Source organism: Aeromicrobium sp. (genome assembly GCF_032084975.1).
In the GTDB taxonomy this organism is placed as follows: Bacteria; Actinomycetota; Actinomycetes; order Propionibacteriales; family Nocardioidaceae; genus Aeromicrobium.
In genome coordinates this window covers 1-55,749 of the sequence record NZ_DAMDLR010000003.1, presented here as the reverse complement: position 1 = coordinate 55,749, position 55,749 = coordinate 1, and the positions used below count along the sequence as shown (strand labels likewise).

The 55,749-nt window shown below is 70.0% G+C and carries 57 protein-coding genes and 1 tRNA gene (1 of these 58 only partly in view); 28 read left to right on the top strand and 30 right to left on the bottom strand.

Annotated features, from left to right (window positions below):
• Positions 1-116, top strand: partial view of a long-chain fatty acid--CoA ligase gene (locus RT323_RS01440; protein ID WP_313404384.1) — the 3' end only. It extends 1,447 nt beyond the left edge of the window; only the last 116 of its 1,563 coding nucleotides appear in the window; its start codon lies off the left edge, out of view; the stop codon is at positions 114-116.
• A 72-nt stretch (positions 117-188) separates the two neighbouring features.
• On the opposite strand, the gene RT323_RS01435 is transcribed toward RT323_RS01440, so the two are convergent.
• Positions 189-1,499: a DUF222 domain-containing protein gene (locus RT323_RS01435; RefSeq protein WP_313404383.1), complete on the bottom strand. Its 1,311-nt coding sequence runs from the start codon at positions 1,497-1,499 to the stop codon at positions 189-191.
• Positions 1,500-1,640: 141 nt separating this feature from the next.
• Between RT323_RS01435 and RT323_RS01430 the strand changes: the two genes are divergently transcribed.
• From RT323_RS01430 to RT323_RS01420, 3 genes are read left to right on the top strand one after another with little or no spacing between them, the layout of a single operon-like run.
• The gene (locus tag RT323_RS01430; protein WP_313404382.1) at positions 1,641-1,922 is read left to right on the top strand and encodes a GNAT family N-acetyltransferase; all 282 of its coding nucleotides are present in this window, start codon (positions 1,641-1,643) and stop codon (positions 1,920-1,922) included.
• Positions 1,919-3,142 carry an Nramp family divalent metal transporter gene (locus RT323_RS01425; protein WP_313404381.1) on the top strand — a complete coding sequence of 408 codons (1,224 nt, stop codon included), beginning with the start codon at positions 1,919-1,921 and terminating at the stop codon, positions 3,140-3,142. Before RT323_RS01430 ends, RT323_RS01425 begins: the two co-directional genes overlap by 4 nt.
• Positions 3,143-3,151: 9 nt before the next feature.
• Complete coding sequence (locus RT323_RS01420; RefSeq protein WP_313404380.1) at positions 3,152-4,009, top strand: DNA-formamidopyrimidine glycosylase family protein; 858 nt, start codon at positions 3,152-3,154, stop codon at positions 4,007-4,009.
• A gap of 32 nt (positions 4,010-4,041) precedes the next feature.
• Here RT323_RS01420 and RT323_RS01415 read toward each other — a convergent pair whose 3' ends face one another.
• The 3 genes from RT323_RS01415 to RT323_RS01405 form a co-directional block, all read right to left on the bottom strand.
• Complete coding sequence (locus tag RT323_RS01415) at positions 4,042-4,458, bottom strand: hypothetical protein (RefSeq protein WP_313404379.1); 417 nt, start codon at positions 4,456-4,458, stop codon at positions 4,042-4,044.
• A complete protein-coding gene (locus tag RT323_RS01410; RefSeq protein WP_313404378.1) occupies positions 4,455-4,910 on the bottom strand; it encodes a nucleotidyltransferase domain-containing protein in 456 nt (151 codons plus the stop codon). Before RT323_RS01410 ends, RT323_RS01415 begins: the two co-directional genes overlap by 4 nt.
• A 329-nt stretch (positions 4,911-5,239) precedes the next feature.
• The gene (locus RT323_RS01405; RefSeq protein WP_313404377.1) at positions 5,240-6,151 is read right to left on the bottom strand and encodes a DUF6801 domain-containing protein; all 912 of its coding nucleotides are present in this window, start codon (positions 6,149-6,151) and stop codon (positions 5,240-5,242) included.
• A 186-nt stretch (positions 6,152-6,337) separates the two neighbouring features.
• On the opposite strand from RT323_RS01405, the gene RT323_RS01400 reads away from it, so the two are divergent.
• Positions 6,338-6,961: a hypothetical protein gene (locus RT323_RS01400; protein WP_313404376.1), complete on the top strand. Its 624-nt coding sequence runs from the start codon at positions 6,338-6,340 to the stop codon at positions 6,959-6,961.
• A gap of 24 nt (positions 6,962-6,985) precedes the next feature.
• On the opposite strand, the gene RT323_RS01395 is transcribed toward RT323_RS01400, so the two are convergent.
• A complete protein-coding gene (locus tag RT323_RS01395) occupies positions 6,986-7,711 on the bottom strand; it encodes an ABC transporter permease (protein ID WP_313404375.1) in 726 nt (241 codons plus the stop codon).
• Positions 7,708-8,424, bottom strand: a complete 717-nt coding sequence (locus RT323_RS01390; protein ID WP_313404373.1) for an ABC transporter ATP-binding protein — start codon at positions 8,422-8,424, stop codon at positions 7,708-7,710. The genes RT323_RS01395 and RT323_RS01390 overlap by 4 nt, the downstream gene beginning before the upstream one ends.
• A 98-nt stretch (positions 8,425-8,522) precedes the next feature.
• Between RT323_RS01390 and purL the strand changes: the two genes are divergently transcribed.
• The 4 genes from purL to RT323_RS01370 all read left to right on the top strand — a co-directional run bounded on the left by purL (position 8,523) and on the right by RT323_RS01370 (position 14,374).
• Positions 8,523-12,377 carry a phosphoribosylformylglycinamidine synthase gene (purL, locus tag RT323_RS01385; RefSeq protein WP_313404371.1) on the top strand — a complete coding sequence of 1,285 codons (3,855 nt, stop codon included), beginning with the start codon at positions 8,523-8,525 and terminating at the stop codon, positions 12,375-12,377.
• A gap of 121 nt (positions 12,378-12,498) precedes the next feature.
• On the top strand, positions 12,499-12,651 hold the full coding sequence (locus tag RT323_RS01380) for a hypothetical protein (protein WP_313404369.1): 153 nt from the start codon (positions 12,499-12,501) through the stop codon (positions 12,649-12,651).
• 79 nt (positions 12,652-12,730) lie between these two features.
• Positions 12,731-13,348 (top strand): DUF47 family protein, encoded by a 618-nt coding sequence (locus RT323_RS01375; protein ID WP_313404367.1) that lies wholly within the window; start codon positions 12,731-12,733, stop codon positions 13,346-13,348.
• Positions 13,349-14,374 carry an inorganic phosphate transporter gene (locus RT323_RS01370; RefSeq protein ID WP_313404365.1) on the top strand — a complete coding sequence of 342 codons (1,026 nt, stop codon included), beginning with the start codon at positions 13,349-13,351 and terminating at the stop codon, positions 14,372-14,374.
• A gap of 121 nt (positions 14,375-14,495) precedes the next feature.
• Here the strand turns inward: RT323_RS01370 and pstB are convergent, their stop codons facing one another.
• From pstB to RT323_RS01325, 9 genes are all read right to left on the bottom strand, one after another.
• Positions 14,496-15,275: a phosphate ABC transporter ATP-binding protein PstB gene (gene pstB, locus RT323_RS01365; RefSeq protein ID WP_313404364.1), complete on the bottom strand. Its 780-nt coding sequence runs from the start codon at positions 15,273-15,275 to the stop codon at positions 14,496-14,498.
• A 19-nt stretch (positions 15,276-15,294) separates the two neighbouring features.
• Positions 15,295-16,368: a phosphate ABC transporter permease PstA gene (gene pstA, locus RT323_RS01360; RefSeq protein ID WP_313404362.1), complete on the bottom strand. Its 1,074-nt coding sequence runs from the start codon at positions 16,366-16,368 to the stop codon at positions 15,295-15,297.
• 1 nt (position 16,369) lies between these two features.
• The gene (gene pstC / locus RT323_RS01355) at positions 16,370-17,302 is read right to left on the bottom strand and encodes a phosphate ABC transporter permease subunit PstC (RefSeq protein ID WP_313404360.1); all 933 of its coding nucleotides are present in this window, start codon (positions 17,300-17,302) and stop codon (positions 16,370-16,372) included.
• 76 nt (positions 17,303-17,378) lie between these two features.
• Positions 17,379-18,473 carry a phosphate ABC transporter substrate-binding protein PstS gene (gene pstS / locus RT323_RS01350; protein ID WP_313404358.1) on the bottom strand — a complete coding sequence of 365 codons (1,095 nt, stop codon included), beginning with the start codon at positions 18,471-18,473 and terminating at the stop codon, positions 17,379-17,381.
• A gap of 192 nt (positions 18,474-18,665) precedes the next feature.
• On the bottom strand, positions 18,666-19,529 hold the full coding sequence (locus tag RT323_RS01345; RefSeq protein WP_313404357.1) for an NUDIX domain-containing protein: 864 nt from the start codon (positions 19,527-19,529) through the stop codon (positions 18,666-18,668).
• A complete protein-coding gene (locus RT323_RS01340) occupies positions 19,526-21,658 on the bottom strand; it encodes an RNA degradosome polyphosphate kinase (protein ID WP_313404356.1) in 2,133 nt (710 codons plus the stop codon). The genes RT323_RS01345 and RT323_RS01340 overlap by 4 nt, the downstream gene beginning before the upstream one ends.
• Positions 21,659-21,702: 44 nt before the next feature.
• Positions 21,703-21,894, bottom strand: coding sequence for a hypothetical protein (locus RT323_RS01335; RefSeq protein WP_313404355.1), 192 nt, complete (start codon positions 21,892-21,894; stop codon positions 21,703-21,705).
• Between the two features lie 161 nt (positions 21,895-22,055).
• Complete coding sequence (gene mshD / locus RT323_RS01330) at positions 22,056-22,844, bottom strand: mycothiol synthase (protein WP_313404353.1); 789 nt, start codon at positions 22,842-22,844, stop codon at positions 22,056-22,058.
• Complete coding sequence (locus RT323_RS01325) at positions 22,841-24,268, bottom strand: carboxyl transferase domain-containing protein (protein WP_313404351.1); 1,428 nt, start codon at positions 24,266-24,268, stop codon at positions 22,841-22,843. Before RT323_RS01325 ends, mshD begins: the two co-directional genes overlap by 4 nt.
• A 73-nt stretch (positions 24,269-24,341) precedes the next feature.
• Here RT323_RS01325 and RT323_RS01320 point away from each other — a divergent pair, with 73 nt between their 5' ends.
• Complete coding sequence (locus RT323_RS01320) at positions 24,342-25,394, top strand: mannose-1-phosphate guanylyltransferase (protein ID WP_313404349.1); 1,053 nt, start codon at positions 24,342-24,344, stop codon at positions 25,392-25,394.
• A 138-nt stretch (positions 25,395-25,532) separates the two neighbouring features.
• Here RT323_RS01320 and manA read toward each other — a convergent pair whose 3' ends face one another.
• Complete coding sequence (manA, locus tag RT323_RS01315; RefSeq protein ID WP_313404347.1) at positions 25,533-26,744, bottom strand: mannose-6-phosphate isomerase, class I; 1,212 nt, start codon at positions 26,742-26,744, stop codon at positions 25,533-25,535.
• A 24-nt stretch (positions 26,745-26,768) separates the two neighbouring features.
• Between manA and RT323_RS01310 the strand changes: the two genes are divergently transcribed.
• Positions 26,769-27,527: an HAD-IIB family hydrolase gene (locus RT323_RS01310; protein WP_313404346.1), complete on the top strand. Its 759-nt coding sequence runs from the start codon at positions 26,769-26,771 to the stop codon at positions 27,525-27,527.
• 3 nt (positions 27,528-27,530) lie between these two features.
• Here RT323_RS01310 and RT323_RS01305 read toward each other — a convergent pair whose 3' ends face one another.
• A complete protein-coding gene (locus RT323_RS01305; protein ID WP_313404344.1) occupies positions 27,531-28,286 on the bottom strand; it encodes a response regulator transcription factor in 756 nt (251 codons plus the stop codon).
• 166 nt (positions 28,287-28,452) lie between these two features.
• Between RT323_RS01305 and RT323_RS01300 the strand changes: the two genes are divergently transcribed.
• From RT323_RS01300 to RT323_RS01280, 5 genes are all read left to right on the top strand, one after another.
• Complete coding sequence (locus tag RT323_RS01300) at positions 28,453-28,875, top strand: thioredoxin family protein (RefSeq protein ID WP_313404342.1); 423 nt, start codon at positions 28,453-28,455, stop codon at positions 28,873-28,875.
• A 213-nt stretch (positions 28,876-29,088) separates the two neighbouring features.
• On the top strand, positions 29,089-29,526 hold the full coding sequence (locus RT323_RS01295) for a DUF4395 domain-containing protein (protein ID WP_313404340.1): 438 nt from the start codon (positions 29,089-29,091) through the stop codon (positions 29,524-29,526).
• 52 nt (positions 29,527-29,578) lie between these two features.
• The gene (locus RT323_RS01290; RefSeq protein ID WP_313404339.1) at positions 29,579-30,427 is read left to right on the top strand and encodes a sulfurtransferase; all 849 of its coding nucleotides are present in this window, start codon (positions 29,579-29,581) and stop codon (positions 30,425-30,427) included.
• 1 nt (position 30,428) lies between these two features.
• Complete coding sequence (locus tag RT323_RS01285) at positions 30,429-30,725, top strand: DUF1416 domain-containing protein (protein WP_313404337.1); 297 nt, start codon at positions 30,429-30,431, stop codon at positions 30,723-30,725.
• Between the two features lie 182 nt (positions 30,726-30,907).
• A complete protein-coding gene (locus tag RT323_RS01280) occupies positions 30,908-32,230 on the top strand; it encodes a hypothetical protein (RefSeq protein ID WP_313404335.1) in 1,323 nt (440 codons plus the stop codon).
• Between the two features lie 36 nt (positions 32,231-32,266).
• On the opposite strand, the gene RT323_RS01275 is transcribed toward RT323_RS01280, so the two are convergent.
• Positions 32,267-32,734 carry an adenylyltransferase/cytidyltransferase family protein gene (locus tag RT323_RS01275; protein ID WP_313404333.1) on the bottom strand — a complete coding sequence of 156 codons (468 nt, stop codon included), beginning with the start codon at positions 32,732-32,734 and terminating at the stop codon, positions 32,267-32,269.
• Positions 32,735-32,808: 74 nt separating this feature from the next.
• Here RT323_RS01275 and RT323_RS01270 point away from each other — a divergent pair, with 74 nt between their 5' ends.
• Positions 32,809-33,222, top strand: a complete 414-nt coding sequence (locus RT323_RS01270) for a CoA-binding protein (protein WP_313404331.1) — start codon at positions 32,809-32,811, stop codon at positions 33,220-33,222.
• Positions 33,223-33,226: 4 nt separating this feature from the next.
• On the opposite strand, the gene RT323_RS01265 is transcribed toward RT323_RS01270, so the two are convergent.
• Positions 33,227-34,336 (bottom strand): LCP family protein, encoded by a 1,110-nt coding sequence (locus RT323_RS01265; RefSeq protein ID WP_313404329.1) that lies wholly within the window; start codon positions 34,334-34,336, stop codon positions 33,227-33,229.
• 61 nt (positions 34,337-34,397) lie between these two features.
• Positions 34,398-34,835, bottom strand: a complete 438-nt coding sequence (gene dtd, locus RT323_RS01260) for a D-aminoacyl-tRNA deacylase (protein ID WP_313404327.1) — start codon at positions 34,833-34,835, stop codon at positions 34,398-34,400.
• Between the two features lie 56 nt (positions 34,836-34,891).
• Between dtd and RT323_RS01255 the strand changes: the two genes are divergently transcribed.
• From RT323_RS01255 to RT323_RS01245, 3 genes are read left to right on the top strand one after another with little or no spacing between them, the layout of a single operon-like run.
• Positions 34,892-35,386 (top strand): FABP family protein, encoded by a 495-nt coding sequence (locus RT323_RS01255; RefSeq protein ID WP_313404326.1) that lies wholly within the window; start codon positions 34,892-34,894, stop codon positions 35,384-35,386.
• The gene (locus tag RT323_RS01250) at positions 35,379-36,305 is read left to right on the top strand and encodes a folate-binding protein (protein WP_313404325.1); all 927 of its coding nucleotides are present in this window, start codon (positions 35,379-35,381) and stop codon (positions 36,303-36,305) included. Before RT323_RS01255 ends, RT323_RS01250 begins: the two co-directional genes overlap by 8 nt.
• Positions 36,305-38,074: a DEAD/DEAH box helicase gene (locus RT323_RS01245; protein ID WP_313404323.1), complete on the top strand. Its 1,770-nt coding sequence runs from the start codon at positions 36,305-36,307 to the stop codon at positions 38,072-38,074. Before RT323_RS01250 ends, RT323_RS01245 begins: the two co-directional genes overlap by 1 nt.
• A 169-nt stretch (positions 38,075-38,243) precedes the next feature.
• Here RT323_RS01245 and RT323_RS01240 read toward each other — a convergent pair whose 3' ends face one another.
• The 3 genes from RT323_RS01240 to RT323_RS01230 all read right to left on the bottom strand — a co-directional run bounded on the left by RT323_RS01240 (position 38,244) and on the right by RT323_RS01230 (position 42,594).
• Entirely contained in the window at positions 38,244-39,548 is a 1,305-nt protein-coding gene (locus RT323_RS01240; protein ID WP_313404321.1) for an endonuclease/exonuclease/phosphatase family protein, read from the bottom strand.
• 67 nt (positions 39,549-39,615) lie between these two features.
• Complete coding sequence (locus RT323_RS01235) at positions 39,616-41,121, bottom strand: endonuclease/exonuclease/phosphatase family protein (protein WP_313404320.1); 1,506 nt, start codon at positions 41,119-41,121, stop codon at positions 39,616-39,618.
• Between the two features lie 9 nt (positions 41,122-41,130).
• Positions 41,131-42,594, bottom strand: coding sequence for a fibronectin type III domain-containing protein (locus tag RT323_RS01230; RefSeq protein WP_313404319.1), 1,464 nt, complete (start codon positions 42,592-42,594; stop codon positions 41,131-41,133).
• Positions 42,595-42,764: 170 nt separating this feature from the next.
• Between RT323_RS01230 and RT323_RS01225 the strand changes: the two genes are divergently transcribed.
• The 3 genes from RT323_RS01225 (at position 42,765) to RT323_RS01215 (ending at position 44,326) form a co-directional block, all read left to right on the top strand.
• Positions 42,765-43,160, top strand: a complete 396-nt coding sequence (locus RT323_RS01225; RefSeq protein ID WP_313404318.1) for a helix-turn-helix transcriptional regulator — start codon at positions 42,765-42,767, stop codon at positions 43,158-43,160.
• Positions 43,157-44,008, top strand: a complete 852-nt coding sequence (locus tag RT323_RS01220) for a hypothetical protein (protein WP_313404316.1) — start codon at positions 43,157-43,159, stop codon at positions 44,006-44,008. The genes RT323_RS01225 and RT323_RS01220 overlap by 4 nt, the downstream gene beginning before the upstream one ends.
• A gap of 66 nt (positions 44,009-44,074) precedes the next feature.
• Positions 44,075-44,326, top strand: coding sequence for a DUF2516 family protein (locus RT323_RS01215; RefSeq protein ID WP_313404314.1), 252 nt, complete (start codon positions 44,075-44,077; stop codon positions 44,324-44,326).
• Positions 44,327-44,332: 6 nt separating this feature from the next.
• On the opposite strand, the gene RT323_RS01210 is transcribed toward RT323_RS01215, so the two are convergent.
• The 3 genes from RT323_RS01210 to typA form a co-directional block, all read right to left on the bottom strand.
• The gene (locus RT323_RS01210) at positions 44,333-45,253 is read right to left on the bottom strand and encodes a hypothetical protein (protein WP_313404312.1); all 921 of its coding nucleotides are present in this window, start codon (positions 45,251-45,253) and stop codon (positions 44,333-44,335) included.
• Positions 45,250-45,585, bottom strand: a complete 336-nt coding sequence (locus tag RT323_RS01205) for a PadR family transcriptional regulator (RefSeq protein ID WP_313404310.1) — start codon at positions 45,583-45,585, stop codon at positions 45,250-45,252. The genes RT323_RS01210 and RT323_RS01205 overlap by 4 nt, the downstream gene beginning before the upstream one ends.
• A 104-nt stretch (positions 45,586-45,689) precedes the next feature.
• Positions 45,690-47,567 carry a translational GTPase TypA gene (typA, locus tag RT323_RS01200; RefSeq protein ID WP_313404308.1) on the bottom strand — a complete coding sequence of 626 codons (1,878 nt, stop codon included), beginning with the start codon at positions 47,565-47,567 and terminating at the stop codon, positions 45,690-45,692.
• A gap of 101 nt (positions 47,568-47,668) precedes the next feature.
• Between typA and RT323_RS01195 the strand changes: the two genes are divergently transcribed.
• From RT323_RS01195 to RT323_RS01185, 3 genes are all read left to right on the top strand, one after another.
• Positions 47,669-48,115 (top strand): MarR family winged helix-turn-helix transcriptional regulator, encoded by a 447-nt coding sequence (locus RT323_RS01195; protein WP_313404306.1) that lies wholly within the window; start codon positions 47,669-47,671, stop codon positions 48,113-48,115.
• Positions 48,108-49,682, top strand: a complete 1,575-nt coding sequence (locus RT323_RS01190; protein WP_313404304.1) for a DHA2 family efflux MFS transporter permease subunit — start codon at positions 48,108-48,110, stop codon at positions 49,680-49,682. The genes RT323_RS01195 and RT323_RS01190 overlap by 8 nt, the downstream gene beginning before the upstream one ends.
• An 87-nt stretch (positions 49,683-49,769) precedes the next feature.
• Positions 49,770-50,408 (top strand): LysE family translocator, encoded by a 639-nt coding sequence (locus RT323_RS01185; RefSeq protein WP_313404303.1) that lies wholly within the window; start codon positions 49,770-49,772, stop codon positions 50,406-50,408.
• A 1-nt stretch (position 50,409) separates the two neighbouring features.
• On the opposite strand, the gene RT323_RS01180 is transcribed toward RT323_RS01185, so the two are convergent.
• Positions 50,410-51,690, bottom strand: a complete 1,281-nt coding sequence (locus RT323_RS01180) for a glycoside hydrolase domain-containing protein (RefSeq protein WP_313404301.1) — start codon at positions 51,688-51,690, stop codon at positions 50,410-50,412.
• A gap of 93 nt (positions 51,691-51,783) precedes the next feature.
• On the opposite strand from RT323_RS01180, the gene RT323_RS01175 reads away from it, so the two are divergent.
• Positions 51,784-52,716: a hypothetical protein gene (locus RT323_RS01175; protein ID WP_313404300.1), complete on the top strand. Its 933-nt coding sequence runs from the start codon at positions 51,784-51,786 to the stop codon at positions 52,714-52,716.
• A 46-nt stretch (positions 52,717-52,762) separates the two neighbouring features.
• Here the strand turns inward: RT323_RS01175 and RT323_RS01170 are convergent, their stop codons facing one another.
• The 3 genes from RT323_RS01170 to RT323_RS01160 all read right to left on the bottom strand — a co-directional run bounded on the left by RT323_RS01170 (position 52,763) and on the right by RT323_RS01160 (position 54,746).
• The gene (locus RT323_RS01170) at positions 52,763-53,431 is read right to left on the bottom strand and encodes a response regulator transcription factor (RefSeq protein WP_313404298.1); all 669 of its coding nucleotides are present in this window, start codon (positions 53,429-53,431) and stop codon (positions 52,763-52,765) included.
• Entirely contained in the window at positions 53,424-54,566 is a 1,143-nt protein-coding gene (macS, locus tag RT323_RS01165; RefSeq protein ID WP_313404297.1) for a MacS family sensor histidine kinase, read from the bottom strand. Before macS ends, RT323_RS01170 begins: the two co-directional genes overlap by 8 nt.
• 106 nt (positions 54,567-54,672) lie before the next feature.
• Positions 54,673-54,746: transfer RNA gene (locus tag RT323_RS01160), tRNA-Phe, on the bottom strand.
• A gap of 168 nt (positions 54,747-54,914) precedes the next feature.
• On the opposite strand from RT323_RS01160, the gene RT323_RS01155 reads away from it, so the two are divergent.
• The gene (locus RT323_RS01155; RefSeq protein WP_313404295.1) at positions 54,915-55,628 is read left to right on the top strand and encodes a hemerythrin domain-containing protein; all 714 of its coding nucleotides are present in this window, start codon (positions 54,915-54,917) and stop codon (positions 55,626-55,628) included.
• The last annotated feature ends 121 nt before the right edge of the window (positions 55,629-55,749 follow it).

The window sequence follows — 55,749 nt, the reverse complement described above, 5'->3', positions numbered from 1 at the left end:
TGCGTGAATGGGCCAAGGGCCAGTTCGCGCAGTACAAGTACCCGCGCGTCGTCGAGTTCCGTGACGAGCTGCCGATGACCGCGACGGGCAAGATCCTCAAGCGCGAGATCGACTGACCCTGACGCACGACCACGGCGGCCGGTCCCTTCGGGGGCCGGCCGTCGTGCGTCCGGCGACGTGTGCCGGGGTCACGCGGGGATGAGTTCTCGCTGCAGGGGTCGGTAGCGCTTGTTCTGTTGCCAGGTGCCGCGGATCTGGAACTCGGGATGGCGGTCGACGAAGCGGATCGGGATGTCGGTCTGGTGGACGTGACGGTGGTGGAATCCGCAGAGCAGGACGCCGTCGTCGACGGTGGTGTGTCCGCCGTCGGACCATCGGGTGGCGTGGTGTGATTCGCACCAGCCTGGTGGTCGATCGCAACCGGGGTAGGCACAGCCCTGGTCTCGTTGGCCGAGCGCGATGCGTTGCTTCTGGGTGTGGAACCGCTTGGTCCGTCCGACGTCCAACGGGACTGAGCTTCCGTCGAGGACAGCGGGCAGGATGCCGGCGCCGCAGGCGATCATGCGGAGTTCGCCGGCGCTGATGCTGGTGCCGAACTCGGTGACACCGGCCCGGTCGGTCTCGCCCCGCAGGGCCTTCTCGTCGATCGTGACAACGAGCGCGGCGTTGACGCCGCCGTGGTTGCCGAACGAGTCACTGGGTAGATGGCGGATGATCTCGGCGAACGCTTCGCCCGCCTTCTCAGGCGGCGTCATGTCGCGGCGATCCTCGACCGGAGACGTCTCGACACCGGTCTTCTCGGCCTCGGCCAGTGCCCGCTTGCGGGGACTGGTCTTGGACTCGATCACCGTGCGCAGCATGTCGGCAGTCAGGGCGTCGGTCCTGCCGCCGAACTTGACCAGTCCGGTCTGCTCGTCGGGACGACCGATCCAGAACTCACTCAACTGACGCTGGGCGTGCTCCTCACGCTGCAGGCGCTTGTTCTCGATGTCATCCGCACGCTTCACGTCGAGGGTCTCGATCGCGCGCTTGGCCTTGCGCGTCAGCTGGTCGGCCGTCATTGCTTGTGCTGCTTCGACCAGTTCGGTCTCGACCTGGTCACGCTGAGCCTTGGTCAGGTCCGCCGGTAGCTCGTCCAGTGCGCCGGTGACGATCGCGGCTTTCGCAGTCGACATCCCCGGCTTCGCGAGCGCCTTCTTCACCTGCGGCGCCGTCTCGATCCGGGTGGCCAGCTTGATCTGCTTGGTCGCCTCACGACGGGTGATCCCTGAGCCGTTCGCGACCAGCGCGGTCATGTCCGCATCGCCAGTGGTCTGGTGAGCGTTCTTGCGGGCGGCCGCGGACAGCACCGCCATCCTCAGTGCTGCGGCGTCACGCTCCAACGACTGGATCGCCGTCGCCTCACTCGCGAGTTCCTCGGCCGAGAGTTGATCGAGGTCACGGGCACGCGCAGACGCCAGGAACCGCTGCCCCGACCTGAGCCCACCGATGACGTCCACGAATCCCCCGATTCACTCGAACTGATGTTCCCATCGTATTGGGTGAGACTGCGAAGCACAATAAGAAGTCCACATCCTGAACGGGACGATCGCCCCAGTACAGCGTGAGCGAGTGGCTGCGCCATGTGGGAAGGTCACTGCATGAGCATCGAGATCACTCACAACGCCGAGGACCAGCGGTACGAGATCGCCGTCGACGGCGAGCGCGTGGGGGTGGCCGAGGCGCGGGTCGAGGGTGACGTCGTGGTCTTCCCGCACACCGAGATCGACGAGCGCTTCGAGGGCCGTGGCCTCGCCGGCCAGCTCGTCGCATACGCCCTGGACGACGTCCGCTCGCAGGGCAAGAAGGTGCGACCGGCGTGCGTGTACGTGCGCCGCTACATCGACGAGCGTCCCGAGCTGCACGACCTCCTGGCCGGGTGACGACGGCGTTGCGCCGCCGGTTCGCGCTGTTGGGGCCGGCCTTCATCGCGGCGGTCGCCTACGTCGACCCCGGCAACGTCGCCACGAACATCACGGCCGGCGCCCAGTTCGGTTACACCCTGGTCTGGGTGATCGTGCTGGCCAACCTGATGGCCGTGCTCGTCCAGTACCTCTCGGCGAAGCTCGGCCTGGTCACCCAACGCTCCCTGGCGGCCCAGGTCGGTGACCGCGTCCGGCCGCGGGTCCGCTTCGCGTACTGGCTGCAGGCCGAGGGCATCGCGATCGCGACGGACCTGGCCGAGGTGATCGGCGGGGCGATCGCCTTCCACCTGCTGTTCGGGGTCCCGATGCCGGTGGGGGCCGTGCTGACGGCACTCGTCGCGATGGGGGTGCTGACGATCGGCGATCGGCTCGGTCAGGGAGTCCTCGAGCGTGTGATCATCGGCTTCCTCCTGCTCATCGCGGTGGGGTTCCTCGCCGGCCTGGTGGTGGGTCCGCCCGTCGCCTCCGACGTCGCCGGCGGACTCGTGCCGTCGTTCTCCGGGACCGAGAGCGTGCTGCTCGCCTCCGGGATCGTGGGAGCCACCGTCATGCCGCACGCGGTCTACCTGCACTCGAGCCTCACGTCCGGTCGGCTCGGCCGTCGCGGTGACCGATCGACCCTCACCGAGCTGCTGGCCGCCACGCGCACCGATGTGGTGCTCGCCCTCCTGTTGGCCGGGTTGATGAACCTGGCCCTGCTGCTCATGGCGGCCGCCAACCTATACGGATTCGAGGGCACCGACACGATCGAGGGCGCGCACGCCCTCATCAGCAGCGAGATCGGCACGGGGGTGGCCCTGCTGTTCGCCGTGGCCCTGCTGGGCTCGGGCATCTCGTCCACGTCCGTCGGCAGCGCGGCCGGCGCCGAGGTCATGCGCAGCCTCACGCCGTGGAACCTCGCGCCCGTCGTGCGCCGCCTCGTCACGCTCGTCCCGGCGCTCGCGATCCTGCTCGCGGGCATCGACCCGACGCGCGCGCTGGTGGTGTCGCAGGTCGTGCTCTCGATGGGCATCCCGTTCGCCGTCGTCCCCCTCGTGTGGCTCACGTCCTCGCGGGCGGTGATGGGCGAGCACGTCAACCGGCGGGCGACCACCGCAGCCGCCGTCGCGGCGGCCGGCGCCATCGTCCTGCTCAATGCGGTGCTGCTGTGGCTGACGTTCGCGCCCTCCGGCTCGTAGGCTGACGCCATGCCCGAGATGCCCGAGGTCGAGGCGCTGGTCCGCTGGCTGGCAGAGAAGCTGGACGGGGCCGTGGTGGCCGAGATCGAGCCAGCCTCGTTCGCGGTCCTCAAGACCTACGACCCGGCCGTCTCCGCGTTCGCCGGGTTGACCGTCTCCGGCGTCCACCGCCACGGCAAGTTCATCGACATCGACGTCGACGGACTGCACCTGGTGATCCACCTCGCGAAGGCGGGATGGCTACGGTGGTCCGACCGCTTCGGCGAGAACCGCGTCAAGATGGGCGGACCGGTGGCGCTGCGGTTCCGGGTCGATCGTGGGGACGGCCCGCACGAGGGCTTCGACCTCACCGAAGCCGGCACGCGCAAGGGGCTGGCGGTGTACGCCGTGCGCGACCCCCTCGAGGTCTCCGGAATCGAGCGACTCGGTCCCGACCCGCTCGCTCCCGGGTTCGAGCTCCGGCCGCTGCTGGCCCGCCGGATGCAGGTCAAGCGCCTCCTGCGCGACCAGACGATCATCGCGGGGATCGGCAACGCCTACAGCGACGAGATCCTGCACGAGGCGCGGTTGTCGCCGTTCGCCATCGCCGAGAAGCTCGATGACGCCGAGATCGAGCGGCTCGAGGTTGCCGTGGGGTCGGTGCTGACCGAGGCGATCGCCGCCGCGGACGGCAAGCCCGCGGCCGACCTGAAGGACGCCAAGCGCGAACGGATGCGAGTCCACGGCCGCGCCGGCCAGACCTGCGACGTCTGCGGCGACACGATCGCCGAGGTCGTCTTCGCGGACTCGTCGCTGCAGTACTGCCCCACGTGCCAGACCGGCGGGGCGCTGCTCAAGGACCGCAGCACCTCGAAGTTCCTGAAGTAGCCGAGTGTGAGCTCCCGGGCCGAGTGACCAGCTCAGCGCCGTAGCGCTTCGGCGGCCTTGTCGAGGAGTTGCTGGGCTCGCCGGGTGGCTTGTTTCTCTTCGGAGGCGCTGACGAGGTGGGGTGAGTATTGCGCCTTGTCCTTGAGGTCGAGCAGGTCGCTGAGCGCCCTGCCTGCTTCTTTCGCGCCGGTGACGGCGTCAAGGAGTGCGATGGCTCCTCGATGGTCGGAGCCTCGCCAGCGTTCACCTTGGCGAGCGCCTGTGATGGCGTCTGCCGCCGCGATGCCCGCGAGGACGTGAAGGGATACGGCGACCTTGGGTGTCCAGTCGTCGGCCGGCTCGCCGCTGATGACGTCGGCGACCTCGAAGCACTTCTGTCCGTAGTCAAGGCGCTGGCGAGCCTGCGTGCGCGTGAACGGCTGGAGGCCACTCTTGCCCGCCCTGCTCATGCGAGGTGGTCGCTCAGCAGTGAGATGCCGTCGCGGTTGACGGACTCGATGAGCGGGTCCTGGTCGCCGACCATCTGGTCCCATCGGGCATCGTCCACGGCCACCCACTGGACGTGGTTGCCCGTCCACAGGTGAACGTCGGCCGCGATGTCGCTCATGGTGGCGCTCCATGAGTGGTCGGACCCAGGGCTGACGAGCAGAATGTCGACGTCGCTGCTCTCGTTGCCGTCGCCCCGCGCTGCCGACCCGAAGAGGACGGCCTTCACGGGAGCGGGATCGAGACGACCGATGGCTTCGGTCAGCCTTTCGATGAGCGTGGCACGTAGCGCCATCAACGTAGCGACGGCGGGCCAAGCAATGTGGTGACGGTTTGCTCTGTACAGCGCTGAGGTGCCGACCTCCTGCTTGTGGACGAGACCAGTCGAGACGAGACGTTCCAGTACTTTGGCCACGCCTGCGGCGCTACCGCGACGTGCGACCCGGTGGACCTGCCGCCCGGTCATCGGCTTCTCGGACCCGGCAAGCACTTCGAGCACCGGACCATCGAGAGAGGGAACCACGCAGGAGAACGGCACAGACATGTCCACGCGGCTACTTTATCAGACACGTGCCTACAATTATGGACGCGTGTCTATTTGAGTAGCGGCAGTGTCCAGCTCGGAGAACGCGGGCGCTCGGGAATGCAGGCGAGCGCCAGGATGCGCCGGCGCTGGTTGCGGCTGGGGACGTGCGTAGGGGCGAGGGCCGAAGCCCTCGCCCCTACGTCAGGGTCGTGCAGGTGTCACTTGCGGACGGTGATGTTCACCTTCGTGCGCGCGGTGCCGCCCTTGCCGTCGCGGATCGAGACGATCACGGACGTCTTGCCCTTGAAGCCCTTGCGCGGCTTGAACGTCAGGCGCTTGCCCCGAACGATGACCTTGCCGGCCTTCTTCTTGACCTTGCCGGCCTTGAAGACGAGGCGGTTGCCGTCGGCGTCCTTCGCGCGGATGACGAACTTCTTCGCCTTGTTCTTCTTGGTGACGACCTTGACCGCACGCGGCGCCTTCGGCGCGGCGTTGACCTGGCGGACCGTAGCGAGGTCCAAGGCCCCCGCGCTCGCGCACGTGAGGTTGGCGGGCACCGTCTGGTTGTTGCGAACGTCGACGGTGGCCGTGATGGTGAACGCCTTCGGAAGTGAGAGGCTCCCCGTGCGCGTCATGGTGTTGGGGACGACGAACGCCGGCACCGTGCCCTTGGCGGGGATGAGCCACGGCTGGTTCGCCACCTGCGGGATCGCAGTCTTCGCGGCGGAGAGCGACGGGATCTTGATGGTCGTGGAGCGACCGCCCGAGGCGAGGACGATCGACGCGTCGTTCGACTGGCCCGAAGCGGCGGTGCCGCCGAGCAGGGTGACCGTGCTCTCGCGCAGCAGCTCGGGCATCTTCAGCGTGAGCGCCACGGGAGTGGGAGCGATGCGCTCCCCGCGGAATGCCGTCGCCGGAACCTTGGCGACCGCCGTGACGCCGATGATGTGCTCACCGAGCGGGAGGCCGCCGGCCACCACGTTGCACTCGTAGTCGAAGGACTTGTTGACTGCCTGGCTGCCGCCGGCGTGGGCCGGGGAGGCGACGCCGATGGCGGCGAGGGTACCGCCGACGAGCGCGGCGGTGACGGGGAGCGCCACACGGCGCGCCACGAGGGAAGAACGGGTCACGGTGGACACCTTTCTGGACGGGTGCCCGCATGGGTGGGACCGGGCGGGCGCGAACTGACTGCCGAGGAAACCTAACACGATGAACTGTGAGTTACCACACAGGATCGAGTCACATCGTAAACGTGCGTTACCGGCGGCGCGACTCGAGGGCAGTCGGGCCATCGACCCGCCTCCTAGGCTGGTGACATGGGCATCAGGAACAGTGGCCGTCGTGTCAACGCGGCCGTCGACGGACTGGCCTCGAAGGTCGACGGGCAGACCGCCGACGTGGCCCGCAGGGCCGCTCCGGTCATCACGCTGGCGGTGCGGCTGCTGCGCTGGCCCTCGTTGCTCGTGCTGGTCGCGGCCTGGCCGTTCCTGGCCGGCCTCGCGGTCGTGGCGCTGGTCGCCGACGACACGTGGCTGAAGGTGCTGGCGGGCGGGCTCGCGGGTCTCGGTGCCGTCGTGTCCGCGGCGTTCGCGCTGCGCCGGCACCGCGTGCTGGACGCCGTGCGCGACGAGCCGCAGTTCGCGACCGAGCTGGGCATCGCCGTCTCCCTCAGTGACGACGTCGGGGAGGCGCGCCAGGCCCTCGGACAGCTGGCGGGGACCACGGGCGGCGTTCGCGTGTTCTCGCGGCTCAAGGGCCTTTGGCGCGGCTTCGGCGTGGCCCCGGGCGTCCTCGAGAGCATCGACGACCTGCCCCGCGCGCGCTGGTTCTTCCCGCCGAGGATCGGCACGTCCGTGACGCTGTCCCTCGCCGCACTGCTGCTCGTGCCGGTGTCGTTCCTGGCCTGCCTGCTGCTCGTGATCGCGGCCGCTGCTCGCTGACGCGGCTGTGAGGACCGCGGTGGGTCAGGGGGTCCGGCGACGCAGGGTGAGTGAGGCCAGCGCGATCGACCCGGCAGCGAAGCCGACCAGCACGACGAGGTCGACCGCCCGCTCGGCCGGGTCACCTCCGGCCGCCAGGGACGAGAACGCCTCGGTCGAGTAGGTCAGCGGCATCACGACCGAGAGCCAGCGCAGGACGTCCGGCATCTGGTCGACGGGCACGAGCAGCCCACAGACGAGCAGCTGCGGGATGATCACGAGCGGCATGAACTGGACCGCCTGGAACTCGGTCCGCGCGAACGCCGACGCCAGCAGGCCCAGGGCCGTGCCGACGACCGAGCTGAGGATCGCGAACAGCAGCCCCTCCCACGGCCGGTCCAGGCCCAGGTCGAGCGCCCACTGGCCCACGGCGAGGTTGATCGCCGACTGCACCAACGCGACCAGGCTGAGCGCCACGGCGTAGCCGCCGATCAGCTCGCCACGACGCAGGGGAGTGGTCAGGAGTCGCTCGAGAGTTCCCGAGATCCGCTCCCGCACCATCGTGACGCTCGTGATCAGGAACATCAGGATGAACGGGAAGAGCGCCAGCATCTGCGGCCCGATGCGCTCGAACACCTGCGGCTGACGGTCGAACACGTACCGGAACAACAACAGCAGCAGAGAGGGCAGCAGGAGCAGCATCACGACGCTGCGCGGGTCGTGCCCGAGCTGGGCGAGCACCCGCCGCGCGGTCGCCAGGGTGCCGGTCACGGGAGGTCCTCCCCGGCCAGGGCGAGGAACGCCGACTCGATGTCGCCGGTTCCCGTGGCCGAGCGCAGCGCCGCGGGCGTGTCCTGGGCGATGAGCCGCCCCTCCCGCATCAGCAGGACCTCGTCGCACCGGTCGGCCTCGTCCATGACGTGGCTCGAGACGAGCAGGGTGGCCCCGCCCCCGGCGAGCTGCGCGAACAGTCGCCACAGGTCACGCCGCAGCACCGGGTCGAGGCCGACGGTCGGCTCGTCCAGGAGGTAGAGGTCCGGTGCGGTCAGCAGGGCGGCCGCGAGGGAGACGCGGGCACGCTGTCCTCCCGACAGGTCCCGCACCAGCTGCCCGCGTTGCACGGTCAGGTCGACCGACTCCAGCACCTCGGCGATCCGCTCGGACGGCGTCCCGTGGATCGCGGCGAAGTAGGCGATGTTCTGCGCGACGGTGAGGTCGGCGTACATCGAGTTGGCCTGGGTCACGTACCCGACGCGACGACGGTTGGCGACCGATCCGGCCGGCTCGCCCAGGACGCTGACGGCGCCTGCCTGCACGACCTGGACGCCCGCGAGCGAGCGGATCAGCGTGGACTTCCCGCACCCGCTCGGACCCAGCAGGCCGGTGACCCGGCCCCGGGGGATCGTCAGGTCGAGGCCGTCGAGGACAGCCCGTCCGCCACGCTCGACCACGAGCGCACGGACCTCCACGGCGGCGGTTGCCATGTGCCGACTGTCGCACCGACCTCGGCCGGGGCGCCACCCTGCCGCGGAAGGCCGAGACGGCCCGGGAGCCCGGGTCGACGGCCGACTAGGCTGGCCGCGTGTCGTGCGATGTCGAACTCACCGTGGTCGAGGGCGGCAACGCGCTCTCCGCCTTCCGCGCCCGTGCCCTCCTCGCTCGCCTGCAGGCGGTCGTCCCGGGACTGACCGGCGTCAGCGCTCGGTACGTCCACTGGATCGCGAGCGAGCGGCCGCTCGACGCGGCCACCGCCGAGACGGTCGCGCAGATCCTCGACTACGGCGACCCGGCCGAGCCCACGCCCGAGGGCACGCTGGTCGTCGTCGCGCCGCGACTCGGCACGATCTCGCCGTGGTCCAGCAAGGCCACCGACATCGTCCACAACTGCGGGCTCGACGTCCGCCGGGTGGAGCGCGTCACCGAGTTCACGCTGGTCGGCACGGCGCTGACCGAGGACCAGCTCGCGACGTGCGCCGACGTACTTCACGACCGCATGACCGAGACCGCGCTGCCCAGCCGCGAGGCCACCGCCGGGCTGTTCGCCGAGCGCGAGGCCGAGCCGATGGAGCGTGTCGACGTGCTCGGTGAGGGCCGCGACGCGATCGTGCGCGCCGATGCCGACTTCGGGCTGGCGCTGTCCGACGACGAGATCGACTACCTCGTCGACGCGTTCACCGACCTGGGCCGCAACCCCAGCGACGTCGAGCTGATGATGTTCGCGCAGGCCAACTCCGAGCACTGCCGCCACAAGATCTTCAACGCCGACTTCGTGGTCGACGGTGAGCCGCAGGAGCGCTCGCTCTTCGCCATGATCCGGCACACCGAGGCCGTCGCCGGCGAGGGCACGATCGTGGCCTACAAGGACAACGCCTCGATCATGCGCGGCGGCCCGGCCACCCGCTGGCTGCCCGAGGGCGCCGACGGCCCGACCCCGTACCGCGCCCGCGAGGGCGACGTGCACGTCCTGATGAAGGTCGAGACCCACAACCACCCGACGGCCATCTCGCCCTTCCCGGGCGCCGCGACGGGTGCCGGCGGCGAGATCCGCGACGAGGGCGCCACGGGCCGCGGCTCCGCCCCGAAGGCGGGTCTCACGGGCTTCGTGGTCTCGAACCTGCACCTGCCGGACACCGATGAGCCCTGGGAGTCCGAGCAGTACGGCCGGCCCGAGCACATCGCCAGCCCGCTCGACATCATGATCGAGGGCCCGATCGGCGCCGCGGCCTTCAACAACGAGTTCGGCCGTCCGGGCCTGGGCGGGTTCTTCCGGGTCTACGAGCAGACCGTCGACGGGGTCCGCCGCGGCTATCACAAGCCGATCATGAGCGCCGGTGGCCTGGGCTCGATCAGCGCCGAGATGACCGAGAAGATCCACTTCCCCGACGGCAGCCTGCTGATCCAGCTGGGCGGACCCGGCATGCGCATCGGCATGGGCGGCAGCGCGGCCTCGTCCAAGGCGGCGGGCGCCAACGCGGCCGAGCTGGACTTCGACTCGGTGCAGCGCGGCAATCCCGAGATCGAGCGGCGCGCGCAGGAGGTCATCAACCACTGCTGGTCGCTCGGCGACGACAACCCGATCCTGTCGATCCACGACGTGGGCGCCGGCGGCCTGTCCAACGCCTTCCCCGAGCTGGTCGACGACGCGGGCATGGGCGCCCGCTTCGACATCTCTGCCGTGCCGCTGGAGGAGTCCGGCCTGGCGCCCAAGGAGATCTGGAGCAACGAGAGCCAGGAGCGCTACGTCCTGGCCATCGCGCCGGAGTCGCTCGAGAGGTTCGAGGCCCTGTGCGAGCGCGAGCGTTGCCCCTTCGCGGTCGTGGGCGTCGCCCGTGACGACCGTCAGCTGGTCCTCGCGCCCGAGGAGCCGGGCGGGGAGTTCCCCATCGACATGCCGATGGACGTCCTGCTGGGCAAGCCGCCGAAGATGGTCCGCGACGTCACGCGGGTCGAGTGGTCGTCGCCCGAGCTGGACCTGGCCGGCATCGACGCCCGCTCCGCGGCGTACTCCGTGCTGCGGCATCCCACCGTCGCGTCGAAGCGGTTCCTGGTCACGATCGCCGATCGCACCGTGGGCGGCACGACGCACCGCGACCAGATGGTCGGCCCGTGGCAGGTCCCCGTCGCCGACGTGGCCGTCACGCTCACGGACCACGTGGGCTTCTCGGGCCAGGCGATGGCCAGTGGCGAGCGCACGCCCCTCGCATCCACCGACGGCCCGGCGTCCGGCCGGATGGCCGTGGGCGAGGCGATCACCAACCTGCTGGCCGCCCCGATCGACCTCCCGGGCGTGAAGCTCTCGTGCAACTGGATGGCGGCGTGCGGTGAGGACGGCGAGGACGCGGCCCTCTACGACACGGTGCACGCCGTCGCGATGGAGCTGTGTCCCGCGCTGGGGATCTCGGTCCCCGTCGGCAAGGACTCGCTCTCGATGCGCACGCGCTGGACCGACGAGTCCGGCGCCGAGAAGCAGGTCACCGCGCCCGTCTCGCTCGTCGTCACGGCGTTCGCGTCGCTGCCCGACGTGCGCGGCACCGCGACTCCCGAGCTGCCGGCCGGCGCGGCACTGCTGCTGGTCGACCTGGGGGCCGGTGCGAACCGCCTGGGCGGATCGATGCTGGCGCAGGTCAACGACGAGTTCGGCGGCACCGTTCCCGACCTCGACGACCCGCAGCGCCTGGTGGCGCTCGTCGACGGCGTCAACGCGCTGCGCGACGCGGGCCTGCTCGCGGCGTACCACGATCGCTCGGACGGCGGCCTGTGGGCGGCCGCCTGCGAGCTGGCGTTCGCCGGCGGGGTCGGCCTGGAGCTGGACACCGACGACCTCGCCGCCCTGTTCACCGAGGAGCTCGGCGCCGTCCTGGCGGTGCCGGCCGATCGCGTCGACGAGGCGCTGGAGCTGCTCGCCGAGCACGGCCTTGCTGACCTGGCGAGCCGGGTCGGCGCGTCCACCGAGCAGCGACGCATCCGCGTCCCGGGCCTGGGCATCGACGAGTCGCTGCACGACCTGGCGCAGGCGTGGGACGAGGTCTCGTGGCGCATCGCGCGCCTGCGGGACAACCCCGCGTGCGCCGACGAGGAGCACGCGGCGATCGGCGCCGACGAGCCGCTGCTGACGCTCGAGACCACGTTCGACCCGACGGTCGACGTCGCGGCGCCGTACCTCACCGGCCGGGCCCGCCCGAAGGTGGCGATCCTGCGCGAGCAGGGCGTCAACTCCCACGTCGAGACCGCCTTCGGCTTCGACCGGGCCGGCTTCGACGCGTACGACGTGCACATGACCGACCTGCAGAGCGGTCGCTTCGACCTCGCCGACGCCGTCGGCCTGGTCGCCTGCGGCGGGTTCTCGTACGGCGACACGCTCGGCGCGGGGGAGGGCTGGGCCCGCTCGGTCCTGTTCAACCCGGCACTCACCGACGCCTTCACGACGTTCTTCGAGCGGACCGACACGTTCGGACTCGGCATCTGCAACGGCGCCCAGATGTTCGGCGCGCTCGCCGAGATCATCCCGGGCGCCGAGGCATGGCCGCGGTTCACCCGCAACGTCTCCGAGCAGTACGAGGCCCGGCTGTCGCTCGTCGAGATCCTCGACTCGCCGTCGGTCCTGTTCGCCGGCATGGCAGGGTCGAAGGTGCCGATCGCCGTCGCACACGGCGAGGGCTTCCCGAACTTCACGGGCCGTGGCGACGCCGACGCGGTCCACCGCGTCGCGCGGTTCGTCGACGTCCACGGCAACGCGGCCACCACCTACCCCGCGAACCCGAACGGCGCGGGCGACGGACTGACCGCCGTCACGACGCCTGACGGGCGCTTCACGGCGATGATGCCGCATCCCGAGCGCGTCCAGCGCAACATCCAGATGTCGTGGAACGCCGGCGATCCGGCGGCCGAGAGCCCGTGGTCCCGACTGTTCCGCAATGCGCGCGCCTGGGTGGACTGAGGGCCAATGGAACCGACCGTGTCGTCTAGTCCCAATGGGGGATTTTCGGCGCTGACCTTGGGTTCGACCCCCCTCGTCCGCGTACTCTCGGTATGTGGCCTTGCATCCCCCCGGTGAACGCGTGAGCGAACCGCTCGACGATCGGCTGCGCGACGATGACGCGCTGGCCGAGATCGAGCTGACCTCGCGCCTCATGATCGCCGCGTCGGGTGCCGGGGACCGGCTCTCGCAGGACGAGATCGACGGTCTGCTGGGCCTCGACCAGGACGCCTGACAGGCCTCGGTTGACGGCCGCGCGCCGCGAACACCTACCATGGCAGAGTCTGCCCGCCCGCCTGTTTGAGGAGCCCCGCGTGCGTTTTCGCATCCGACCGGTCGAGACCTCGTTCTACGACCTTTTCACCGAGTCGGCCAATCACTTGGTCACAGGTGCCGGAATCGTCGCCCGACTGCTCGAGCCGGGCGTCGACACGGCGGCGCTCGCCGCTGAGATGAACGACGCCGAGCACGCTGCGGACGAGACGACGCACGCGATCATCCGGCTCGTGAACAGCACGTTCGTGACGCCCTTCGACCGTGAGGACATCTACGACCTGGCCAGCGGCCTCGACGACGTCATGGACTACATGGAGGAGGTCGTCGACAGCGTCGCCCTCTACGGCGTCCACGAGTTCCCCGAGGCGTTCGCCGCCCAGATCGAGGTCCTGCGCCGCGCGTGCAACCTCACGGCCGAGGCGATGCCGCGCCTGCGCACGATGAAGGACCTCGAGGAGTTCTGGATCGAGATCAACCGTCTCGAGAACGAGGGCGACCGGAACCACCGCCGGATCCTGGCGGACCTGTTCGACGGCAACTACAAGGCCATGCAGGTGCTCAAGCTCAAGGACATCGTCGAGGCGACGGAGCAGGCGATCGACGCCCTCGAGACCGTCGCCAACACGATCGAGCAGATCGCCGTCAAGGAGTCCTGAGTGGACCTGGTCATGGTCATGGTGGTCACGGTCGTCGTGATCGCCCTCGTGTTCGACTACACGAACGGCTTCCACGACGCAGCCAACGCCATCGCCACCTCGGTCTCGACCCGGGCGCTGACGCCGCGCGTCGCGCTGGCCATGGCGGCCATCTTGAACTTCGTCGGAGCGTGGCTCGGTGTCGGGGTCGCCAAGACGATCCAGGGGATCATCGACATCGACGGCGGGGTCAGCAGCGTCACCGATGCCGACCGCGCCCATGCGCTGACGATCGTGCTGGCCGCGCTCGTCGGTGCGATCACGTGGAACCTGATCACCTGGTACTTCGGCATCCCGTCGTCGTCCTCGCACGCCCTCATCGGCGGCATCGTCGGCGCCGGCGTCGCCTCCTCGACGGTCGTCCACTGGGACACGCTGGTCGACAAGGTCGCGATTCCGATGATCCTCAGCCCCGCGCTGGGCTTCTTCCTCGCCTTCGGCCTCATGACCGCGATCATGTGGCTCTTCCGCCGGGCCAAGCCGACGCGCGTGAACCGTGGCTTCCGCGCCGCCCAGACCGTCTCGGCCGCCGGCATGGCGCTGGGTCACGGACTGCAGGACGCCCAGAAGACGATGGGCATCATCGTGCTGGCCCTCGTGGCCGGCGGCCTGCACGACGGCGAGGACGTCCCGTTGTGGGTCATCGTCGCCGCGGCCAGCGCGATCGCCGCCGGCACCTACTCGGGCGGCTGGCGCATCATGCGCACGCTCGGCCGGCGCATCATCGAGCTGGACCCGCCGAAGGGCTTCGCCGCCGAGGCGACGGCTGCCAGCGTCCTCTACGTCATGGCGATCGGCCTGCACGCGCCCGTCTCGACGACGCACACCATCACCTCGGCGATCATGGGCGCCGGTGCGACCAAGCGCTTCAGCGCGGTCCGCTGGGGTGTGGCCAAGGGCATCGTCATCGCGTGGATCATCACGATGCCCGCGGCCGCCGCGGTCGCCGCGACGTTCTACTTCCTCGCGCGCCCGTTCCTGCCGTAGACGGAGGAAGGGCCCTCGCCACCTCGTCGCCATGGCGAGGAGCGAAGCGACGAGGGGCCGACCCGGCGGAGCTCTGCGGAGCCGGGAGTGAGCGCGAAGCGAAGCGAGCGCGATCGGCCCATCATCCGAAGCGGCCCTGGATGTAGGCCTCGGTGGCGGGGTCGTCGGGGTTGGCGAACATCTTCTCCGTGGGGCCCAGCTCCACGAGCCGTCCCGGCTGGCCGACGCCCGCCAGGTTGAAGAACGCGGTCTGGTCCGAGACGCGGGCCGCCTGCTGCATGTTGTGGGTGACGATCACGATCGTGTACTCGCTCTTGAGCTCGTGGATAAGGTCCTCGATGACGCTCGTCGAGATGGGGTCCAGCGCCGAGCACGGCTCGTCCATCAGCAGGACCTCGGGCTCCACGGCCACGGCGCGTGCGATGCACAGGCGCTGCTGCTGGCCGCCGGAGAGGCTCGAGCCGGGGCGGTCGAGGCGGTCCTTGACCTCGGCCCACAGGCCGGCGGCCCGCAGTGCCTGCTCGACGATGTCGTCGGCCTCGGTCTTCTTCATCCGCTTGCTGTTCAGCCGCTGTCCCGCCAGGACGTTCTGCGAGATCGACATCGTCGGGAACGGGTTCGGCCGCTGGAAGACCATGCCGATCTTGCGGCGGACGTTCACCGGGTCCATGTCGCCGGCGTACAGGTCCTGGCCGTCGACGAGGACCTTGCCCTCGACGCGGGCGCCGCGGATCACCTCGTGCATGCGGTTGAGTGACCGCAGGAAGGTCGACTTGCCGCAGCCCGAGGGGCCGATGAACGCCGTGACGGCGCGGGCGGGGATGGCGATGTTGACGCCTTCGACGGCGAGGAAGTCGCCGTAGTAGATGTTCAGGTCCGAGACGTCGATGCTCTTGGCCATGAGGGTTCCTTCCGGGAGGTCAGCGCTCGCCCTTGGGCGAGAAGAAGTGGGAGACGAGGCGGGCGACGAGGTTCAGCACCATGACGATGACCAGCAGGACGAGCGCCGCGCCCCAGGCGCGCTCGATGCTGGGCTCCGGCGGCACGCCGGGCTGCATGATCGACGAGTACGTGAAGACCGGGAGGGTCGCCATGCGTCCGTCGAAGAGGTTGAAGTTGACCGAGTCGGTCGCGCCGGCGATGACCAGCAGGGGAGCGGTCTCGCCGATGACCCGCGCGATCGCGAGCGTGATGCCCGTGACGATGCCGGCCAGTGCGGTCGGCAGGACGACCTTGACGATCGTCCGCCACTTCGGCACACCGAGGGCGTACGAGGCCTCGCGCAGCTCGTTGGGGACCAGCTTGAGCATCTCCTCGCAGGAGCGCACGACCGTGGGAACCATCAGCACCGCGAGCGCGACCGCGCCGCCGATGCCCATCCGGACTCCGTCACCGAAGAACACGACGAACAGGGCGTAGGCGAACAGGCCGGCGACGATCGACGGGATGCCCGTCATGACGTCGACCAGGAAGCGGATCCAGGTCGACATGCGACCGTCCTCGCCGTACTCGATCAGGTAGATCGCGGTGAACAGGCCGATCGGCACCGAGATGGCGGTGGCTCCCGCGGTGATCAGCAGGGTGCCGATCATCGCGTGGTAGATGCCGCCGCCCTCGCCGACGACGTTGCGCATCGAGTACGTGAAGAACTCGGCGCTCAGGACCGGCAGGCCCTGCTCGAGGACGGACCACATGATGCTGCCGAGCGGGATGAGGGCCAGGCCGAAGGCGGAGGTGACCAGCAGCGTCACGAGCCGGTCGGTGGCGCGCCGGCCGCCCTCGACGACACGCGACCAGATCGGGACGGTGAACGTCAGCGCGTAGCCGAGCAGCGCCAGGCGGACACCGCCGACGATCCCGAACAGGCCCAGGACGACCAGCGCGATCGCGACGGCGTGGATCGTGCGCACGGCCGCGACGGGAAGCGTCCGCGTGCGCAGGGAGTCCGCGAGGTCGTCCGCGCGGGGAGGCGGGGTCAGGGTGGTGGTGGTCATCTCAGTTCGCTCCCGAGAATTCCTTGTTGCGCGCGACGATGGCCCGCGCGGCGAAGTTGACGATGAAGGTGATGATGAACAGCACCAGTCCGGTGGCGATCAGGGCGTTCACGGTCAGGCCGCTCGCCTCGGGGAAGGACTGCGCGATGTTCGACGCGATGGTGTTGGGGTTGCCCGAGCTGATGACGTTGAAGGTGATGACGCCCGAGGCGCTCAGCACCATGGCGACCGCCATCGTCTCGCCGAGGGCGCGGCCGAGGGCGAGCATCGCGGCCGAGACCATGCCCGAGCGCGCATACGGGAAGACGGCCATCTTGGTCATCTCCCAGCGGGTCGCGCCCAGGGCCAGTGCGGCCTCCTCGTGCAGGCGCGGCGTCTGCAGGAAGATCTCGCGGCAGATCGCCGTCATGATCGGCAGCACCATGATCGCGAGGACGAGGGCCGCCGTGAGCAGCGTGCGGCCGGTCGCCGAGGCGGGCCCGGCGAACAGCGGGATGAAGCCGAGGTTCTCCTCGAGCCACACGTAGACCGGCTGGATCGCCGACGAGAGCGTCAGGATGCCCCACGTGCCGTACACGACGCTGGGCACCGCTGCGAGCAGGTCGATGAGGTAGCCGATCGGCTGCGCCAGCTTGCGCGGTGCGTAGTGCGAGATGAACAGCGCGACGCCGATCGCGACGGGGGTCGCGATGGCCAGGGCGATGACCGCGGCCCACAGCGTGCCGAAGACGAGCGGGGTGACGTAGTTGAGGAACGTCTCGCCGCTCTTGACCTCGTCGGGGGAGGCCGTGACACCGGGGATGCCCTCGGCGGTCAGGAAGATCGCCACCCCGGCGAGAGTCGCCAGGATGACGATGGCCGCGCCCAGGGAGATGCCGCGGAAGACGCGGTCTCCCGGCCTGGTGGCCGGTCGCGGTTCGGTGGAGGTGCTCACATGGTGTCCTTGGTGGAGGTCGTCTGGTGCCCATGACCCGGGCGAGGAAGATCGTCCCTCGCCCGGACCAAAGGCATCAGGCGATCGAGTCGATGGCTTCCTGGACCTTGGCGGAGAAGTCGTCCGACAGCGGCGCGGAGCCGGCGGCGTCGGCGGACGCGGCCTGGCCGTCGGCGCTGGCGACGTAGGTCAGCCACTCCTTGACCAGCTCGGCCTCCTTGGCGTCCTCGTACTCCTGGCACGCGATCTGGTACGAGACCAGGACGATCGGGTAGACGCCCGCGGCGTCGGTCGTGCGGTCGATCTCGAGGGCCATGTCGGTCTCGGCGCGACCCTCGACCGGCGTCGCGGAGTCGAGGACCTTGGCGGCGGCCTCGGGCGTCGGCGCGACGAACTCCTCGCCGACCTTGACCGCGACGGTGCTCAGCTCGCCGGCCTGGCTGGCGTCGGCGTAGCCGATCGTGCCCTGGCCGCCGGAGACGGCCTGGATCACGCCGGAGGTCTGCTGGGCGGCCTCGCCACCCTTGACCGGCCACTCCTCGACCTCGCCGTGCGACCAGGAGCCCTCGGAAGCGGCGTCGAGGTACGCGGTGAAGTTCTCGGTGGTGCCCGAGGCGTCACCGCGGTGGACGGGCGTGATGGCCGAGTCGGGCAGCTCCGCGTCGGGGTTGTCCGCCGCGATTGCCTTGTCGTTCCACGTGGTGATGTCGCCCGCGAAGATCGCGCCGAGCGTCTTGGCCGAGAGCTGCAGGTCCTCGACGCCGTCGAGGTTGTAGACGACGGCGACAGGGCTGACGTAGACCGGGACGGTCACGATGTCGGAGCTGCAGCGCTCCGTCGCGCTCGCGACCTCCTCGTCGTCGAGGAACGCGTCCGAGCCGGCGAACGAGACGCCGCCCGCGATGAACTGCTCACGTCCGCCGCCGGAGCCGATGGCGTCGTAGTTGACGGTGACGTCCGCGTTCGCGGTCTGGAAGCCCTGCTTCCACGCGTTGACGGCGGACTGCTGCGAGCTGGCGCCGGCACCGTTGAGCGTGCCGCTGAGCGAGCTGCCGCCGTCGGAGTCGCTGCCGGAGTCGCCCTCGTTGGCGGCGCCACAGGCGGACAGGCCGAAGAGCAGCGCAGCTCCGGCCGTGGTGGCGGCCATGGTGCGCAAGGACTTGCGGTTCACGTGAGTTTCCCTCTCTTGGAGCTGTGTGGAGGCGATCGCCTCGAACAACCCCACGCTAGGAATCCCAGGTGTATCGATCCCGCGACGAGGGTGAACAGGAGGTGAACCATCGGGGAATGATGGGTTCGAGGTCCTGGTAATCCGGGCAGGAACGGGTGCGCCACGTCACACGCGACGTCCTTGCGCCGGGGCTCAGATCAGCTCGGAGGCGACGACCTTGCCCTTGCGGTGGTGGATCACGAGGCCCTGGCCGGGCGACAGGACCGGCCCGCTGATGCCCAGGGCAGCGTAGACGTCCGGCAGGGTCGGGCGGTGGGTGCACGCCACGGTCGGCCGCTTCGTGCCCATGAGTGCCTCGATCGCCCGCTCGACCTGTCCGGCGGGCACGCCGTCGCCGAGGCGGTCGTCCAGCTCGAGCAGCTCATCGGTGGTCGCGATGTAGGGGTCGACGGTCTGCACGGTGCGGGTCGCCGGGCTGCTGACGACGCGGCGGACGCCGAAGGCGGTCAGCAGGGGGACGAGCTCCTTCGAGCGGTCGTGGCCCGCGGCGGCGAGCGGCCGTTCGAGGTCGCCGCCGTCGAACTCGGCGCGGGTCATCGCCTTCGCGTGGCGCAGCACGATCAGGGTGCGCGACTTGTGGCGCTTCTGCGCCGTCACGTCCTCGAACGCCTCCAGCAGGCTGCGGTCGTGCTCGTAGCTCAGCTTCTTGCGGGCGTCGCGCGGCGCCACCCACCTCAGCTCGTCCACCTCGCGGTTGGGCTGGAAGTCCGACTCGTCGCCCACGAGGCGGCAAGTCCAGTACGCGACCTGTTTCACGCCGCCCTTGACGCGGTAGGTCACCTCAGGGAGCGGGTGCACGAGCCGCACCTCGTACCCCGTCTCCTCGGCGATCTCGCGCACCGCGGTGACGGGCAGCGGCTCGCCGGGATCGGCCTTGCCCTTCGGGAAGGTCCAGTCGTCGTAGCGCGGCCGGTGGACCAGCAGCACCTCGATGGCGCCGGGGGCGGCCTTGCGCCACACGATGCCGCCGGCGGCCTGGATGACCTTGTTCGTCATGCGCGGGAGCGACGGGAGCGAGCTCGGGCGATGAGCACCTCCTGGACGTTCGTGCCGTCCACGCGGGTCCAGCTGCCGTCGGGTCCCAGGTGCCACGACAGGGTCTCGTCGTCGCTCATCAGCTCGAGCAGCTCGGTCAGCTGCTCGGTGTGCTCGCGCGAGGGGAGCTTCACGAGCACCTCGATGCGTCGGTCGAGGTTGCGGTGCATGAGGTCGGACGAGCCGATCCACACCTCGCTGTCCTCGCCGGCGCCGAAGGTGAAGACACGGCTGTGCTCGAGGAAGCGGCCCAGGACGCTGCGGACCCGGATCCGCTCGGAGAGCCCGGGCACGCCCGGTCGCAGGGCGCAGATCCCGCGGATGACGAGATCGACCTCGACCCCCGCGCGGGAGGCCTCGTAGAGCTTGTCGATGAGCGTCTCGTCGACCAGCGAGTTGAGCTTGAACGCGATGCGGGCGGGGCGGCCCGCCCGGTGGCTCTCGATCTGGTGGTCGATGCGCGCGAGCAGACCCTTGCGGAGCTCGCGCGGGGCGACGAGCAGGCGGTCGTAGTCGCTCGTCATCGCATAGCCCGACAGGCTGTTGAACAGCTCGGTCAGGTCGTGCGTGATCTCGGGGTTCGAGGTCAGCAGGCCGAGGTCCTCGTAGTGCCGGGCGGTCTTCGGGTTGTAGTTGCCGGTGCCGATGTGGGCGTAACGGCGGAGCCCGTCGGGCTCGTCGCGGATCACGAGCGCCAGCTTGCAGTGCGTCTTGAGGCCGACGAGCCCGTACACGACGTGGCAGCCGGCCCGCTCGAGCTTGCGGGCCCAGCGGATGTTCGCCTGCTCGTCGAAGCGCGCCTTGATCTCGACCAGGACCAGCACCTGCTTGCCGGCGCGTGCCGCGTCGACGAGCGAGTCGATGATCGGCGAGTCGCCGGAGGTGCGGTAGAGCGTCTGCTTGATCGCGAGCACCTGCGGGTCGGCGGCGGCCTGCTCGACGAACCGCTGCACGCTCGTGGCGAACGAGTCGTACGGGTGGTGGACCAGCACGTCCCGCTTGCGCAGGGCGCTGAACATGTCGGCCGGGCTGGCGGTCTCGACCTCGGCGAGGTGCTCGTGCGTGCTGGGCACGAACGGGGGGAACTTCAGGTCGGGCCGGTCGATGTCGGCGATCTCGTTGAGGCTGCGCAGGTCCAGCGGCCCGCTCAGCCGGATGACCTCCTCGTCCGAGACGCCGAGCTCGCCGACCAGCAGCTCGAGGACCGCGTCGGACATCTCCTCGTCGACCTCGAGTCGCACGGGCGGACCGAACCGGCGGCGCAGCAGCTCCTTCTCGAGTGCCTTGAGCAGGTTCTCGGCGTCGTCCTCCTCGACCTCCAGGTCCTCGTTGCGCGTGACGCGGAACGTGTGGTGGTCGATGATCTCCATGCCGGGGAAGAGGCTGTCGAGGTTCGCCGCGATGATGTCCTCGAGGGCGACGAAGCGCCCCTCCGCCGCCTTGACCCAGCGCTGGATGACGGGCGGCACCTTGACGCGGGCGAAGTGCTCCTTGCCGGTCACCGGGTTCCGCATGACCAGCGCGATGTTGAGCGAGAGACCCGAGATGTACGGGAACGGGTGCGCCGGGTCGACCGCCAGCGGGGTCAGCACCGGGAAGACGCGACGGTGGTAGAAGTCCGTGATCCGGCCCTGCTCCTCGGCGGTGAGCTCGTGCCAGCGCAGCAGCCAGATCTCCTGTTCCGCGAGCGCGGGCAGGACCGCCTCGTGGAGCAGGTCGGCCTGGCGCTCGAGCAGGACGCGGCTGGCCTGCAGGCTCGAGCTGAGGACGGCTCGAGGGTTGAGCCCGCTGGCCGACGGGACCGCGACGCCGGCGGCGATGCGCCGCTTGAGGCCGGCGATCCGGACCATGAAGAACTCGTCCAGGTTGCTGGCGAAGATCGCCAGGAAGCGGGCGCGCTCGAGCAGGGGCAACGACTCGATCTCGGCCATCTCCAGGACGCGCGCGTTGAAGGCGATCCAGGACAGCTCACGATCGAGGAACCGGTCGGCGGGCAGCGCGCCCTCCGTCGCGTCGAACGGCGGATCGACGTCGAACTCGTCGGGGGAGGAGGCGAGCGGTTCGGTCACCGTCAGGTCGGTGGTCTCCATGGCTTCACGATCGCACGTTCAGGTGAAGCGCGGGTGAACGGAACTCAGCCCAGGAGTCGGGTGGCGACGTACACGCTCATGGCGATCGCCGCCCACAGCGGGACGGACAGCAACACGAGCAGGGACATCGACCGACGGAAGCCGGGGCGAGCGACGGGGGTCTCGCCCAGGGGCGCGGCCAGGCTGGGCTGGTCGCGCGGTTCGTACGGCACGGCCTTGGCGCTGCTGCTGCTCATCTGCGTTCCTCTCGTTGGGTACGAGACGCTGAGTCCTGACTTTCATGATGAGGCACGTCTGGACTTCTCGCAGGGTGAATGGTGGTTTTGGTGTGACTCGTGCGCCTGATGAGGTCCTCGCGGAGGTGTAGCAAGCGCCGGATCGGCCCGATCGTGCGAGCCTAGAGCCCGTAGAGCACGTCGCGCGCCTTCTCGGTGAACCCGAGTCGGCGGTAGACGGCCAGCGCCGGATCGTTGTCGCCCTCGACATAGAGGTCGATGGCGTCGACGCCCTGCGCCCATAGGTGGCGCAGCCCGACGGCCGTCAGCACCGTCCCGAGGCCGCCGCCGTGGGCCGAGGGGTCGACCCCGACGACGTAGACCTCGCCGACCCCGTCCTCGACCTTGGTCCAGTGGAACCCCACGACGTCGCCGTCGCGCTCGGCGACGAACAGCCCGGCCGGATCGAACCAGGGCTCGGCGCGGCGCCGGTCGAAGTCGGCGCGGTCCATCGCGCCCTGCTCGGGGTGAGTGGCGAAGGCACGCGCGTTGACCGCGATGACGCCGTCGGCGTCGGCGTCCTGGAAGGGCCGGATGGTGACTCCGTCCGCCGCGCGCGGCTCGGGGACGTCTCGATCGACCGTCGTCAGCACCAGCAACGTGCGCAGGGCGCGCAGCCCGGTCGCCGCGGCGAGTGCCTGAGCCCCGGGCAGGTCGCCGTGCGCCCAGAAGCGGGTCTCGCCGCGCTCGACGAGGTCGTCGACGAGGGCGCGTGCACGCCCTTGGCGCCGGTACCGCGGGTGGACGACGAACTCGACCGGCGCGTCCCCGACGGCGACGGCTCCGACCACCTCGTCGTACCGCTCGAGGCGCAGCGGGGCACCGTCGCGCAGGGCGATCGTCGTGGCCTCGTTGAACGGCGCCACGCCGTCGGTCTCGTGGGCCACTCGGGCCAGGTCGATCAGGGTCATGCGCGCTCCTGGAGTGCTCGCAGCTGGTGGGCGACCTCGGCGGCCATCGCCCGGGCGAAGGACTCGGGGTCGTCGTCCTCGGGCTCGGGCACGAGGTGATGCACGGCCCCGGACTCGTGCAGGTCGAAGGCGCTGATCCGCTGCTCCTTCGACAGCTGTGCGGCGTGCTCGACGTCGCCGAACACGATCGCGCTCGCGCCCTCGGGCGGCAGCGGCGACAGCCACGAGTTCTCGGCGGCGATCACCCGCGACGCGGGCAGCAGGGCGAGCGCTCCGCCGCCGCAGCCCTGGCCCAGCAGGACGGACACGGACGGGACACGCATCGTCGCCATCGTGCTGATGCACCGGGCGATCTCGCCGGCGATGGCGCCCTGCTCGGCCTCGGGCGACAGCTCGGCGCCGGGGGTGTCGATGAAGGACACGAGCGGCAGCCCCAGCTCGTTCGCCAGCTTCATCCCGCGACGGGCCTCGCGCAGCGCCGCCGGCCCCATGGGCTTGATCCGGCTCTGCGTCGTGCGGTCCTGGCCGATCACGATGCACGGCTCGCCGTCGATGCGCGCCAGCGCGATGATCATCGCCGCGTCGCGCTCACCGCGCTCGGTCCCCTGCAACCGGATGATGGAGTCGGTGCCCCACCGCAGTACCTCGCGGACCCCGGGTCGGTCGGGCGTGCGGGTCAGCAGCACGGAGTCCCACGCGTCGTGCCGCCGCTCGGTGGCGGGCCCGCGACGCTGCCGGCTGGGCTCCGCGGGCGGGTCGATCAGGATGGACAGCGCGGTGTCGACCATCGACGGCAGCTCCTCGGGCATGACGACGGCGTCGATGATGCCGCGGTTCGCGAGGTTGTCCGAGGTCTGGATGCCCGGCGGGAACGGCGTGCCGTTGAGCAGCTCGTAGACCTTGGGGCCGAGGAAGCCGACCAGGGCACCGGGCTCGGCGATCGTGATGTGCCCCAGCGAGCCCCAGGACGCGAACACGCCGCCGGTGGTCGGATGGCGCAGGTAGACGAGGTACGGCAGCCCGGCCGCCTTGTGGTCCATCAGCGCGCGCGAGATGTCGACCATTCGCACGAAGGCGGGGGTGCCCTCCTGCATGCGCGTTCCGCCGGAGGCCGTGGTGGCCAGGACCGGGATGCCTTCCGCGGTCGCGCGCCGGACTGCCCGGACGATGCGCTCGGCGGCCACCTGGCCGATCGATCCCGCCAAGAACTTGAACTCGTTCACCAGGACGGCGACGGGGCGGCCTCGCATGAGGGCACGGCCCGTGATGACTGACTCGTCGGTGCCGGCCCGCTCGGCGGCGGCCAGCAGGTCCGTTCGATAGGGCTCGGGGCGGCTGTCGTGGTCGACCGGCTCGTCCCACGACTCCCACGTGCCGGGGTCGAGGACGAGGTCGATGAGCTCACGCGCAGTCAGTCGGGACACGGCACCCAGTATGGCCCGTTCCGGGCGACTCGACCCGTGCCCAGGACGCGGTCCGGCCACTACAGTGACCGCCGTGTCCACCTTTCACGCCATCATCCCGGCCGGTGGGGCGGGTACCCGCCTGTGGCCGCTCTCGCGTCGCTCGCGGCCCAAGTTCCTGCTCGACCTCGAGGGCACGGGGCGCACGCTGATCCAGCAGACGTGGGACCGGATGCTGCCCCTGACCTCGGCCGAGAACATCCACGTCGTGTCGGGTGCCGCCCACGGCAGCGCGATCGCCGAGCAGCTGCCAGAGCTGGTGAACCTGCTGCTGGAGCCCTCGCCGCGCGACTCGATGCCCGCGATCGGCCTGGCCGCGGCGATCATCGAGCGCGCGGATCCCGACGCCGTCGTCGGGTCGTTCGCCGCCGACCACCGGATCCCCGATCCGGAGCGCTTCGCCGAGGCCGTGCGCGAGGCGATCACGGTCGCCGAGCAGGGGTACGTCGTCACGATCGGGATCTCTCCCACCGAGCCCTCCACCGCGTTCGGCTACATCGAGTCGGCGGATCCCCTGGCGGGCTTCGCGTCCGCGCGGGCCGTCCGCACGTTCGTCGAGAAGCCGGACGAGCAGACCGCCCGCGACTACCTGGCGTCGGGCGACTTCGTCTGGAACGCCGGGATGTTCGTGGCCCGAGCGTCCGTCCTGCTGGACTCGCTCGCGCGGTTCCAGCCCGAGTTGGCCGCGGGGCTGCGGGCGATCGCCGCCACGTGGGGGAAGCCGACCTTCGTGGCCGAGCTGGGCCGCTCGTGGCCCAGCCTGGCCAAGATCGCGATCGACCATGCCGTCGCCGAGCCGTTGGCCGCCGAGGGTGGCATGGCGGTCGTCCCGGCGACCTTCGGCTGGGACGACCTGGGCGACTTCGCCTCGATCGCCCCGCTCGGTTCGTCGCCCGACGTGCTGTGGGTCGACGCCGACGGCGTCGCCCGGGGTGAGGAAGGCGTGCAGATCGCCGTGCTGGGCCTGCGCAACGTCGCCGTCGTGCAGACCCCGGACGCCGTCCTCGTGCTCGACCTCGCGCAGTCCCAGCGCGTCAAGGAGATCGTCGGCCGGCTGCCCGAGCTCGAGCGCGACGACCTGCTCTGACCGCTTCGCTCCGCGAGGCGTCCGCGCCGCGCCGGGTTCCCACTTTTGGACGCACATCCACGCCTGACGTGCCGAATGGCGTGGAACAGCGTCCAAAAGTGGAGACGGGAGCGCGAACGCTGCCGCGGCCGCAAGAGGTCAGGGGATGGCGCGAACGGGGCGGGCGCCCAGCAGGTCCTTGAGCTCGGAGTCGGGCGTGTTCGGGCCGGGCAGGTAGATCTGGGCCACCTCGCCGGTGCCGGCGAGCGTCAGCTCGCCGTCCTCGACGTCGGTGTAGACCGCCTCGCCGCGACTGAGCGAGATCTTCTCGCCGTGGGAGTTCAGGACCTGGACGCCGCCGCCGATGCACATCACGATCGAGTGTGCCGCGGTGATGAGCGTGACGCCGTCCGGGTCGCCGGGCGAGACCTGCGTGACGGCCAGCGCGAACTCCTCGACGGCGGGGCTGTAGACCTCGGTCGAGAACGAGGGGTAGCCGGGCTCGACCCGCGCCACGCGCGCCATGCCGGCCTCCAGGCACCGGATCAGGCCCTCGGGATCGAGCGCCTTGCGGGTCAGGCCGGCGCGCATGACGTTGTCGGAGTTCGCCATCGCCTCCAGGCACAGGCCCGACAGGTGGGCGTGGATCACGCCGGTGCCCAGGAACATCGCCTCGCCGGGCTGCAGCGTGAACCGGTTGAGCAGCAGGGACACCACGATGCCCACGTCACCCGGGTGATGGCGGGCGATCATCGACGCGGTGCTGTAGGCGCGCTTGATGTCGACGCCGTCGTGGACCAGCGCCTTGCACTGGATGACGAGCTGCGAGACCTCGTTGGGCGGCGGGGGCGCGATCAGCAGGTTCTCGAGGACCCGGACGATGCCCTTGAAGCCCGGCTTGGCGCGCAGGGTGGCCGAGGCGGCATTGACCGCGGGGGAGTCGAGCTGGGCGAAGACCCGCAGGATCTCGGCCGTCGGGCGGAACCCGACGAGCGTGTCGAAGGTGCTCAGCGCGTAGACCATCTCGGGCTTGTGCCGCGTGTCCTTGAAGACGCGCTGCGGCGAGTCGAGGGGGATGCCGGCGGCCTCCTCGTGCTCGAACCCGGCGCGGGCCTCGTCGGCGTTGGGGTGCACCTGGATCGACAGCGGCTGCTCGGCCGCGAGGATCTTGAGCATGAACGGCACGTCGCCCGCGACGTCCGACAAGGGCCGCAGGCCCTCGGGCGTCTCGACCTGCGAGGGCGCCAGGGGGTGGGTGCCGAGCCACATCTCGGCGACGGGCTCGCCGTTGCCCGTGCGGCCCAGGAACCGGGGGATGTCGCTGGTCGAGCCCCAGTCGTAGGCCTGGGTCATGTTGTGCAGACGACGCATGTACTCAACAGTAGACTCCCTCGCGTGTCCCGACCCCAACTTGTCGCCTTCGATCTCGACGACACCCTCGCCCCCTCGAAGTGCGCGATTCCAGCTCCCATCGGCGACCTGCTGGTGCGTCTGGCCGAGCGGGTCGAGGTCGCGATCATCTCGGGCGGACAGCTCGAGCAGTTCCGCAAGCAGGTGGTCGAGCAGCTGCCCGCGGCCGACGCGACCGTCCTCGAGCGCATCCACCTGCTGCCCACGTGCGGGACGCAGTACTACCGCCTGCGCGACGGCGACATCGTCACCGTCTACGCCCACGCCCTGACCGAGGACGAGCGTGACCGTGCGCTCGCCGCGGTCGAGGACGAGGCGAAGCGCCTCGGCCTGTGGGAGTCGCGGACCTGGGGCGACATCCTCGAGGACCGCGGCTCGCAGATCACGTTCTCGGCGCTGGGTCAGCAGGCCCCGATCGACGCGAAGATGGCGTGGGACCCCGACGGCGCGAAGAAGTCGCTGCTGCGCGATGCGGTGGCGGCCCGGCTGACGGACCTCGAGGTGCGATCCGGCGGCTCCACGTCGGTCGACATCACGCACCGGGGCATCGACAAGGCCTATGGCATGAAGCAGTTGGCGGACGCCACGGGGATCAGCCTCGACGACATGCTGTTCGTCGGCGACCGGCTGGACCCGGACGGCAACGACTACCCCGTGCTCGCGCTTGGGGTCCCGTGCCAGGCGGTCGAGGGGTGGGAGGACACCGTGGAGTACCTCGAGACCCTCATCCCGACGCTGGATTGAACCTCAGGCGCGGCCCGACACCTGCTGTCGTGCCGCCTGCTGGCGCTCCTGGGCCCGCTCGGCCGAGCGCTCGGCCGCCTCGCGCTTGGCGACGAAGCGGTAGCCGACGTTGCGGACCGTGCCGATGAGCGTCTCGTTCTCGGGGCCCAGCTTGGCGCGCAGGCGCCGCACGTGGACGTCGACGGTGCGGGTGCCGCCGAAGTAGTCGTAGCCCCACACCTCCTGCAGCAGCTGCTGGCGGGTGAAGACCCGACCCGGGTGCTGCGCGAGGAACTTGAGCAGCTCGAACTCCTTGAACGTCAGGTCCAGGGAGCGGCCCTCGAGCTTGGCCGTGTAGGTGACGTCGTCGACGACCAGCCCGCTGGCGCTGATGACGTGGCTGTCGTCGTCGGACTTGTCGCCACCGGCGGCGATCCGGCCGATGCCCAGTCGCAGGCGGGCCTCCAGCTCGGCCGGGCCGGCGGTCGTGAGGATGACGTCGTCCATGCCCCAGTCGGAGGCGGCAACGGTGAGTCCACCCTCGGTGAGGATGAGGATCAGCGGGCACTCGATTCCGGTCGAGCGGATGACGCGCGTGAGGCTGCGCACCTGGGCGAGGTCGAGGCGACCGTCCACCAGGACGGCATCGCACGGCGGCGCGTCGAGCAGGGCGCTGGCCTCCGCGGGGAGGATCTTGACGTGGTGGGGGAGCAGCGCGAGCGCGGGCAGGACCTCGACAGAGGACTGCGTCGTCTTCGTCAGCAGCAGCAGGTGGGACACGGAATTGGCCTCCTATGCACGTCGAGGCCCCGACGAACAGGTGTTCATCGAAGCCTCATTGCGCCGTCAACGATACTTCATGTGACAGGGGCGTGATGCAGGCGCCCCGACATGCGCCCCATGTCACACCGATGACACATGGGTGCGCGCCGAGGCGGGAGGGCCGATGAGCGGGATCGAAGTGCTGGGAGTCGCGTTGGTGGCGGCGGCGGTGGCGGCCGTCCTCCTGCAGTGGAAGAACGGGCGCTTCTCCGCCCGTCCCGCGAGTGAGGACCGCCCACGACTCTCGGCGGCGGAGCTCGGTGCGCCGCTGGGCGACCGCGCGACGCTCGTGCAGTTCTCGAGCTCATTCTGCGCGCCCTGCCGCGCGACGCGTCAGGTTCTGACCCAGGTCGTCGACCTCGTCCCGGGGGTCACGACGGTCGAGATCGACGCGGAGTCCCAACTGGAGCTCGTGCGGCGACTCGACGTCCTGCGCACCCCGACCGTGCTGGTGCTGGACGCGCAGGGCGCGATCGTGACGCGCGCCTCGGGTGCGCCCACGCGCGACCAGGTGCTGGTGGCGCTGGAGGCCGCCGTCGTCCGCTGACAGTCTCGCGATGCGGACGTCCGTCTCACATAGCGGGATTCAGGCGGGGTCGAGGCCGGATGGCCCCCTAGGCTTGCCGCATGTTCACGACACACCTCACCCGACGCCGCGCAGTGGACAACTGCCGCACGCGTTCGGCGCTGTGTCGTCTGCGCTGACGTCCCACCCCACGTTTCGTACTGTCAGCCATCCCTCCAGTTCGGAGAGTCCGTCATGCCCTCACAGACCTCGGTCGACCCGCGTGCGCTGCGCTTCGCCGCCGCCGTCACCACCGTGGTGCTCGCGCTCGTCCTCGTGACGCCCTCGCCGGTGCGCGAGGTGCTCCTCGCGGCGCAGGCGATCGTGTTCGCACTGGGCGCGTTCGTGTCGCTCACGGCCTCGCCGTGGTCGTGGCTGTTCCGCACGGTCGTGCGACCGCGCATCGGCGCCTCGGCCCGGACCGAGGACCCGGGCCCACCGCGATTCGCCCAGACCGTCGGACTCACGTTCTCGGTCGTCGGGCTCGTCGCACTCTTGGCCGGTGCCACCACCGCCGGCCTGGTCGCGGTCGGATTCGCCTTCGTCGCCGCCCTGCTCAACGCCGCCACGGGCTTCTGCCTGGGCTGCGAGCTCTACCTGACCACCCGCCGCCTCGCCCGCACCGTCGCGTGAGCGCCTGAGACATCACCTCCCACCCACCACTTCGCAGAGGAAAAGGAACACCATGAGCCGCGAGACCGCACTCGTCAACGCCGACTGGGTCGAGGACCACCTGGACGATCCGAAGGTCGTCCTCATCGAGGTCGACGAAGACGTCGAGGCCTACGACAAGGGGCACATCCCCGGCGCCGTCAAGCTGGACTGGAAGAAGGACCTGCAGGACGGCGTCCGCCACGACTTCATCAGCAAGGACCGCCTCGAGAAGCTGCTGAGCGAGAAGGGCGTGTCCAACGACGACACGATCGTCTTCTACGGCGGCAACAACAACTGGTTCGCGGCCTACGCGTACTGGTACCTCAAGTACTACGGGCACCAGGACCTGCGCCTGCTCGACGGCGGCCGCAAGAAGTGGGAGCTCGACAGCCGCGAGCTGACGGCCGAGGTCCCCGAGCGTGAGGCCACCACCTACACGGCGCAGGAGCCGCGCGAGGACATCCGCGCCTACCGTGACGACGTCCTCTCGGCGATCGGCTCGCAGAACCTGATCGACGTGCGCAGCCCCGACGAGTTCGCCGGCCGCCTGCTCGCCCCGGCGCACCTCCCGCAGGAGGCCGCGCAGATCGGCGGCCACATCCCCACCGCCGGCAACGTGCCGTGGAGCAAGGCCGCCAACGACGACGGCACGTTCAAGAAGGACGAGGACCTCAAGGAGCTCTACGCGAACGCGGGCCTCGACGAGGGCAAGGACACGATCGCGTACTGCCGCATCGGCGAGCGCAGCTCGCACACGTGGTTCGTGCTGAGCGAGATCCTCGGCTACAAGAACGTCAAGAACTACGACGGCTCGTGGAGCGAGTACGGCTCGCTGCGCGGCGTGCCGGTCGCGCTCGGCGACGAGCCCGGGGAGGCCTGAGATGTGCGGAGCCATCAAGGGTGGACCGAGCCTGGAGGGCGTCGACGTCACCAACCAGGCCGTGATCCAGGGCGTCGTCCTGCGTGACGACCAGCCGGTGGGCAACGCCTACGTGCGCCTGCTCGACCGCAACGGCGAGTTCACCGCCGAGGTGCCGACGTCGGCGACGGGCCAGTTCCGGTTCTTCGCCGCGCCGGGCGACTGGACGCTGCGCACGCTCGCGCCGCGCGCCGAGATCGTCGACTCGCAGGTCGTCGCGGCCAAGGGCTCGGTGGCCGAGGTCGCCGTCGCCATCTGACACAGCACGCCGAGAGGCCGGGACCCGCGACGGGGTCCCGGCCTCTCGCCGTTCCGTGCGGCCGTGGCGGTGGTCGTGACCGAAGCCGGTGACGGTGCAACTCGCAGTTCACGCAGGCTTCTGCGAGTCCATGCGGGCCCGTATCCTCGTCGGCGGCAGGCCAGGTCGAGCGAGGGAGAACGATGTCGACTGCGTACGCGGACGAGGTGCAGGAGTCCGTGCCCACGCGGCCGGCGTCTCCCGCCCCGCGGTCCCGCCGGCTGGCCGTCCCGGTCTCCGCCATCGTGACGGCCGCGACACTCGGCCTGCTCCAGGCGTGGGCTCTCGCTGCGTGGGCCGCCCAGGACGACAAGGCTCTGCGCGACGTCCTGATCAAGTGGGACGCGGGGTGGATGACCAAGATCGCGGAGTTCGGCTACTTCGGGTTCTCCGTCTCGCCGGACCCGAGCGAGCGCGTCGAGTGGCAGTCCGTGGCCTTCTTCCCGGGCTACCCGGTCCTGGTCAGGATGTTCTCCTCGCCGCTCTCGGTGCTGGGGAAGCAGGATGCGACGTTCATCGCGGCGCTGGTCGTGTCGGCCGCGGCCTCCTTCGTGTTCGCCTGGGGAGTCGCACGGCTGGCTCTCGACGTCGCGCGGCGCATGCCCACCGAGGGGTCAGTGCCGCCCGCGCTGTCGGTCCGCACGCAGGTCGTGCTGACGGTGGCGGTCACCGTCCTGGCCTTCGGTGCGCCGATGAGCTTCATCTACTGGATGCCGTACTCCGAGGCGCTGTTCAGCGCCCTGACGGTGTGGGCGCTGGTGATGATGTTGCGCCGTCGGTATCTCGCCGCGGGCGTGCTGACCCTGTTCGCCGGGCTGACCCGTCTCACCGCGATCGCGTTGATCCTGACGCTGGTCGTCGTGGCCGCCGTCGAGCTGTGGGGGTGGGCCCGCCGACGGCCGGGGTTCCCCGTCGCAGCGGTGACGGCGCCCTTCGTGGGCGCGTTGGGCATGGCTTCGTACCTGCACTGGGCCGACGGCGTGGTCGCCGAGATCGGCGGGTACTTCGCCGCTCAGGAGCGAGGCTGGAGCTCGCAGTTCGACCTCGGTCTGGCCACGCTCTCGTGGCTGAGCGAGCACCTCGTGGTGCAGAACCGGGGCGACCACGACGAGGTGGCCTACGTGCTGTCGAGCTGGGCGATCATCGTCGCCGGCGTGCTGTGCGCCTCGTCGCTGTGGCCGTTGCTGCGCCGTTGGCTGCCGTGGCAGGTCTGGCTGACGGCGATCCTCGTGGCCGGGAGCGTGCTGGGGTCGGACGGGATCATGCACGCCAGGCCGCGGCTGCTGCTCCTGCCCGTCCTGCTGCTCAGCCTGCCGTTCGTCGTGCGCGGCGTGCTGTGGGTCGCCCGGGACCGCACGCGTCGATGGGGAGGCGGTGTCCTGCTCGCGGCGGCGGGCGTCGTGTGGTGTGCGCTGGGCTTCGGGTTCTTCGGCTGGATGATCGTCGAGTTCCAGTACGGGATCTGACCGTCCTGAGCCGGACTCCGTCGGCGCGAGCTCAGGTCAGGTCAGGTCGCGGTAGTGGTCGAGCAGGCGTGAGACGACGCGCAACGCGTCCTGCATCTCCTCGATGTGGTTGGGGTCCAGCACCCGCAGCATCTCCTTGAGCCCCGTGGTCGAGATGCCCTTCGTCCGCGGCAGGTACTCCACGCGGCACAGGTCGGACAGGTCGTCGAACTTGCCCGCCCAGTCGTCGCCCATGACGAACACGTCGACCCCGTGCTCGACGATGTCGAGCCGCTTCTGCTCCCACGACTCCTCCGGCAGGACCAGGTCCACGCCCTTGATGGAGCCGACGATCGCGGCCCGGTCCTCGTAGGGGACCACCGTGCTCTTGCCCTTGCCGGCGTTGAACTCATCGGTCGAGACACCGACGACGAGCCGGTCGCCCATCGCCGAGAGTCGCTCCAGCAGGCGCAGGTGGCCGATGTGGAACAGGTCGAAGGTTCCGTAGGTCAGGACGGTCGTCACGCGATCAGGATACGGACCGATCGGCGCACCATCGTCCAGCGGCGGCACGCGGCGCACGGCGATACCGTCGAGGCATGACCGACTGGCAGGATCGGACCTCCGTCTCACTGATGCTCGACGACCTCGAGACCTGGGCCGTCGTGGGCCTCTCGAACAACAGGGCGCGCACCGCCTACTCGATCGCGCAGCTGCTGCAACGGCGCGGCAAGCGCATCGTGCCGATCCATCCGGACGCGCCGACGGTGCTGGGGGAGCAGGGCTACGCGACGCTGGCCGACGTGCCGTTCCCGATCGACGTCGTCGACGTGTTCCGCCGGTCCGAGGACGCCGGCCCGTTCGCCGACCAGGCCGTCGAGGTCGGGGCGAAGGCCGTCTGGTTCCAGCTGGGCGTCATCGACGAGGCGGCGTTCGAGCGCACCGTCGCGGCCGGGGTGCCGATGGTGATGGACGCGTGTCCCGCGATCGAGTGGAGCCGCCGGGGTCGCTGAGCCCTCAGGACACGTCCTCGGCGTCCGGCAGGACCTCGTCGGGATACTTCTTCAGATAGGCGCCCATCCGGCTCTTGCCCAGCGCGGTGAAGAGCTCGCCCATCTTGTCCTCCTGCAGCACCACGATGCTCCCGTGGGTGGGGTCGTTGGCGGTGCCCTGGACCGGTGCCGTCATGAACGTGACGTCCTCGGTGCCGATGCCACGCAGCGACAGCGCCAGCTTCGCCATGGCGGTGCCGGACCAGCCCTCGTCCACCGTCAGGTTCTTCGTCAGTGCGCCGACCGTGCTGCTGAGCCGGCGAGGACTCGTGGTGACGCCGGAGTCGAGCATCTTGCCCATGAGCGAGCGCATGAAGTTCTGCTGACGCTTGATCCGGTCGAAGTCGCCGCCGATCAGCCCGTAGCGGGTGCGCACGTACTGCAGGGCCTTGTTCCCCTCGAGCGTCTGCGTCCCGGCGTCCCACTGGATCTTCTGCTGGGGGTCGTAGAAGGAGCGGGGGATCGTGACCTCGACACCGCCGACGGCCGTCGAGAGGTCGCGGAAGCCCTCCCAGTCGATGATCGCCAGGTGGTCCATCTTGAGCCCGGTCAGCTTCTCGATGGTGTTGATCGACGCCACCGGGCCACCGGCCGCGAAGGCGGCGTTGATCTTGTCCGAGCCGATGGACTCGCCCTTCTCGTCGTAGATCGGCACGAGCGAGTCGCGCGGGACCGAGACGAGGTAGACCTTCTTCCGGTTCGCCGGGATGTGGACGATCATCAGGGTGTCGCTGCGGTACTTGCCGACGGGCCAGTCGCCCGAGGCGGCGTCCTCGGCGATCGTCGTGTTCTTGGGCTGTCCCTCGCCCGCCTCGCCCTTGTCCGAGCCCAGCAGCAGGATGTTGAGCGCGCGGCCCTCGTCGGGGTCGGGCTTCTCCTTCGAGGGGTTCAGCTTGACCGTCTCGAGGTCGTCCAGCTTGCGCTTGAGGTTCCACGCGTACGACGCGCCTCCCACGACCGGCAGCAGCACCACCAGCACCACGGCCCACACGATCACGGGGTGGCGCTGGCGGAAGGAGCGACGGTTCGACGCACGCGATCCGGGTCTACGGACCGGTTCGGGGGCGTCGCTCACCGGGGGATCTCCTGTCGTTGTGGAACCTTCCCAGTATGAAGGGCGTTGCTGAGAGTCCCGTTCAGGTTTCCGACCGTGAATCCATGAGAATCGTCACGGGCCCGTCGTTGACCAGGTCGACCGCCATGTCCGCGCCGAACACGCCGCGTGCCACGGTGACGCCGGCCGACTCGATCGCGGCGCAGAACTCGTCGTAGAGCGGCTCGGCCGCCGGGCCGGGGGCCGCTGCGCCCCACGAGGGCCGCCGGCCCTTGCGTGTGTCGGCGAACAGGGTGAACTGGCTGATCGCCAGCACGCCGCCGCCGACCTCGTCGACGGACTGCTCGCCGCGCATGATCCGCAGCCGCACGATCTTGGCCGCCAGCCGCTTCGCGTCATCGCTGGTGTCGTCGTGGGTGACGCCCAGCAGGACGACCAGGCCCGGCTCGTCGAGCACGCCGACCACGGCGCCGTCGACGAGGACCTGGGCCCGACTCACCCGCTGGATCACTGCGCGCACGCGAGGAGCGTAACTGTGGCGAAGCCACTTCGCGACCGGCCGATAGCATGGAACCCATGGCCTTCCAGATTCCCAGCGACCTGCACCCCGATCTGATGCCGGTCGCATGGCTGCTCGGAAACTGGCACGGCAACGGTCGGGGCGAATATTCCACGATCGAGCCGTTCGGCTTCGAGCAGGACGTCGTCTTCGCGCACGACACGCGCCCGTTCCTGCACTACTTCAGCCGCACCTGGATCACCGACGACGCCGGCGAGCGCGTGCGCCCCGGCGCCCTCGAGACGGGCTTCCTGCGCCCGTCCGGCGAGGGCAAGGTCGAGCTGGTCCTCGCGCACCCCACCGGCTATGCCGAGATCTGGTACGGCGACATCGACGGGGCGCGGCTCACGCTGGCCACCGACGTCGTCGCCCGCACCGTCTCGGCCAAGGAGTACACCGCGGGCCAGCGCATGTACGGCCTCGTGGAGGGAGCGCTGATGTACGCGTACGACATGGCCGCCGAGGGCCAGCCCATGCAGTCGCACCTGTGGGGAAAGCTCGAGCGTGTCTAGCCCGCTGCTGGATCGGCCCGGAGCGGTCGAGGCCGAGGCGCCCGACGCGGGCGTCGCGGCTCACTACGGCTCGGCCTTCGCGGCCGAGCAGCGCGTCCTGCTGTCCGGCGACGGCTTCGTCGACCTCTCGCACCGCGACGTCCTGCGCGTCACCGGACCCGACCGGCTGACGTGGCTGCACTCGCTCACGACCCAGTTCCTCGAGGGTCTGGCTCCCGGCGTCTGGACCGACGTGCTGCTGTTGTCGCCGCAGGGTCGCATCGAGCACGCGTTCACCGGCGTCGATGACGGCGAGACCTTCTGGGCGCACACCGAGCCCGGTGCGGGCGCCCCCCTGATCGAGTTCCTCGACCGGATGCGCTTCATGTCCCGTGTCGAGGTCGCGCCGGTCGAGGACCGATTCGTGATCGGCCGCTGGGTCGATCGCCCCGTGACCGAGCTCGTCGCCGACGTCGCGGCCGTGCCGGGGACGCCGGTGGGGGTGTTCGCCTGGGAGGCGCTGCGCATCGCCGAGGGTCGTCCGCGCCCCGGCCTGGACACCGACGAGCGCACGATCCCCAACGAGGTCGGCCTGCTCGGGTCGGCCGTCCACCTCGACAAGGGCTGCTACCGCGGCCAGGAGACCGTCGCTCGCGTGTACAACCTGGGCCGTCCGCCGCGGCGGCTGACGCTGCTGCACCTCGACGGCTCGGTCAACCAGCTGCCCGCGCACGGCGCCGACGTCCTGCTCGGCGACAAGGTCGTCGGCCAGGTCGGCAGCGCCGCGCACCACCACGAGCTCGGTCCCATCGCGCTCGCCACCATCAAACGCAACACTCCGGTCGATGCCACCCTCCTCGCCGACGGCGTCGCCGCCGCGCAGGAGCCCATCGTCGACCCTGACGCAGGCCTGCACGTGCGGGCCGGATTGAACCTGTGATGACCGAAGCCCCGACCACCGACGCCCTGACGTTCGACGACCTGGGACTGGACGACTCGCTCGTCCAGGTCGTCCGGGCCCTCGGCTACGAGACGCCCAGCCCCATCCAGGGCCAGGCGATCCCGGCCCTGCTGAAGGGTGGCGACGTCGTCGGCCTGGCCCAGACCGGCACCGGCAAGACCGCCGCGTTCGCGCTGCCGATGGTGCAGCGCCTCGACCCGGGCTCGACCCGGACGCAGGCGCTCGTGCTGGCGCCCACGCGCGAGCTGGCGCTGCAGGTCAGCGAGGCGATCCAGGCCTACTCCGCCGGCACCGACCTGAAGGTCCTGCCGGTCTACGGCGGCCAGAGCTACGGCGCCCAGCTGCAGGGTCTCAAGCGCGGCGCCCAGGTCGTCGTCGGCACGCCCGGCCGCGTGATCGACCACCTCGAGCGCGGGTCGCTCGACCTGTCCCACCTCGAGATGCTGGTGCTGGACGAGGCCGACGAGATGCTCAACATGGGCTTCGCCGAGGACGTCGAGCGGATCCTGGCCGACACCCCCGAGTACAAGCAGGTCGCGCTGTTCTCGGCCACCATGCCGCCGGGGATCCGCCGCCTCGCGAAGCGGTACCTGCACGACCCGCAGGACATCTCGACCCCGCAGGCCACGCGCAGCACCACGAACGTCCGCCAGCGCTGGATGCCGGTCTCGCACCACAACAAGCTCGATGCGCTGACGCGCGTGCTTGAGGTCGAGCAGGGCGACGCGATGCTGATCTTCGTCCGCACGAAGTCGGCCACCGAGGAGCTCGCGGAGAAGCTGCGCAGCCGCGGTTACACGGTGGCGGCCCTCAACGGCGACCTCGTCCAGGCCCAGCGCGAGCGCACCGTCGGCCAGCTCAAGAGCGGCGCGATCGACATCGTCGTCGCGACCGACGTGGCCGCCCGCGGCCTCGACGTCGACCGCATCACCCACGTGGTCAACTACGACATCCCGCACGACCCCGAGGCGTACGTGCACCGCATCGGCCGCACCGGCCGGGCCGGCCGTTCCGGCGACGCGATCGTGTTCGTCACCCCGCGCGAGCGCGGCATGCTCAAGTCGCTCGAGCGGGTCTCGGGACGGACGGTCGAGCAGATGGCCGTGCCGACCCCCGACGAGGTCAACGCACGGCGCGCGGACCGGTTCGCCAGCTCGATCACGACCGCGATGGGCGATCCGCAGTTCCACGTCTACAAGGACCTCGTCGAGCAGTACGCGCAGCAGCACGACGTCGACATGACCGACATCGCCGCGGCGCTCGCGGTGATGAGCCAGGACGACAAGGAGTTCTTCCTGCGTCCCGATCCGCCGCAGGAGAAGCGTGTCCCGCGCGAGCGCACCGAGCGCACGCCGCGACCCAGCTCGGACGGCATGGCGTCGTACCGCCTGGCGGTCGGCAAGCGGCACAAGATCCGTCCGGCCATGGTCGTCGGCGCCCTGGCGAACGAGGGCGGGCTCAAGCGCTCCGACTTCGGCAAGATCACGATCGGCGTCGAGCACACGATCGTCGAGCTGCCGGCCGACCTGCCCGACGCCGTCTTCGACCACCTCGCGAACACGCGGATCTCGGGCAAGAGGATCGACATCCAGCCCGACTCGGGTCGTCCCGGCGGCGAGCGCAAGCGCCCTCCGTCGAAGCCCTACTCGAAGGGCCCGGGCAAGTCGTACTCGAAGCCGGCCGGTCAGGGCTACGACAAGCCGTCGGGCAGCGCGGACGGGAAGAAGCCCCGCCACAAGAAGGGCTGACTCCCGCGCGGACGCCCGTCCCGCCCGTCCCGCCCCGCACTTTTGGTGCAGGATTCCCGTCCTCGGGGCAGATCCGCCGTAATCGCGCACCAAAAGTGGTGGCGGAGCCGGGTCGGGCCGAGAGTGGGGCCGGGCCGGGGCGGGCCGGGGCGGGCCGGGCGGCCGACCTTCAGGACAGCTGCGCGCGCACCAGCAGCGGGTGGTGATCGGACGGCAGCGGCGCCGCGTACTGCGTGCCATTCATCAGGGCGACGTTCGCCCACGAGCGCACGAGGCTGCGCTTGGGGCGCACCCACACCTTGTCGACGTGGTCGCCCCACGTGACGCCGATCGTGGGCGTGCGCCACTGCCAGTTCGGGTTGGCCGTGTTCTGGTGCTGGCGCGAGAGGCGGCGCGCCTGCTCGTACGTGTCCCAGAAGCCGTAGCGCTTCATCGCGGACTCCACGACGGCGTGGTTGGACCGGCTCCGGTTGGTGTTGAAGTCGCCGATCAGGGCGATCGGCGTCGTGCGGAAGTCGCGACCCCACCAGTCGAGCTGGGCACGGAGGTCCGCGAAGACCTGGTGCACCTGGCCGGCGCGGTAGCGCGCGTTGGTGTTGGTGCTGCCGGTCAGCAGGTGGACCCCGACGAACAGCACCTCCTCACCGGTCACCCGGTGCCGCAGCATGACCCACGGCGCGTCCTTGCCGGGCGGATCGGCCACGCCGTCGACGGGCAGGATGCACGGCTCGACGCGGACCGGGTCGCCGTTCTCGTCGAGCACCTTGCGTCCGTCCGGGGTGCGGGCGATCTCGCAGTCGCCGGACTGCTGCTCGGCGGTCAGCTCCTGCTCGACCTGCTCGTAGATGCCGGGACGGTAGAGGAGGCGGTTGTCCTTGCCGCCCTCGGCCTCGACGTAGCCGGGGATCGTCGTCGACCAGCGACTGGCCTCCTGCAGTGCGAGGACGCCGGGTCGCACCGCGAGGACCTGGTTCACGACGAGCGGCTGCCGCCGCGTCCAGGGGCGGCTCGTGCACGCGTTGGAGCAGACGTTGTAGCTCATCATCGAGTGGGTCGCGTGCGTCGACGTCGGCAACGTGGCGGAGTTGATCGGAGTCACCCGAGCGACGCGGGCCGACCGGTTGCCGGGGCGCGAGCCGTTCAGGGCACGGACCTGGAACCAGTACGTCGTGCCGCGGCCGAGTTTGCGGACGACGGCCTCGGTGCCGCGGACGGTCGCCTTCGGCTTCCGGGCCTTCGCGACGCTCGCCTTCGTGCGGCCGACGAACACCTGGTAGCGGGTGGCGCTCCTGGCCTTCGGCCACGAGAGCCGCACTCGCGCGTACGTCCTGCCACCAGCGGTGTAGGTCACGCCCGTCGTGAACGACACGAGGCCGACGGTGCCGGGCTTCCTGGGCGCGGCCTGGGCGGGTGTGCCGAGCAGGGCCGCGGCCAGCACGGCGATCAGGGCACCGGCGAGCAGGCGTAGACGCATGGACGCCAGCCTAAGCCTCATGCGTCACAGGCGTCGCCGGTTTCGCGGGCCGGACGCGCAGCGGAGGTCAGTTGACCGTGCCCGGGGAGCCCTCGTGGAGGTCCGCGGGGACCCGCACGACCTGACTGGGCCGTTCGACGGCATCCTCGGGGTCGCGCTCGAGTCCGAGGGTCGCGCCGATCATGTTGTGGTCGGACAGCCAGGTCCCCACGTAGGTCGTGCCCGAGAGGCTGGCCCACTGCTTCCAGGCCGGAACCTCCCAGTCGGGCGAGACGTAGATGTGGTCGACGTGGTCGGCCGACATGATCGCCGTGTCGCCGCGACGGCTGCCGGTGTTGACCTGGGCGTTCTCGGTCTCCTCGGCGATCTCGACGGTGTCGCGGAACTGTGCCGATCGCACGACCGGCCCGACGGTGTCGCCGCTGCGGTGGGTGCCCGAGTTGAAGTCGCCGGCCAGGACGACGGGGTCGCCGTCGGGGTTGACCGACGCCAACGACCCCATCAGCGAGCGCATCTCGGAGGCCCGCTCGCCGGTCTTGCCGTGGCCGCTGAGCAGGTGCACGCTCACGACGATGAACGGCCGCTCCGTCTTGAGGTCCTCGAACCGGGCCCACGTGGCCCAGCGCCCGTGACCCAGCGACCAGCGGCCGCCGCCGAGCTGCTCGAACTTGTCGGCGGAGTACAGGATGTAGCGCGAGTTGCCGCCACCGTCGGCCGGGACGAGCCCGCGCGGACCACCGCTGAACGCGGCGCGCGTCGTGGGGCCGACGCGTTCGCCGCCGGCCTCCTGCAGGGTCATGATGTCGATCTCGGCGGCGTGCACCTGCGAGGCCTGGCCGCCGACGCGGCCGCCGTAGTCCGGGCACGCCTCGGAGCAGATGTTCCACGACCCGACGGTGAACTCGGACGTGTCGGGCGGGGTGATCACCTTGGTGGCCGGGCCGAAGTCGCTGACGCCGGCCTCGCCGACGGCGCGCACCCGCACCCAGTAGGTCGTCTCGGGCTCGAGCGCGTCCGTGGCGAAGGCGGTGCCGCCACGCGCCAGCCGCTTGACCTTGCTGGGCAGCTTCTTGCGCGAGCGCGACACCGCGACGTCGTACGTCGTGGCGTAGTCGGCCGGCTTCCAGCGCACGACGGCGCCCTCGGGTGCCGTGCGCCGGACCCGCGGCTTGCGGGGGACGGAGGGCAGCAGGGTGACGGTGCCCTCGAGCGCCAGGCCGCGCGCGTCGTCGGTGACCTCCTCGACGCGGTAGTTGACCTTGCCCTGGGGGTCGGCCGCGTCCGGGGCCGGCAGGATCACGTGCGGCTCGGTCGTGACGATGGTGCGGTCGGGGCGAGCGAGGTCGTCGCCGAGGCTGACGCGGTACTGCTCGCCGTTGCCCGCCCAGGCCAGCGAGACCTGGCGAGGCTCGACGTCCACCGAGACGAGCTTCAGGTACGGGGTCTCGATGCCGGCGAAGGCCAGGACGGGGCCGTTGCCCTCGGAGTCGGTCGTCGCGGCCAGGACACCGGCGGTCACGGTCAGCGCAAGTCCCGCCCCGACCAGGGCCAAGAATCGGGGCAGACCGGACACGGGTGCATCCTAGCCGGTGGCGATCAGCAGTCTCGCCACGATCGGGTTGTGATCCGAGGGGAACGGAGTGGCGTACATGCGGCCCTCGTCCGTGTCGAGGAAGTTCGCCGGCATGAGCCACGACTCGACCGTCACACCACGGCGCGGCACGTAGATCGCGTCCACGTGGTCACCGCTCGCGCGGGGCGTCTTGATGCCGGCGTTGGCGCTGTTGAGCTCGGCGTTGACCAGGTTGGGGGTCTGCTCGACCGAGTTCACCACGTCGATCGCGGCGAAGCGGCGCTTCGGGGCGTCGAAGCCGCCCGGATAGGCGGACTGGTTCGCGTTGGAGTCGTTCGAGTTCCAGTCGCCCGCCCAGACCACCGGCAGGTTGTGCGCGTTCATGGCCTGGATGCGCCGGATCAGGCGCAGCGTCTGCTTGTTCCGCATCGCGTCGAGCTTCGCGCCCTTGTAGGGCTCGAGGTGCGCGTTCGCGACGTAGAAGGCCGTCCCGGTGGAGCGGTCCCGGAACAGGTTCCACGTGGCGAAGCGCTTGTTGCGGTCGTCCAGCGTCATCCAGCCACCGTCGAGGACGGTGAAGCGCGACGGCTTGTAGTAGATGGAACGGGCCGCCTTGTAGGACGAACGGGAGAACCCGGGCAGGACGGTGTGGAACGCCGTCGAGGTGGCGGCCTCCTGCGCGGCGATGATGTCGGGCTGGGCCGAGCGGATCAGGGCGCCGGCCAAGGGCTTGCGGACGGCCCACTTGGGGACGTTGGTAAGGAACCACGTACCGCTCTCGGACGTGCGGCACTTGTTCTCGCCGCACAGGTTGTAGGTCGCGATCGACGCCCTGGCCGGGGCGGTCACCAGCTTGATCCGCGAGACCGGGCCCCACGGGCCCTTGGCGGCGCCGTTGACGCCGCGCACGCGCGCGAAGTAGGCCATGCCGCCGTTCAGGCCCGTGACCTTCGCGCTGGGAGCGCGACGGTTCTCGGTGCGGACGCCGCCACGGAACGAGCGGCTGGGCGACACCTGCAGCTGGTAGCTGGACGCGTTGGTCGCCTTGCGCCACGTGTAGAGCAGGCTGGCGGACGGGCGGATCGCCGCGACGTTGGCCGGGCCCTTGCCGACGCGGAGGTTGGCCTTGCGCCACTTCGTCACGGCCGTGCGCTTCCCTCGATGGGACCGCACCTGGTAGTAGAAGTCGGTGCCCGAGTTGGGCCGCAGCTTGCGGAATGTGACGGAGGTCTTGCGGGTGCGGGTGTACCGGACGCACTTCTTCTTGCGCGGCGCGGTCTTGACGCAGACGGACACCTTCGTCGCGCGCTTGGGCCGCTTCCACCGGATCGTCAGCGTCGAGGTGGTGGTCTTCGCCCGCACCTTCGTGGCCTTCGCCGGCTTCTTGGGCGCCGCTTCGGCGTCGGGTGTCATGGAGGGGGCCAGCATCAGGGACCCGGTGAGGGCGATGGCCAGGAGGCAACGACGGAGCATGGAGCGGGCGAGGGAAGGGAACTGCGCCACCCGAGAGCACATTTCGGCAGCCCTCAGGCTAACCGCACGGACCCCGGTTCCGGAAAACGTGCGATCGTCGCGCGTCGGCTCATCTGTCCCGTGCATCACAGTTGCTTGCAATCGCTAACTTTTGCAAGCACCATGGAGTCATGGGGAAGCTGAACGTGCAGGAGGCCGTCGGGTCCGCGGTCGGTTCGGCCGTCGGGTCGCTCGGCGAGTACCTCCGCGACCAGCGCACCCAGGCGCAGATGTCCTTGCGACAGCTGGCCGAGTTGGCGGACGTCTCGAATCCGTACCTCAGCCAGATCGAGCGAGGACTGCGCAAGCCGTCCGCCGAGGTGCTGCAGCAGATCGCGAAGGCACTGAGGATCTCGGCCGAGTCGTTGTACGTCCGCGCGGGATTCCTGGATGCCGAGCAGGCCGGGCCGAGCTCGGTCGAGGACGCGATCGACCGTGACCCGCGATTGACCGCCCGCCAGAAGACCGCCTTGCGAGACATCTATCGCTCGTTCGTCGGAACCGCAGACCTCGAGGAGAACACATGAGCATCACCGACACCATCAACGCCCAGATCAAGTCCGTCCTGGACGACATCCGTGCCCTGCCGACCTCGGTCAAGGGCTTCGACGTCGCCGGCCTGCAGAAGAAGGCCGAGGCGCTCGCGCAGACCGCACTCGGCTCCGCGACGGCCGCCTACTCCGACCTCGTGAAGAAGAGCGACGACCTGGTCAACCTCGCGAAGGGCCTGACCGTGGACGACGTGAAGTCCGCCGCCGAGGACCTCGCCGCGCGCGCCGAGACCATCGTGACCGAGCTGCGCGGCAAGGCCGCGGACGTCAAGGTCGACGACCTCAAGGACGCCGTCGACGACTTCCGCGAGAAGGCCGACGACCTGGTCGACGACCTGAAGGACAAGGCCGAGGAGATCCTCGAGGAGCTCACGGCCAAGGCGGAGGACCTGACCGGCAAGGCCGCCGAGGTCGTCGAGGACGCCACCGGTGGCGCGACCGCAGCCGCCGCGTCGTTCGCCGGCTCCGCCCGCATCCGCCGTGCGACCGCTCCGGCGAAGAAGAGCCCGGCGTCGACCTCGAGCACCACGAAGAAGGCTCCGGCCGCGAAGAAGGCCTCGGGTGCGGCGAAGCCCAGCACCACGAAGCCGACCGCGAAGAAGGCGCCCGCCGCGAAGAAGGCCTCCGCCACCAAGGCCACCGCGGCCAAGAAGGCCCCGGCCGCCAAGCCGAACACGTCCGCCGCGAAGAAGGCGCCGGCCACCAAGTCCGCGTCCACCGCGACGAAGAAGACGACGACGTCGGCCGCCAAGAAGCCGGCCGCCAAGAAGGCTCCCGCGAAGAAGGCGGCGACCACGAAGTCCGGCTCGGCGTCGGCTTCCTGAGCCACGCGAGCACGAAATTCACGGTGGGCACCCTCTCGGGAGGGTGCCCACCGTAGTCTTCGTCTCATGTTTTTCGTGACCGACGTGATCTGGTGGATCCTCATCTGCACCAAGGTCTTCGCGTTGGTCGATTGTGTGCGGCGCAAGCCCTACGACTTCGAGATGGCGGGCACGCTGCCCAAGCGCGTGTGGCTCATCATCCTGCCGCTGGCGGTCTTCGTGGACATCGTCTGGCGCAACCCCTTGGGGATCCTCCCGCTGCTGGGCACCCTCGGGGCGCTCGTCTACCTGGCCCAGACGCGCGGCTCCGGGTACTGAACCGGCTCAGCCGCGGCGACGCGCCCGGCGGAACCCGTCGAAGATCTCCCAGGCGCTGACCAGCACCACGGCGGCCGCGATGCCGGTCATCGCGTTGGTCACGACCTCCGGGTCCCACGACAGGTGGGCGACCAGGTCGGGGTTGAGCAGTGCGTCGTCGAGCAGCAGCGCGACCGTCGGGACGGCGAACAGCAGGCCGAGGCCGACGTTCGCCCACGCCGTGGCCATCGTCCAGCCCGTCCGGTACAGCCAGAGGGCGTGCCCGAGCTCCAGGGCCAGGACCACCAGCACCAGCGGCAGGTACCAGGACCAGAGCGCCGGATCGGCCATCGGGATCGCCTCGCCACCCTCGGCGAACGGCGAGCCGACGTGCTGCCAGATGATCAGGGCGGCGAAGACCGGCAGGAAGATGAGGCTCGCGATGAGGTCGGAGAGACTCGTGGTGGACTGCGGCTCGGGCAACCGGTCGAGCGACCACGTCTCGGGCCCGGCCGGGGTGTTGGTCCAGTCGAGCACGGCGAACACGAGTGTCGTCCAGAAGATGACGTGGACGGTCACGTCGAACGCGGTGCCGAAGCCGGCTCCGACGATCGATCCGATCGAGTCGCCGTCGAACGCGCCCACGATCACCACGACCGCGGCGACGATCGGCACGACGATCGCGACGAGCAGGATCGTGAGCCGCAGCCATGGGAAGAACAGTCGCGGCCCGATCAGGGCGGGCTGTCGTCCCGTGTAGTCGACGGCCACCCGCAACGGGTCTCCCAGCTCCTCGAGCGTCGCCCGCTCGGCCTCGTCCGTGGCGCCGCGCGCCGCGACGGTGTCGGCGATCCGCTCCCGCAGCTCGGCGTCGACCTCGGTGCGCAGGCGAGTGGGCAGCCAGCGGGTGGCCGCGTGCACGTAACGGTCCGTCAAGGTGGTGGTCATCGCGTTCCTCCGTCGGTCAGCCGCCCCAGGGCGGTGTCGATCTGGTGCCAGTCGGTCAGCAGCGCCTCGGCGAGCCGGTCACCCTCGGCGCTGGTGCGGTAGAACTTCCGGGGCCGCGCCTCGTCGGTGTTCCACTCGCTGGTGAGCAGTCCCTGCTTCTCGAGGCGCCGCAACAGCGGGTAGAGCGTGTTGCCGTCGACCGAGATGCCGATCCCCTCGAGGGACTCGAGCAGCCCGTACCCGTAGCCGGGCTCGCGCAGTGTCAGCAGCGAGGCCAGCACGACGGTGCCGCGACGCAGCTCCTGCAGGTGCTGCTGGGTGAGGTCGTCCATGTGTCACACCATAGTGTGTGACGCACACTATGCGCAAGACGCACAGCACAGCAGAACGGCCCCCGGCAGGAGCCGGGGGCCGTTCTGGATGTCTCAGTCGCGGGTCACTTGCGCTTGCGCGCGGTGCGCGAGCGCTCGCCGGCGTCCAGCACCACCTTGCGGATGCGCACGTTGTTCGGCGTGACCTCGACGCACTCGTCCTCGCGGCAGAACTCGAGGCACTGCTCGAGCGACAGCTTCTTCGGCGGGATGACCTTCTCGAAGTTGTCCGACGTCGCCGAGCGGATGTTGGTCTGCTTCTTCTCCTTGGTGATGTTGACGTCCATGTCGTCATCACGGGAGTTCTCGCCGACGATCATGCCCTCGTAGACCTCGGTGGCGGGCTCGACGAACAGTGTGCCGCGCTCCTGCAGGTTGGTCATCGCGAACGACGTGACGGCGCCGGCGCGGTCGGCCACGAGCGAGCCCGAGGGACGCGTCGAGATCTCGCCGAACCAGGGCTCGTAGCCCTCGGAGATGTGGTGCGCGATGCCGGTGCCGCGGGTGTCGGTGAGGAACTCGGTGCGGAAGCCGATCAGGCCACGAGCGGGGACCAGGAACTCCATGCGGACCCAGCCGGTGCCGTGGTTGACCATCTGCTCCATGCGGCCCTTGCGGACGGCGAGCAGCTGGGTGATCGTGCCGAGGTACTCCTCGGGCGCGTCGATCGTGAGGCGCTCGACGGGCTCGTGCAGCTTGCCGTCGATCTCGCGCGTGACGACCTGGGGCTTGCCGACGGTCAGCTCGTAGCCCTCGCGGCGCATCTGCTCGACGAGGATGGCCAGCGCCAGCTCGCCACGGCCCTGGACCTCCCACGCGTCGGGACGCTCGGTGGGCAGGACGCGGATCGAGACGTTGCCGATGAGCTCGGCGTCGAGGCGGTCCTTGACGAGGCGGGCGGTGACCTTGGTGCCCTTCTCGCGACCGGCCAGCGGCGACGTGTTGGTGCCGATCGTCATCGAGATCGCGGGCTCGTCGACGTGGATGAGCGGCAGCGCGACCGGGTTCTCGGGGTCGGCGAGGGTCTCGCCGATGTTGATCTCGCTGATGCCGGCGATGGCGACGATGTCGCCGGGACCGGCCGACTCGCCGGGCAAGCGGTCGAGGGCCTCGGTGATCAGCAGCTCGGTGATCTTGACGCGCTCGACGGAGCCGTCACGCTTCATCCATGCGACCTGCTGGCCCTTGTTGAGCTGGCCCTCCTCGACGCGCACGAGCGCGAGGCGACCCAGGAACGGGGAGGAGTCGAGGTTCGTGACGTGCGCCTGCAGCGGCGCGCCCTCGGTGTACTCGGGGGCCGGGACGTGCTCCATGATCGTCTGGAACAGCGGGATCAGGTTGTCGCCCGCGGGGAGCGTGCCGTCCTCGGGCTTCTCCAGCGAGGCGATGCCGGCCTTGCCGGAGGCGTAGACGACGGGGAAGTCGAGCGCGTCGTCGGCGGCGTCCTCGGGGAGCAGGTCCATGAAGAGGTCGTACGTCTCGTCGACGACCTCGGCGATGCGGGCGTCGGGGCGGTCGACCTTGTTGACCACGAGGATGACGGGCATCTTGGCCATCAGGGCCTTGCGGAGCACGAAGCGCGTCTGCGGCAGCGGGCCCTCGGAGGCATCGACCAGCAGGACGACGGCGTCGACCATCGACAGGCCTCGCTCGACCTCGCCACCGAAGTCGGCGTGGCCGGGGGTGTCGATGATGTTGATCGTGACGACCTTGCCGGGGATCTCCTCGGTGCCGGGTCCGTAGTACTTGACCGCGGTGTTCTTCGCGAGGATCGTGATGCCCTTCTCGCGCTCGAGATCACCTGAGTCCATGACCCGTTCGGTCACTTCCTGGTGGTCTGAGTAGGCGCCCTGCTGCTGGAGCATCGCGTCGACGAGAGTGGTCTTGCCGTGGTCGACGTGGGCGACGATGGCGACATTGCGCAGATCAGAGCGTGTAGGCACTCGCGCAATCCTACGGCAGGTTCGAAACTTCCCCGTCCACTCAGGCCGTAACGAAGGTCACGTCACCGCAATAGTTGCATGGGGGTTAGTATTCTCGGGCCATGACCGACTCCCCCCACGCCTGCGCGTTCGCCGCCGTCCGAGACTTCCTCGGACAGGTCTTCACGACGGCCGAGGGTGAGTCGCTCGAGACGGTCGCCGGCCTGAAACTGTCCTTCACGCAGGCCAGACTCGTCTTCACGCTCGCTCACCACGATGATCCGGTCGCGATCGGCGACCTGGCTGATTCGGTGGGGTTGTCGGCGGCTTCCGCCGGCCGCAACGTCGAGCAGCTGGTGCGCAAGAAGCTCCTCGTGCGCACCGAGAACCCCGAGGACCGGCGGGTCAAGCTCGTCGCCGTGACCGACCGAGGTCGCAGCCTGGCGCAGAGCCACCTCAAGTCCAAGGAGGACGCCGTGCGCACGCTGCTCGACGACCTCGACCCCGCACAGTGCCTCGCGCTCGTCGAGGCCCTCAAGCCACTCTCGAAGGAAGAACCGCATGTCTGACACAGGGCCGGCCAAGGTGCCGGAGTACCCCGACAAGATCGATGCGGCGGTCCTCAAGATCGCCGGCGTCGTCGTGCTCGGGTCGATCATGTCGATCCTCGACATCACCGTCGTCAACGTCGCCCTGCCGACGTTCCAGGCCGAGCTCGGCGTCGAGAACTACTCGACCGTCGCGTGGACCGTCACCGCCTACACGCTGGCGCTCGCCGCGGTCATCCCGCTGACCGGATGGGCCGCCGACCGCTTCGGCACCAAGCGCCTCTACATGCTGGCGCTCGCCCTGTTCACCGCAGGCTCGGTGCTGTGCGCCGCGGCCTGGAACATCGAGACGCTGATCGGCTTCCGGGTCCTGCAGGGCCTGGGCGGCGGCATGCTCATGCCGCTGGGCATGACGATCATGACGAAGGCGGCCGGTCCCGAGCGGATGGGCCGACTGATGGCCATCCTCGGCGTCCCGATGCTGCTCGGCCCGATCCTGGGCCCGATCCTGGGCGGCTTCCTGATCGACAACGCCTCGTGGCACTGGATCTTCCTGATCAACCTCCCGCTGGGCATCGGTGCCCTCGTCTACGCGTTGCGCGTGCTGCCGTCCGACAGCCCGCAGCCCAGTGAGTCCTTCGACTTCCTGGGCATGGCGATGATGAGCCCCGGCCTGGCGCTGTTCCTCTACGGCGTCTCGTCGATCCCCGATGCCGGCGGCATGGGCGAGCCCAAGGTGTGGGCCACGATGCTCGTCGGCGCCCTGCTGGTGATCGCCTTCGTGATCTACAGCTTCAAGCCCAAGCACCCGCTGCTCGACCTGCGGTTGTTCAAGAACTACAACCTGTCGATCGCGACGCTCACGATGTTCCTGTTCGCGGGCGCGTTCTTCGGCGGACTGCTGCTCGTGCCGACGTACTTCCAGCAGGTCGAGGGCGCGACGCCGCTCAAGGCCGGCCTGTACATCGCGATCCAGGGCCTGGGCGCCATGCTGACCATGCCGATCGCCGGCATCCTGGCCGACCGGTACCCCGTGGGCCGCATCGTGCCGGTGGGCCTGCTGCTGATCTGTGGCGGCATGTTCGCGCTCGCCACGATCGACGCCGACACCCCGTACTGGACGTTCTTCGCGCCCGTCCTGTTCGTCATGGGTCTGGGCATGGGCCTGACGATGATGCCGCTGATGACCTCGGCGCTGCGCACCCTGCAGTCGCACGAGGTGGCCCGCGGGTCGACGCTGCTCAACATCACGCAGCAGGTCGCCAGCAGCGCAGGTGTCGCGATCATCTCGGTCGTGCTGACGAACCAGATGAAGGACAGCCAGGCCGTCCAGGCCGCCCGAGCCCTGGCCGAGGCCGAGGCGACGGGCACGCAGCCCGACCCGGCGGTCCTGGACTTCGTCCAGTCGCTGGGCGCGCAGTTCGAGTCGGTCGCGATGGCGGACCTGGCCGCGGCCTTCGCCGCCAGCTTCTTCGTGGCGGCGTGCCTGTGCGTGGTCGCGCTGGTCTCCAGCCTCTTCCTGCCGAAGAAGCAGGAGGCCTCGCACCTGCTCGACGACCAGGGACAGCCGCCCGTGCTGATCCACTGATCGACCCGACCCGAACGGCCCACCCGACTCCGGGGTGGGCCGTTCGTCGTCCCTGGGGCGACCGAGCGGCAGGGATACAGTTCGGCCATGCCTCCCGCCGCCGCGCTGCTGTCCTTCGCGCTCGCCTCGCTCGTGCTGATCCTCGTGCCGGGGCCGAGCGTGCTGTTCGTCGTGGGCCGCTCGCTCGCGCACGGTCGGCGCGACGGCATCCTCAGCGTCGCGGGCAATGCGCTCGGCGGGCTGCCGATCGTGCTGGCGGTCGCCCTGGGACTCGGTGCGGTCGTGGCCGGGTCGGCAGTGGCGTTCACGGTCGTGAAGGTGCTGGGCGCGGCCTACCTGGTGTACCTGGGGGTCCGCGCCATCCGGGCGAGCGGTGAAGGCACCGCGGTCGACCCGGGAGAGCTGCCGCCACGGACGTCGCCCTGGCGGACGCTGGCGGAGGGCTTCGTCGTCGGCATCACGAACCCCAAGACGATCGTGTTCTTCGTGGCCGTGCTGCCGCAGTTCGCCGACGTCGCGGCGGGCGCGGTCGCAGCGCAGATGGCGGTGCTCGGCACCACGTTCCTGCTCATCGCGCTGGTGTGCGACTCGGGCTGGGCGCTGCTGGCCGGCGCCGCGCGTGGCTGGTTCGGCCGCTCCGGCCGTCTCGTGACGGTGCGCCGGGCCGGCGGAGGGATGCTCGTCGCCCTCGGCGGCACCCTGCTGTTGACCGGCAACCGGACCTGAGTCAGCGGCGGCCGCTCTGCAGGGCGGCCCAGACGCGGCGATCGGCCGTCGGCCACGTCGGCAGGCCAACGCTCGAGCGGTAGGAGCGCACCGCCTTGACGGTGTGGGCGTCGAAGACCCCCGTGACGCGGACGGACTGGCCCGCGGCGCGCAGCGAGCGCTGCAGGCGTTGGACCGGCTCGCCCGTCTTGCCGGCCTTGAGCGCGATCGGGCGCGCTCCCCGCGACAGCAGCGAGGTCCAGACGGCACGCGTCACGGCCGGCGTCCGCGACCAGCCCTGGGACGCCCGGTACGAACGGACCGCCCTGGTCGTCCGCGCGTTCCAGCGCCCGGTCACCGTCGCCTTGTGCCCGGCCTTGCGCAGCAGGCACTGCACGAGCCGCACGTCCTTGCCCCGGGACCCGGGCTTGAGGCCTCGGTAGCGGTCGCGGGTGGGGGTCATGCCGCAGACCTTCTTCTCCTTGGCGGCACGGGACCCGCCGCTCACGTCGACGACGTTCTTGTCGATCAGGACCTTCTGTCCGCCGTGCTGGACGGTGACGTTGTTGTGGTACTGGTGGATCCGGTCCTTGCGCCAGAAGGTGTTCGCCAGGTACGGACGACCGTCGGTGTTCGCCTTGCGGTTCGTCCAGGCGAACCACATCTGGTCGGGGAAGTCGAAGCCCCGCTTGCCCTGCTGGCGGGCAGCGTCGACGGACTGGATCGCCGCCGAGCCGCTCGAGTAGAGCCCGACCTTGTACTTGCGCTGGTGGACCCGCTGCACGAAGGCGTCGATGAACGACAGCACGATCGCGTCGCATCGGCGGTCGGCGCGGTCGTACCACTCGATGTCGAGGTAGAGGGCGTTCCCGCGGCCGAAGCCGAAGGCCGCAGCGCGCCGGACCGCCTCGTCGGCGTCGGCCCGGGCCTGGCGGCGGGCGGTGGCGGGGACGGTCGACATGCGCTGCTTGCCGGACGTGCTCTCGAAGCACGGCGCCTGGAAACCGACGTGGATCGGCATGAAACGCCATCCCCGGTCGGCCTGGCGCTTGACCCACGCGGGGCTCAGGTACGGCTGCTTCGAGTCGTCGCAGTACCGCGAGTTGCCCGAGGTGTAGATGCCGACGACGGCATAGGGCGAGGCCACGTTCCACGCGTCCATCACCTCGTTCGAGGGGGCGACACACGTGTCGAACGCGTACCCCGTGAAGCGCTTCGGGGAGCTGGGCTTCGCGGCCTGGGCGGGTGAGCCCATGAGCGAGGCGACCAGCAGGACGGTCAGCACCACGGCAAGTCGACGCATCTGGTCAGCGTAGGGCGCGACGTGGCGTGCGTCACGCGAAGGTTGAGTACGCGTGCTCATGACCCGGCCGCTCGATCAGGACAGGCTGAACACATGAAACGAATCCTCGCCGTCACGGCGGCCCTGCTCGCCCTCCCCCTGCTGAACGCCTGCTCCCTGCTCAGTCATGCCGACGACGCTGAGGAGCTGCGCAGCGCACTGACCGGTTTGTCCGGCGTGGACCGAGTCGAGCTCGACTACTCCGAGCCGGCGACCCTGGACTCCGGCAAGCTCGAGTTGCGCGTCGCCATGTCGGCCGATGCGAACCCGGCCGACGCCGTCATGGTGGCGGCGCGCGCGTACGAGGGTTTCGCCGGACCTCACCGCGGGGAGGAGAGTGACGTGTTCGTCACGATGGGCGATGACACGATCCACGTTCGCAGCCTGGGTCCCGATGCCAAGGTGACCGCCGTCAAGCAGGCCGCGGAGCGGGCGGTCGCGGTCCTCTCCGACGGCGCGGTGCGTGCCGACATCAACACCCAGGATGTCGAGGACGCGCCACACGTCTTCACCGAGTACACCGTGATCATCGCCGAGGGGGACGGCGACAGCATCCAACAGACGGCCCTCGACTTGGAGCAGAAGTACGCCGACATTCCCGACGCCGCCTGGCGGGTGCAGACTCAGGAGGACGAGGCCGGCTGGGTGCTCGGCTCGACGTCCGGGTTCCCCAGCTCCTCACAGCGTGCGCTGTACGGCGAGCTGAACCAGGACCTTCCGCGTGGCGCCTCGGTGCAGTTGGTCGACGACCTCGTGACGGTGCACCTCCCGGACGGCGCCGGTCCCGATGCGATCTCTGCGATGGCCGGCCGGCACCTCGCGGCGCTGGGAGGGGCCGAGAAGAGCTTCTACGAGATCACCTCCGGGGACAGTCTCGTCATGACGGTGAGCCAGGGCGAGTGCGCGTTCACGACCGACCAGGCCGGGAGTCGTCTCGAGAAGGAGCACGGTGCCGACTGCTCGAAGGTCTCGCGCACGAGCGAGTAACGGACTGGGGCGGCGAGGTCGGGGCTCGCCACCCCATCGGTCCCGGTCATCCGCCGCCGATGCCGCGTTCGATCGCGTAGCGTGTGAGCTCGACGCGGTTGTGCAACTGGAGCTTTCCCAGGATGTTCTGGACGTGGTTCTGCACGGTGCGGTGCGAGAGCACCAGTCGATCGGCGATCTGGCGGTAGGCCATGCCGGTGGCGACCATCTTCAGGATCTCGGTCTCGCGCGTCGTGAGACGTTCCTCGGGCGGCGAATCCCGGCGTCCCGTGGACGGTCGCTGGAACTCACCCAGCACCATCGCGGCCAGTCCCGGTGTGAACACGGGCACGCCCTCGACCACCCGGTGCACGGCCTCGAGCAGGTCCTCGCGGGAAGCGGACTTCACGAGGTACCCGGTCGCTCCGGCCTTGACTGCCGCGAGCACGTCGGTCGACTCGCCCGAAGCGGACAGGACCAGGATCCGGATCGAGGGATCTCGGCGCGTCACCTGGGCGGTGACCTCGATCCCGTTCGGCGACGGGATGTGCAGATCGAGGAGCAGGACGTCCGGACGCGCCACGTCGAGCGCGGCCAACGTCTCGCGGCCGTCGCTCGCGACCGCGACCACGGTCAGGCCTGCCTCGGTGAGGTCGCGCTCCACGGCATCGCGCCACATCGGGTGATCGTCCACCACCATCACCCGGATGGGCCGGGAGTCGCCGGTCTCAGCCATGACGACCTCCGAGGGCGGCGTCGCGGGGGATCGTGAAGGTCCACTCGGTGCCGAAGTCGCCGGTCACCAGTTCGGCGATTCCGCCGAGGTCCCGGATTCGTCCGCGAATCGACTCCATGACGCCGAGCCTGCCTTCGGCGGCGGCGACCTCGAGCCTTCCCGACGCGATGCCGGGACCATCGTCGCGCACCGACACCTCGACCCGCTCATCGTGGTCCTGCACCAACACCCAGGCCGGCGCGTCCGGGCCGACGTGCACCCGGACGTTGTCGAGGCAAGCCCGGACCGCGGCGACGAGTTCGCGAGCGGCGGGCGCCGGCAGCTCCACGCGGTGACTCGGCGCGGCCACGGTCACGCCCGAGAGCTCTTCGAGCGGGCCGAGAGCGGTCGTGAGATCGACCTTCTCGGTGTCCAGCGACACCGAGTCCTGGGCGCGGATCAGTCGCCGCAGGCGCTGCTCCTGCTCGCCGGCGAGTGTGCCGAGCTCCGCCAGCTCGCCGCCGAGCTCGCGACCGCGGCGTTGGACCAGTGCGAGCACCTGCAGGACTCCATCGTGGACGGCCCGGGCCAGTCGTGCGCGTTCGGCGGCGATCAACGCGGTGCGTTGAGCGGCCTCGCGCTCGGCCGACAGCGTGCGCAGCGATGCGCAGAGGTATCCGATGACCGTCCCGCTCAGGACCAGCAGGAACGCATTGCCGTAGTCGGACTGGCGCAGCTCGATGCGCGGGGTGATGTCGGCCACGGCGAGCAGCGCGCCCGCCGCGAAGCCGCCCGCCGGGCCGAAGCGGATCGACCAGGCCAGCAGGGCCCCCGCGACCCAGAAGCCGGGCATGGTGGCTCGGAAGTCCTCGCCCTTCAGCAACGGGGTGACGAGCATGAGGGACACCGCGATCGCCAGATCCAGGACGAACAGTGGCGCCACGCGGAGCCGGGGCCGGGCGTAGGCGACGTTGGCGACGCAGGTCCACGCGACCATCAGCGCCACACAGACGATCGCGGCTGTGAGATGGTCGAAGTTCCCACGCCGATAGATGTTCAGGCCCAAAGCATTGAGCAGGAGCACCACGCGTGCGACCGCCAGCGCGGCGAAGAGCTGGTCCTCGATGGCTCGAGTCGTTGGCAGCGGGGAGGTCACCGCGGCAGGCTCTCCTTCCGGCGACGCGTGTCGCCGCAATCCGACCGGCTCGACACCGGTGCCTCAACGAGGAGAACCCCGGCGCGGAGCCGGGGTTCTCAGGACGTGGCCAGGGCCGGGGTCGAACCGGCGACCTTCCGCTTTTCAGGCGGACGCTCGTACCAACTGAGCTACCTGGCCGTGCTCGCGATGAGCGACGTTCAGACTATCGCACGTCTTGTGGCGCCTCGAAATCGGCTGGCCACCGCGCCGTATCAAGCAGGCCGTTCCGGGCTCTTCGAGGCTGGACCGTGCTCGGGACCGATGGCACCGGCTCCTCCGACCAGCCACGCTTCCGAGAGAAGGACCATGACCCTCCCGCCCCTGTTGCTCCCCGGTCAGGCCGCGGCGCCGGCCGGCCCCGCCGACATGACGATGATGTACGTCCTGCACCACGCCTTCCGGCGCGACGTCCGCGACTTCGCGCGCACGGCCGAGGCCACCTCGACGTCCGAGCGAGAGCGCTGGACGCTGCTCGCCCAGCGCTGGGACCTGTTCACGCATGAGCTGCACCAGCACCACGCGAAGGAGGACGACGTCCTGTGGCCGCTGTTGCTGGAGCGGGTCCGTGCCGCCTCCGACGTGGAGGCCGAGCGCGTCCTGCACGAGATGGAGGCCGAGCACGCCACCCTCGATCCGCTCCTGGCCTCGGTGACGTCGGCCCTGCAGGAGCTCGCGAGCGGGGGATCCGAGGACGTGCTGGGTCACCTTCGTGACACGCTCGCGGAGCTCGGCCGCGTGCTGGGGCACCACCTCGGCCACGAGGAGAGCGCCGCGATCGAGATCCTGCAGCGGCACCTCGGCGGCGACGAGTGGGCGGAACTGGAGCGCACGCGCTTCCGGCCCAGGCAGAGCCTGAGCCAGGCGCGCTCCTTCGTGCCATGGGCACTCAAGGGGCTGCCGGCCGGCGCCGAGCACCGGGTGCTGAACCTGGGTGGACCCCCGCTGCGGATCGTCAACGCGATCTCGCGGCGCGCCTTCCGTGCCCAGGAGCAGGAGTGCTTCGGCTTCGCCGACGAGTGAGGGTTCGCGACACGGGTCATGGAAAGACGAAACCCCGCCCTGGATCAGGGCGGGGTTTCAGCACTGGCGACCCCGACGGGACTCGAACCCGCGACCTCCGCCGTGACAGGGCGGCGCGCTA

Bases quoted from the DNA above. Each gene is read 5' to 3' on its own strand.
- RT323_RS01430 (WP_313404382.1), top strand. From the start codon at position 1,641: ATGAGCATCGAGATCACTCACAACGCCGAGGACCAGCGGTACGAGATC.
- RT323_RS01420 (WP_313404380.1), top strand. From the start codon at position 3,152: ATGCCCGAGATGCCCGAGGTCGAGGCGCTGGTCCGCTGGCTGGCAGAG.
- RT323_RS01415 (WP_313404379.1), bottom strand. From the start codon at position 4,458: ATGAGCAGGGCGGGCAAGAGTGGCCTCCAGCCGTTCACGCGCACGCAG.
- RT323_RS01400 (WP_313404376.1), top strand. From the start codon at position 6,338: ATGGGCATCAGGAACAGTGGCCGTCGTGTCAACGCGGCCGTCGACGGA.
- RT323_RS01390 (WP_313404373.1), bottom strand. From the start codon at position 8,424: ATGGCAACCGCCGCCGTGGAGGTCCGTGCGCTCGTGGTCGAGCGTGGC.
- pstB (WP_313404364.1), bottom strand. From the start codon at position 15,275: ATGGCCAAGAGCATCGACGTCTCGGACCTGAACATCTACTACGGCGAC.
- pstA (WP_313404362.1), bottom strand. From the start codon at position 16,368: ATGACCACCACCACCCTGACCCCGCCTCCCCGCGCGGACGACCTCGCG.
- RT323_RS01345 (WP_313404357.1), bottom strand. From the start codon at position 19,529: ATGACGAACAAGGTCATCCAGGCCGCCGGCGGCATCGTGTGGCGCAAG.
- RT323_RS01340 (WP_313404356.1), bottom strand. From the start codon at position 21,658: ATGGAGACCACCGACCTGACGGTGACCGAACCGCTCGCCTCCTCCCCC.
- RT323_RS01335 (WP_313404355.1), bottom strand. From the start codon at position 21,894: ATGAGCAGCAGCAGCGCCAAGGCCGTGCCGTACGAACCGCGCGACCAG.
- mshD (WP_313404353.1), bottom strand. From the start codon at position 22,844: ATGACCCTGATCGACCTGGCCCGAGTGGCCCACGAGACCGACGGCGTG.
- manA (WP_313404347.1), bottom strand. From the start codon at position 26,744: ATGCGTCGTCTGCACAACATGACCCAGGCCTACGACTGGGGCTCGACC.
- RT323_RS01300 (WP_313404342.1), top strand. From the start codon at position 28,453: ATGAGCGGGATCGAAGTGCTGGGAGTCGCGTTGGTGGCGGCGGCGGTG.
- RT323_RS01295 (WP_313404340.1), top strand. From the start codon at position 29,089: ATGCCCTCACAGACCTCGGTCGACCCGCGTGCGCTGCGCTTCGCCGCC.
- RT323_RS01290 (WP_313404339.1), top strand. From the start codon at position 29,579: ATGAGCCGCGAGACCGCACTCGTCAACGCCGACTGGGTCGAGGACCAC.
- RT323_RS01285 (WP_313404337.1), top strand. From the start codon at position 30,429: ATGTGCGGAGCCATCAAGGGTGGACCGAGCCTGGAGGGCGTCGACGTC.
- RT323_RS01280 (WP_313404335.1), top strand. From the start codon at position 30,908: ATGTCGACTGCGTACGCGGACGAGGTGCAGGAGTCCGTGCCCACGCGG.
- RT323_RS01270 (WP_313404331.1), top strand. From the start codon at position 32,809: ATGACCGACTGGCAGGATCGGACCTCCGTCTCACTGATGCTCGACGAC.
- RT323_RS01255 (WP_313404326.1), top strand. From the start codon at position 34,892: ATGGCCTTCCAGATTCCCAGCGACCTGCACCCCGATCTGATGCCGGTC.
- RT323_RS01245 (WP_313404323.1), top strand. From the start codon at position 36,305: ATGACCGAAGCCCCGACCACCGACGCCCTGACGTTCGACGACCTGGGA.
- RT323_RS01240 (WP_313404321.1), bottom strand. From the start codon at position 39,548: ATGCGTCTACGCCTGCTCGCCGGTGCCCTGATCGCCGTGCTGGCCGCG.
- RT323_RS01230 (WP_313404319.1), bottom strand. From the start codon at position 42,594: ATGCTCCGTCGTTGCCTCCTGGCCATCGCCCTCACCGGGTCCCTGATG.
- RT323_RS01225 (WP_313404318.1), top strand. From the start codon at position 42,765: ATGGGGAAGCTGAACGTGCAGGAGGCCGTCGGGTCCGCGGTCGGTTCG.
- RT323_RS01220 (WP_313404316.1), top strand. From the start codon at position 43,157: ATGAGCATCACCGACACCATCAACGCCCAGATCAAGTCCGTCCTGGAC.
- RT323_RS01215 (WP_313404314.1), top strand. From the start codon at position 44,075: ATGTTTTTCGTGACCGACGTGATCTGGTGGATCCTCATCTGCACCAAG.
- RT323_RS01210 (WP_313404312.1), bottom strand. From the start codon at position 45,253: ATGACCACCACCTTGACGGACCGTTACGTGCACGCGGCCACCCGCTGG.
- RT323_RS01205 (WP_313404310.1), bottom strand. From the start codon at position 45,585: ATGGACGACCTCACCCAGCAGCACCTGCAGGAGCTGCGTCGCGGCACC.
- RT323_RS01195 (WP_313404306.1), top strand. From the start codon at position 47,669: ATGACCGACTCCCCCCACGCCTGCGCGTTCGCCGCCGTCCGAGACTTC.
- RT323_RS01190 (WP_313404304.1), top strand. From the start codon at position 48,108: ATGTCTGACACAGGGCCGGCCAAGGTGCCGGAGTACCCCGACAAGATC.
- RT323_RS01185 (WP_313404303.1), top strand. From the start codon at position 49,770: ATGCCTCCCGCCGCCGCGCTGCTGTCCTTCGCGCTCGCCTCGCTCGTG.
- RT323_RS01180 (WP_313404301.1), bottom strand. From the start codon at position 51,690: ATGCGTCGACTTGCCGTGGTGCTGACCGTCCTGCTGGTCGCCTCGCTC.
- RT323_RS01175 (WP_313404300.1), top strand. From the start codon at position 51,784: ATGAAACGAATCCTCGCCGTCACGGCGGCCCTGCTCGCCCTCCCCCTG.
- RT323_RS01170 (WP_313404298.1), bottom strand. From the start codon at position 53,431: ATGGCTGAGACCGGCGACTCCCGGCCCATCCGGGTGATGGTGGTGGAC.
- RT323_RS01155 (WP_313404295.1), top strand. From the start codon at position 54,915: ATGACCCTCCCGCCCCTGTTGCTCCCCGGTCAGGCCGCGGCGCCGGCC.